The sequence below is a fragment of the Rhodococcus sp. 14-2470-1b genome (assembly GCF_002259415.1).
Classification (GTDB): domain Bacteria; phylum Actinomycetota; class Actinomycetes; order Mycobacteriales; family Mycobacteriaceae; genus Rhodococcoides.
Genome location: NZ_NPFY01000023.1, coordinates 1 through 56482, shown reverse-complemented (window position 1 = coordinate 56482; position 56482 = coordinate 1). Strand labels below are relative to the sequence as shown.

Here is a 56482-nt window from a genome sequence, read left to right as displayed (position 1 = left end):
CGCACCAGGTCACCCTTGGACACGGCCAGGCGATTCATCTCGGCCTCGGTGAGGACCATGTCGCCGAGCTGAAGTTGCCAGTCGTAGGAGACCAGTTCCTCCATGCCGACGGCTCGGTCGGCGGCGGCCTTGGTCACCGCAGGCGATTCCACCCGCAAGCGCATCGACGGATCCAGCCGCGTCCATGCCCGGGGCAGCAGCACCGTCGTTCCGGTCGCCTGTAGTGCCGTCGCACCGTGCTCGACAAGATCGATCACCACCGACGTGGGCAGCAGGAGATCGAGCGTACCGTCCTCCGACGGCAGATCCCGCAGCCGCGGGTACGCCGCCACGGCCTCGCCAAGCTTGCGCACGGCTGTGGAAAGCAGGGTCGCGTCGACTCGGCGGTTCATCGGAACCGGCACGGGCGCTTCGCCGTCGGCGCGCAGACATACCTGCAAGGTCCAGAACGCTTCGCCGAAATCCGCAGAATCTTCCGGCTCGTCGTCGGTGGGTTCGAGCAATCGCAGAACCAGCGACGGCTCGTCGACGGTGAGGGTTTCCCGCCACTTCTCCAGCAGAGTCGACGCTTGCTGAGTGCCTTCCACGTAGGGGTCGTCCAGAACGAGGGCCGACAGCAGCGGATGTTCCGGATAGGGTCTGCCCAGCACCGACCTGACGATGGGATCGGTCAGTTCGGCCAGCATGTCGTCCAGGATTGCCTTGGGTCTGTGGCCCGCACGCTGCACGGACGGCATGGCCGCGGCGAGTTCGCTGGCCCAGGCCCGTTGGCGCTCCCCGCCCACCAGACGCCACCTCGGCCACCACGTCCCTTCCAGTCGGACGAGCGAGGGTACGACTCTGCCTGCGCGCACCCACCGCTCGATGCCGTGCGCGACGTGCGCCAGATACTGCAGATCACCTGCGATCAGCGGATGCGGCGTGATCCTGAGCAGCAGGTCGGCAGCATTGAACGGTACGAGCGCGATCGCGGGAACGCTGGCCGTCGGGGGCAGCCCGCCATCGGTCGGCGGGAACGTGACCTCGACTCGGTGACGAAACGGTCTGCCGAGTACCTGCGCGAGCGCGGCAGGTAGAGCGGGCTCCGTACCGGTGGTGACCTCGTCGTCCCACAGTGCCAACCCGCTGCCGGGAGACCAGAGACCGTGAAGCACTCGTCCATCCAACCAGGGTGCTCGGTTACGGATGGGCGTGGTGTGCCGGTTGCCGCGCCGTGCGCGGGGTTCGTGCGACGCCGACGGGCGAGAAATAGCACACCTCACCCACCGACTACCGGACATTTGGCACAGTGGATGAATGATCGCTTATGGGTTCAGTGAGTACGGAGGTCCCGAAACCGAGTATTTCCTCGACGTGCCGATTCCAGACCCCGGACAGGGACAAGTGCTGGTAGCGGTGCATGCAGCCGGGGTGAACCCTGCCGATTGGAAGGTGCGAGCCGGCAACCGCAAGGACACCGTGCACACGTCCCTACCGGCAGTTCTCGGCCGTGAGGTGTCCGGCACGGTGGTCCAGGTCGGTACTCATGTGGACGGTTTCTCGGTGGGCGATCGAGTGTTCGGATCCACCGCGGCCGGTCACGGCGGGTACGCGCAGTACACGGTGTTGAACGCGTCCAGCGCCGCGCACAAGCCCGGTGCCGTGACGTTCGCCGCAGCCGCCACGCTGCCGGTCGCGGCAGGTACGGCTTACGACGGTGTCGACCAGCTGGGCCTCGCGAGCGGTTCGACGTTGCTGGTACTCGGCGCGGGCGGCGGGGTCGGTTCCGCCGTGCTGCAGATAGCCAAGGCGCGCGGTCTGAACACGATCGGCGTGGCCGGCACGGGCAAGCAGGAGTGGGTGTCAGGCCTCGGGGCTCGTTTCGTCCCCTCCGGCGAACACTTCGCCGACGCCGTGGACACCGTGGTGGACGGCATCTTCGATCTCGTCGGCGGGGACACCTTGAAATCGGCGGTATCGCTGACCAAGCCCGACGCACCTGTCGTCAGCGTCGCGGATCCCGTGCTCGCGACGTCGCTGGGCGGGTCGGGCGTGCACCGCAGGCGGACCACGGAGGCCTACGAAGCCGTGGCCGATCTGGTGGCCACCGGTGTGCTGACACCTCGGATCGACCAGACCTTCCCTCTCGAGCGGGCAGGTGAAGCACTCGCGACGGTGGAGCGCGGCCACGCGACCGGCAAGGTCGTCATCGAAGTCGGCTGAGCAACCACTGTCGGTGGGGTGCGGCACAATCGTGTCCGGATAGACCGAGTTCGACGATTGGGCGTGTGTGAAGAAGCTGCGTGTGGCGCTGCTGTTGCTGGTGGCCGCTCTGGCCATGACTGCATTCGGGTCCTGCGACAGAGCGTCGATTCCGGGTTTCTCGCCTCCTCCTCCAGCGCCGGGTAGTCCCACACGAGTGCAGATCGAGGATCTACTTGCGCGGGTACAGGTGGTCGCGGACAGGCCCGACAACCCGGGATACGAGCGGGGTTGCAAAAGCGGGGAGGGCTGTGTGTTCGGACCGGCGTGGACCGACGATTACGACGGGCCCGGCGGTCACGACGGCTGCGGTACCCGCGACAACGTCCTGGCACTTTCCCTCACCGAAGTGACGTTCCGTGACGGGACTCGGAACTGCGTGGTCACGTCGGGGGTTCTCGCGGACCCGTACTCCGGTGAGTCCGTCGCATTCGTCAAGGCCGACGCAGGCAAGATCCAGATCGACCACGTCTACCCACTGTCCGCGGCCTGGGACATGGGCGCGAACGCATGGACACCGGACAAGCGAGTCCAGTTCGCCAACGACATCGACTTCAACCTCCTTGCCGTGAACGGGCCCGACAACCAGTCGAAGAGCGACTCCACTCCAGCGCAGTGGCTACCACCCAACGCCGCGTACCGATGCTTCTACGCGGGCAAGTACCTGTCCGTCGCGGCGCAGTACGCGCTGCCGATCACACAGGCGGACCAGCGCGCGCTCTCGTCGGTGGCGCAGAACTGCTGAGAGTAAAGTCCGAACGATGTCCTCGCGCAGCTTCCTCGACCGTGAAACACAACTGTGCATGTCGCTCTCCGGTCGCCCGAGCAACATCGGTACGCGTTTCCACAACTACCTCTACGACGAACTCGATCTGAACTTCGTCTACAAAGCCTTCACGACGACGGATCTCGCTGCCGCGATCGGAGGCGTCCGCGCTCTCGGAATCCGCGGGTGCGCAATCTCGATGCCGTTCAAGGAAGACGTCATCGCGTCGATCGATGTGATGCACGATTCCGCGAGCGCCATCGAATCGGTCAACACCATCGTCAACGAGAACGGCGTACTGCACGCGTACAACACCGATTATCAAGCAGTCGCGAATCTGCTTGCGTCATCAGGCTTCTCCACCGACTACACGGTCTCGGTGACCGGTAGCGGAGGAATGGCCAAAGCGGTCGTTGCAGCACTTCGTGATTCGGGATTCACCCGAGGCACCGTCGTCGCCCGCAACGAGGTCACCGGTCCGGCTCTGGCCGCCGCCTACGGATACGAGTGGTCTGCCCGCACCGTCCATGCCGACCTGCTCGTCAACGTCACCCCCGTCGGAATGGCGGGCGGCCCCGACGCCGATGCCTCGCCATACTCCGACGAGCAGATCCACGGCGCCCACGCAGTGTTCGACGTAGTCGCCATGCCGTCGGAAACGCCGTTGATCGTGAAAGCCCGGGCCGCAAACAAGCCCGTCATCACGGGCGCACAGGTGATCGCGCTGCAGGCAGCCGAGCAGTTCGTCCTCTACACCGGCATCCGGCCAACGGACGAGCAAATCCAGCGGGCGTCGGAGTTTTCGCGGAGCTAGCCCGAAGACCGTGCAGGATTATTCAAAGGACAGTTTGCCCACCGTCAACTGACGGTGACAAAGGAGGGCCAGTGCAGACTGGTTACGGCGTGGAGATCAGTCGCCAGACATAAGGCAGATTTACCAGCGGAGCGCAGAGGGCCATCGCGCACGGCATCAGGGTCGGCCCTTCTTTCCTTGCTCACGGTATGGACCCCATGGCGACGATTCCGCCGACCAAGCTGGCCAGTGGCGCTCCGCTATGGGACGGTCGAGACACGAAACGGACGGAGGCCACGAGTGTCTCCGTATCCCGAGTTATTGCACACTGTCATCGACACGACCGATACTCGCGCACTTGCCGAGTTCTACCGGCAACTCTCGAGCTTGAGGCACCGAGCAGGCGACGAGCCGTCCGAAACCCCCGAATCCCAGCCAGGGTGGTTGGTGCTTGTGGACGCGAGCGGCGTCCGAAAATTAGCGTTCCAGCGCGTCGACTTGTTGCCGAGAATTACGTGGCCTGCGCACGACATTCCGATGCAGATACACCTCGACTTCACCGTGCGCAACGCCGCGGACTGCAACGACAGCGTCAGCGCGCCGAGTCACTCGGCTCACAGGTGATGTTCGATCGCACCGACGACGCCGAGGAGCCGCTCTATGTCTTCGCTGATCCATCAGGTCATCCGTTCTGCATATTTGTCGCGTGAACTCTGGCCTAGACGTTCCTGAGAACCGGCGTCAGGTATCGGATCAGGGCAGTTTTGAGTTCGGTTACGAGTTCCTTCTTTCTGGCGGTTTTCTTCTCTGCTGCAATGACGGGCATCATCCCGCGCGCGATCTGCAACGCGACCAACGTATGGAGCCGGAGACGCTTGGTGCTCAGGGCCGGGGCCAGCGCAGCGAGTGCCTGTTCGACCCGTGCGGCGAGTTCGTTCTGTAGCGGCACCACCGCTGCATACAACGCAGGCTGAGTGTCCGCACGCGAGAACAACTGCAAGAAAGCAGGATTGGCGGCGTTGAAGGCAACCATGTTGTCCACGGCCCGATCGACGAACTCCTCCAAAGTCTCGCCACTGCCATCCGGCGGTGGGTGCACCGCGGCCGACTGCGCCGCAGTCAGATCGACAACATACCGTTCCGCCAAGGCTTCGGCGATCTGCTCTTTGTTTCGAAAAAATTGATACAGCGACCCCGGCGAGATACCCGACCTGGCTGCAATCGCGTTCGTGGTTGCCGCATCGAACCCGACCTCACCGAACAACTCTTCGGCTCCATCCAGAATCGCCGACATACGTTTCAGGCCGCGTTCCTGACGCTTGGGGGTATCGGCGGTAGCCGACGGTCGAGCACTGTTCACCTGATCTCCGAATCTTCCCATGGACAAGACGAGTAACCACTCGTATTGTTTAACGCGAGCAACCGCTCGCATTCACGGTAGCAGGGGGATCTGCGATGCCCACACGATTCGTCACAACTCGCCCCGGACTGACCTTGGCATTGGCCGGGATCCTGTTCGTCGTGCTGACCGCCGTCGCGGCTGGAGCCATGAACGCACTGTCACTGAACCGATTCGAGGCCACGAACGCCCCCTCGGCATCGGCCGAAGCTGTATTGAACGATGCTCTGTCGACGGGAACGCCCAACATCGCCGTTCTGGTGACGCCGACCGGTGGTGGGCTCGACAGCGCCGATGTCGCGCGCGCCGGACTGAACCTGACCACCCTGGTCGGTGACTTTCCCGGCGTCGGTAACGCGTGGTCGTACTGGACCGAGAACGTGCCGACTCTCGCCGCGAACGACGGGAGCTCCGCGCTGATACTGGCGTGGGCGCCGGGCGACGCCACCCACGTGCGCCAAGAAGTCCTGCCGGCGTTGGAAGAGGCACTGGAATCGGCACCACTGCAGTCCGTCGAACTGGCCCTCGGCGGTAGCGATCAAGTCTTCCGTGCGGTCGCCGAACAATCACGCACCGACTTCCTGCGCGCCGAAATGATCATCGCACCGCTGGTCGTCTTGTTGCTGTGGGCGGTAGTGCGACGCCTACGCCTGGCGGGTGCCGTCTTCGCTACCGGACTGTTCTCCGTGGTCGGCACACTTGCAATCCTTCGAATTGTCACCCTCGTCACCGAGGTATCGACCTTCGCCGCGAACATCGCCCTCGTCATGGGCATCGCACTCGGCGTCGATTACGGCCTGTTTCTGATCTACCGATTCCGCGAGGAGGCCCGGCGCACCACGGACAAACGCGAAGCAGTCCAGCGTGCGACTACCGCAGCGGGGCGCACGATCATGTTCTCGGGTGCGACGGTCGCCGCATCCCTCGCTGTGCTGTTGGTCTTTCCGTTCCCGTTCCTGGCGTCCTTCGCCTACGCCGGAATAGCCGTCGTCATCACCGCCGTCGCCGCGGCAACGCTGGTCCTTCCTGCAGCTCTGGTACTCCTCGGACCGCGCGCATTACGACGCACCGAACGACCCGGTCACGAGCAGGACGGTAGCCCGGTGTGGCGACGGATCACCGAAGCGACGACCGGCCGGCCGGTCGTGTTCGCGGTCATTGGTGTCGTCGTGCTCGTTTTACTCGGCGCCCCGATCCTCGGTGCCCGATTCGGTGCCCCCGACGACCGGATCCTGCCGCAGTCGGTACCGGTGCGCGCACTCTACGACACCATCCGTGACGACTATGCCAGCGAAGACGCCGACGCAGTCCTTGTCGCAGCATCGAACACCGGCCCGGATCGGATCGCCCGATACGCCAGCGACCTGGCGGCACTGCCCGAAGTTCTGCGCGTCGACGGACCAATGGGCAGCATCGACTCGAGCGGAACCATCACCCCGGCCCCAGACACTGCCGTTCGCTTCGAGGACGATGGATCCTCCACCTATCTGTCGGTAGTCCCCACCCGCGAATCGCTCGACGACCGAGCTGGTTTCGTCGAAGCCGTCCGTTCCGTGGACGCACCGGCGGGGGTATTGATCGGGGGATCGCCCGCGATGCTCGACGACTACACAAGCGGAGTCACCGCCCGACTACCGCTCGTCGCCGTGCTCATCGCCGTGATCACGTTCGGGATCCTGTTCCTGATGACCGGATCGATCATCGCGCCGATCAAGGCCACCGCGCTGAACTTACTGTCGCTGACAGTCATGTTCGGAGTCCTTGTGTGGGGATTCCAGAACGGCAACCTCGCGGGGTTGCTTGGCTTCACACCGACCGGTGCGATCGAGCCCAGCATCCCGATCCTCATGTTCTGCATCGCCTACGGATTGTCGATGGACTACGAAGTGTTCCTGCTGTCGAGAATCAAAGAAGAATTCGACCGCACCGGAGACAACCGCCGCTCCATCATCGACGGCATCTCACGCTCTGCTCCCGTCGTCACCGCAGCAGCGCTGATCCTGGCCGTCTCGTTCGCCACCTACGCCACCTCCGGAGTGACGTTCCTGCAGCAACTCGGAATCGGCATGGCACTGGCAGTACTCGTCGACGCCACCATCATCCGCGCCCTCCTCGTCCCGGCAATCATGCAACTGACCGGACGCTGGAACTGGTGGGCACCAGGCCCACTCGCACGCCTGCACAAGCGAATCGGAGTCACCGAGTCCCCGAACGTGCCCGACCGCGACTTCCACCACGAACCCAAGACCTACGCCTGACCTACCAGCACCACCACACCACCGACCAGCATCGTCACACTCGGATGGAGTATCGCCATGCCCGAACACATACCGTTGCATCCCATCACCCATGCCGTTGCCGCCGTCATCGTCGCACTCATGTCCGCTGCCCTGATGATCGGAGCGCCCGGACGTTCTACAGCTCAGCCGGCCCCGCCCAACGTCGTGGACGTCCCTGTGTCCTTCACCGTTCGCAACGTCAACGACACTGCGGTGCCGTGCTCGGCAGACGGTCGAACCTCCACCGTACGAGGTCATCTCACGGCTCCTGCCGCCGGGATCGGGTCTGCTGTCACTCTCTACGAACACGGCATTGCAGCAGGCGAATGGTACTGACGCCTGCCTGTACCTGGCTATCACCACAGCTACGAGATGGCGGCCAGGGGCCAGACCTCCCTCACCATCGACAGGCTCGGCTACGACTCCTCCGACTCCCCGGCTGGCGGTGCTATGTGCGTCGGGTCCCAAGCGACAATGGCGCACCAGATCGTTCAAGCCCTGCGAAGCAGGACTACCAGTGGAACGCTCCCGGCTCGGCACCGACGTTCGACCACATCACGCTCGCCGGACAGTCCAACGGCGGCCAGATCGTCCAGATCGAAGCCTTCACATTCAACGACATCGACGCTCTCGTCGTCATGGACTGGGCAGACCGAGGCCTCACCCCCGAAGCCTACGTTCGCTTCTTCGCTACCACAGCCCGATGTCTGGCCGGCGGGTCTCCATCGGAACGCAACACCGAAGTAAGCGGATACACCTTCTACGACCAAGGGCGAACCGAATTCGTCACAGGAAATTACACAGACACCGAACAGCACGTCATCGACGCCGCTGCGCCATTTCAAAACCAGCACCCTTGTGGCGACATGCTGTCGCAAGGACCCGCAATTGCTGTGGACTTGCTCAATCTATCGAAAATCACGATTCCGATACTCGGTTTAAACGGGGATGACGACGCGCGCGTGCAATACGGAACCGAACATATTCGGTCATTCACAGGGACCCCCGACAAATACAGCGTGACAGTACCGAACGCCGGGCACTACATGGGCCATGCAAAGGACTACGTGCTCGAACACGCCCGCCAGTACGGGCAGCGGCTGTCGGTGTTCTCCGGCTGCATCTTCGCCTCCGACGATCCGGTGTACCGGGGTGTGGCGATCCCGCGGCGGTTCTTCAAAATTGCTGCTTGGCAACAGGATGTGGCTTTTGCAGCGACGGGGTACGTCCTCGATCAGACGCAGTCGCTGGGTCCGATCCTCGAACGTCCCGCCCGCGCCGACACTGCTACTCCCCCACTCGGTCCGTGTCGAACCTTCCAGGTCCCCATCGAAGACATTGCAGATGCAACAGGGCTGTCGATAGACCGACTCGTCACCGCGGACCGGTACGCCCTGCAGTCTGCCGCACGGCTCGAACAGCAGCGGTGGACCGAACTGTCGTCCTACGCTGACATCGTTGTGTAGTGCAGTAGCCGACTGCAGTCTTGGTTGACCTACTTGACTTGACCTGATTGACCTCAGTATCGTGGGTGACATGAGCACACCGCTGCAGGACCTCGTCGCCGCCGAGCTCGCCGCCAGCGGCCTCGACCAGACCGAACTCAACCCGAGTGATGTCGCGTATGTCGAGAACGGGATCCGCAGCGTGCTCTCCGGGCTGAAGGCACGCCGTGCGTGGGAAAATCATATCGGCGCGATCCTCACCCACAAGCAAGTCCTGGACGTGACCGGGTGGACGAAACAAGCCCTGAGCCAAGCAGTCCGCGATCATCGAGTGCTGCGACTGGTCGCCGCAGACGGGTCGGTGGGCTACTCGGTGACAGGGTTCGACGACAACACCCCTGCCCGGCCGATCCTCGGAATCAAGGACGTCCTGCGGGTGTGGGCGAGTGCTGATACGGGCGGGTGGATGGCTGCGTCGTGGTTGATGACCGAACAACCCGAACTCGGCGGACGCACCCCGCGGCAGGCGCTGCTCGACGGTGACGGACCGTCCGTCGCTGATCTTGCGCGCGCGGCGACCGAGCATCTCGCCGCGTGAGCGCTCCGCGTACCGCACTGCACCTACTCGCCCCTCCCCCACCGGATCACCTCCGCGATCGATTCCCCGCCTTCACAGTCAAGGCCGGCACGGAGGTATTTCGCTGCCACAGCGCAACTCGCGGGCCGTTGTGGTTCGCGAACGGCGGCCACGGACGCTTCGACCTCGCCGACGAGAATGGCACCTGCTACGCCGCCGAGTCCGAACAGATCACCCTCCTCGAAACATGGGGAGGGATGCGGGTCGTCCCGAGCAGCGAACTCACCGCACGCGCAGTCAGCCGGTTGGAGATTGTCGACACGCGGCCGCTCGCGGATCTGACATCGAACGCGGCAGCGCAATTCGGAGTCATCGCAGAGATATTCAGCACCGGGAACTACCAGCTGACGCAGCTGTGGGCAATCCGCCCTTCGCAGCGCAGGCTACGCCGGGATCCGGTACTGGGCGCGGCACGACCTCGCACATATGAATGCCTGCCTGGCTCTTTTCGGCACCGCTGGCGCATCATCGAGCGAAGTTTCAGGGAACTACGCGGTGACCGAGACCGACACTCTCTCTGAACGAGCAGACCTGATCGACGCGCTACAACGCAACACCGGCATCACCATTCTCTCGGTGCCGCCGTCTCTCTGACGCGACAATCGTATCGGTGCCGAGCATGATCAAGGTTTGTTCGACGACGGCTCCGACGAACAGATCGTCGGGTGCGTCGATGATCCGCTCGATCAGCCGCGGAAGTTCGTGCTCGCCGCCGCGCGCGGTGAGGCCTTTCGCGGCCGCGAACTCGAAGAACGTCTGGTGGAAGAAGCGGACACGCTCATCGACGGCGATCAGGACACCGCGAGCAGTCAAGGTTCGAAGGTCGCTGCGGAGTACGTCCTCGCCCGCCGGGTGTCCGCTTGCTGCAGCGACGTCCGCGGCGCGGCGGACGAGGTCGCCGATATGCGGTTCCGGAGTTCCCAGCGCCAGCATCGCGATCGCGAACATTCCGGCGGTCGCGGTGAGGTCGTCACCGCCGTCGATCGGCGTCTCCGGTCCGGTGCGGTGGTCCGCGGCAACTCGGCGTGCCCAGAACTGGGAGTACAAGCCGCTGACGTCGAGTTCGAGACTCGGAAAACGAGGCGCGGACAGGGAGAACAGCAGGCGTAGCAGCAGTGGGCTCGTGCACACCTCGTCGACAAGCAACCCGCGTGCGCGAGCGGAGGTGATCGCCGTCAGCGGGTCGGTGGGCACGGACGCATCGTCTGCGCAGAATTCCTCGGTCAAGACAGCGATCGCCGACGGCAATTCGCGCTCGATCGAGTAGGGCCCGAGGTGCACCTTCTGGCCCACACTCGCTGGCAGGTACGCGCTCTCCTGCGGTCTGGTCGTGGCCACCACCGGCACGCCGGCCCGGGTGAGCTGGTCGAGTAGATCGACGACATCGAGCCTGGTGGATTCGTTGTGCAGCAACAGATCTGCAGTGTCGAGTAGCAGTACGGCGCCGGGTTCGGTGACGACGGCTTCTGCGATGTCCGCAGTCGATGTGGTGCGCGATCCGTCTTCGCTGCGCTGCAACCAGGTCGCGGAGACCATCATCGGTCGGCGCTTACGCTCCTGCAGCGCACGGTGCAGCGACCACAGCAACGTCGACTTTCCGTGCCCGGCTTCACCGACCACTATCTGCGGGGTCACGCCCGGTAGCTCGAGCCGGTCGAGCAGCGCGGGTTCGATGCCGCGCGGGACGTACCAATGCTGATCGGCATGGCTGTCGAGCGGTTGGGCAGCAATGCTCTCGACGAGCCGATCCGACAGGCGCGTCAGCCGGTCCCAGTGATTGGAGCGAAGGAATCCGTGGTGGATGTAACCGCCCACCGCACCTGGCGGGCGCGGGACGATCTCGCTCACCGGTTCGGTGCTGCGACGCCCGGCAGCATCACCCGCAACACTGCGTCGACGACATCGGTGGCGGCCTCGTTCGGGCGGGTCAGGCATCGGAAGAGGACATTGTTGGTGAGCATGATCGCTACTTCCATCACGGGGGCATCGGCGGTGAATACCGCTGCCTCTCGTCCGCGTTCGAGAATCGGCACGACGGCCGAGGGGAGGTAGAGGTTTTCCAGGACTGTGGTGACTGTGCTGGGCTGCTGGAATTGTTCGAAACTGAGCGCCAACAGCATTCCCGAACTCATGGCTCGGTTGCCGATCACGAACTCCCCGATCGCGGTCAGGGTGCGGCGCAGCGCGACGAGGGGTTCGACCGCTAGTTTTTCGTCGGCTCGCCGGAGCCGGAGCACCCGGTCGAACTCGGGTTTGAGCGCAGCGACGATGATGTCGATCTTGCTAGGGAACAGTCGAATCAGATCATCGAGGCGGATCCGTGCGGCGCGGGCGATGTCGGCGAGGGTGACCAGGAAGTATCCGTGGTCGACGAAGAGGGTTTCGGTCGCTGAGATGACTTCGGCTTCGACGTCGCCGAGCATCGGATCGAGGGCGATGTCCGCCGCCACAGCGTCCGCGTCGGGGATCGACCGATCCGAATGCACCGGGTCGATCGCCCATCGCATAATCGATTCGGTAGCGGCGCCGACATCACCAGCGTCGATGGTGTCGGGTGTGAGCATCTCGCGTAGGGCCAGTCCGTCGAGGAGCGATCCCAGAATGGTCGAGAGCATCGTCAACGACAGTGGCTGCCGGACAGAACCGCCGCGTGCCTGCACGGCATCTCCGACCAACGTCCGGAAGTCGGTATCGAAGCGTTCGAAGTCGGGCACCACTGCTTTGCGGGCGCCGTCGTGGTCGCCGGCGAGAAGTACCGCGAGCATCCGCCGACGCATCAGGCCGGAGGTCATGTCGCCGAACACGCCGCTGACCTGCTCTGCGCGCGCAGATGCCGACCGGTGCCCGTCCGCGGACCCCGCGGCAGAGGGGAATCCGACGTACCCGATGGTGATGTTCTCGAGCAGGTCCTCGACGAACGCTTCCTTGCCGCCTGTGCCGCCGGCGCGGGAACTACCGGGGTAGGTGTTGTGGAAAGTTTGCTGCGACAGGCCGGCCTCGTCGACGACCGCCGAAATCGACAGAGCACGCACCATGTCGGTCATGTCGAGTCTGCCGAGAAGACGCGAGCCAGCCTGCAGCAGTTGCTCCCGAGGGGTCGGCTTCGAACTCATCTGGTAACCACCTCGATCGAGCGAACATGGACATCGAACTATAACCAATCGGCCGCTCCGACCGCAGAATGTAGTTCGAACTACACCTGAATGTAGCCGATACCCAAATATGGGCCTTGATATCGAGAGCGATTGTGTTGCAGTCGATCTGGAGACATGTTGAGATTGCGAAAAGCTTCAATCACCAGCTGCCTCGTGGCCCGTACAACGGACGCACGCGGCCGCATAGCGCTCTCGGACAACCCGCTCAACAACGGATCCTGGGTGCGCTTGTCCTCGACGCCGCAGTCGCCGATCCGCATCCCCAGTCGCCCCGTCAATGACGCGGTGCCCCGTTCGTGATGTCGACTCATGTCAAATTTGAGAGGTAACGATCATGGTTCTCACCGCTCCCCCGCCGCCGTCAGGCATTCGGCCGGTCACGCCCGGCCGCACCCACTCGCTTCGGTCGCCGCTGCGGACCCGGATCGTTCCCAACGCCGCACCGACCGCCCCTGGCCCGCAGGCGCAATACCACTCTGCGGCCACCCGCGCCGTTGTTCCCGGCCGCCCCGCGTATGCGAACGCCTTATTAAGCAGCAGAGAAATAGACGTTCTTCGGGCCTGGCTGTACTGCGACTCGAAGATCGGGGTCGCTGCGACCCTGCACATCGCGCTGGGAACGGTCAACACTCACCTGACCCGTATCCGAATCAAATACAGCGCAGTCGGACGGCCCGCCCCCACCAAAGCCGCGCTCGTCGCCCGCGCGCTGCAAGATGGAATCGTCGCGCTCGACGACCTCTGACGACCACCTCGCACCGGCGTGAGGAGCGCCCCTCGACCGCCAGCGCATAGGGGAGACGGCGTCGGTCAGTACAGTTTACGTAGGCAACGTCGGAGTGCTCACGGGTGACTGTGCGCGGCAGGGATTGGTTTGTCAGAAATCAGCTCTGGAAACAACAGCCCCCGCTGGAATGTCAGCGGTCGAAATCAGTTATTTTTCAGACGGTTTCAGTAGGTGACAGCACAGTCGAACCCGCGGCATGGCTCATCGAAACCATGCATGCCAGCGCGACGGCGGTGTTGCCCCGCCGTCGCATCCAGGTCGGCTCAGTCGCAGACCGCTTTGGCTGCATCCTCCGCGGTTGCGAGGGAACCGGTTTCGTATTCTCCGATTGCCGCGACCTTTGCCGCTGATGCCGATGTCGGGTCGAAGGTGTAGCCCAGCCATTCCTTTGCCAGGCGACGCGCGAGTTCGATTCCGATGACACGCTGGCCCATGCACAGCACCTGGGCATCGTTGCTGAGTACGGCACGCTCCACCGAGAAGCTGTCGTGCGCCGTGACGGCCCTGATACCGGGAACCTTGTTGGCGCTGATGGCCACTCCGAGACCGGTGCCGCACACCAGCAGCGCACGATCGGCCGACCCGTCGGCGATCATGCGTGCCGCGGTGACGGCCACGTGCGGGTAGGCGGTGTGCTCGTCGGTTCCGACGCCCACGTCGGCGACCGATTCGACTCGGTCGTCCTTCTCCAGATCGGCCAACAGTGCTTGCTTGTACTGCAGTCCGGCGTCGTCGCATCCGACGACGATTCTCAGCTTGCTCATGATCTACGTTCCTTGCTTCGTGAAGAGTTCGGCGACGGTGGCGACGCACATGCTGAGCGACACCGCGCCCGCGTCGGGGGTCCCGACGCTTTTCTCGGCCAGGGGACGTGCTCGTCCCACCTTCGGACGGAGTTCCGCGGTGCGCTGCGCAGCGTCACCTGCCACGTTCACTGCGTCGGACCATGCAGTTCGCCAGTCACTTCCTCCGGCAACGGCTTTCTCGACGGCGCCGACGAACGGGTCGAGAGCGTCGAGCATGGTCTTGTCTCCCAGCGATGCACCACCCAGGGATGTCAGGGCGTCGTACCCGGCTCGCAGTGCTTCGGCGACGGCCGCGTCGTCCGGTACGCCGTTGTTGCCCAGTCTGTTTCCGATGGCTGTCAGTGCGGCACCCCACAACACTCCGGATGTTCCACCTGCTTTCGCTGCCCATGCCGAGCCTGCGGCCGCGAGCACCGATCCGGTGCCGCCGTCTCGGTTGACGGCATCGTCCGCGGCTTCACGTGCAGCAGCCGTACCCTTCACCATTCCTCGGCCGTGGTCGCCGTCTCCCGCGACGGCGTCGATGCGGCCGAGTTCGTCCTCCGCAGCAGCCATTCGCTCCGCCAGGGCTTCGAGGGACGATGACACGAACCGAGCGCACTCCCGCGAATGTTCGTCGGACTCCGGCATTACCGCGGACGCAGCCTCGGCCACGTCGTCGGCCGACCGACGCTCCCCGGTATCTGCCGCGACGACTCCCTTGCGATAGGCAGGAGTGTCCGCCGGCGCGGTCCAGAACCTCTCGAGTTCGTCGTCGAGCCACATGACGGTGAGCGAGCAGCCTGCCATGTCGAGGCTCGTGACGAGTTCCCCCACTTCCGGGTCGACGACGGTGTATCCGTGCTCGCGCAGTCGACGCGACACCGTCTGCCACACGACGAACAGTTCCTCGTACTTGGTTCGGCCGAGCCCGTTGAGGATCACCGCGATGCGCTCTCCGCTGCCTTCGGGCTTCTCGGCGAGCACGCCATCGACGAGCAGGTCCGCAAGCTCGGCGGCCGTCGGCATGTCGTGGGAGGACACCCCGGGCTCTCCGTGAATACCGAGACCGAGATCCATCGTCCCCTTCGCCACCGTGAACAGTGGGTCCCGGGCACCGGGCATCGTGCAGCCGTCGAAGGCGACGCCCAGCGTGCGGGTGGCGTCGTTCGCGGCGATTCCGACCCGCTCGACACCGTCCAGGTCGTATCCCTCGTCGGCAGCGGCCGACGCGCACCGGAACACCGTGAAATCACCGGCGATCCCGCGCCTCTTGGCGATCTGATCCTTCGGTGCGCTGGCGATGTCGTCGGTGACCGCGAGGTACCGGGCGTCGATTCCCTCGGCGCGCAGCTTCTGCACCGCGAGACCGAAGTTCATGACGTCGCCCGCGTAGTTGCCCGTCGTCAGCAGCACTCCCCCGCCGCGCTCGACTGCACGCGCCACCGACGCGGCGTCGTCGGCCGACGGGGAGGTGAAGATGTTTCCCACCACGGCACCGTCGGCGAATCCACGACCCACCACTCCGCAGAACGCCGGATAGTGCCCGGACCCGCCGCCGACGACAACCGTGGCCTTGCCCTCGGGTGTCGCCGTCGCACGCACCACCCCACCGGGGACACCGACGACGTACCGCGAGTTGGCGTCGAGGAATCCGTCGAGCATGTCTTCCATGAACGACGCTGGGTCGTTGAAAAGCCTTGTCATGACTGGTCCTATCGGAGTCTGAGACCGGATTCGCGGTCGAACAGGTAGATGCGTTCGGCCGGAGCGGAGAGCGCGCATCGATCGTGGCTGCGGTAGCTTTCGCGTGCGGGGGTCTGCACCAGAAGTTCGCCGCCGCCTGCGACGGAAATTTTCGCCTGGCCGAACTCCATCAGGTGCTCGAAGTAGTCCACCGACGCAGCGATCTGTCCGTCACCGGCCACACCCGCGACGATCGACGCGTCCTGCGGGCGGATACCGACCTTGACGGATGTGCCGTCGGAGACATCGGTGACGTCCACCGACAGTGTGCCGTCCCCGATTTCGACGACACTGGACGTTCCCGAACGACGGACGACACCGTCGAGAACGTTGATCTGCGGCTCGCCGACGAACCCTGCGACGAACAGATTGGCCGGATCGTCGAACACTTCGTCGGGAGTGCCGAACTGCTGGATGACTCCGCCGTCCATCACCGCCAAGCGGTCCGCGAGGCTGAGCGCCTCGACCTGGTCGTGAGTGACGACGATCGTGGTGTACCCGAACTCGCGCTGCAACATCTTGAGTTCGCGTCGAACTCGTTGGCGTGCAGAGGCATCGAGGTGCGAGAGCGGCTCGTCGAGGAGCAGCACCGGAGGGTTCCGAACGAGGGCCCGCGCCAATGCGACGCGCTGCTTCTGCCCACTCGACAGTCCTGCCGGACGCAGCTCGAGCAGATCCTCCATCTCGAGCCGGCGAGCGATGGAGTTCACGAGCTCGTCGGCACCCTTGACCTTGCGGGCCTTCAACCCGTACGCGAGGTTCTCACGAATGGACAGCGGCGGGTACAGCGCGTAACTCTCGAATCCGACCCCGACCTCACGTTTTCCGGGCGGAAGGTCCGTGATGGTCCTGTCGCCGATGCGGATCTCTCCACTCGTGACCGTCTCCAGGCCCGCGATCATCCGCAGAGTCGTGGTCTTGCCGCATCCGGACGGGCCGAGGAGCGCAATCAGTTCACCGGGCTCGATGGTGAGATCGATGCCTTTGACGGCCTTGAACTCCTCACGCCCACGCGACGAGTAGGTCTTGACCAGGTTGTCGAGCGTCAGGCTCTGCGCGACGGTCGTGGTGTGTACGGCAGTCATCTACTGCTCCTTGCTGTCTGCCGCGCCCAGGCGACGAGTTTCGACGTCCGACGCCCCGTCGGTGCCGTCGAAGATGTGGATGTCCGACGCGTCGACCGACACGGTCACCGTCGCACCTTCGGTGATGTGACGTCCGCCCTTCGACAACGCGATGAGAGTGGTTCCGCCGAGATCGACGGACACCTCGACGTCGCGTCCGAGACGTTCGGCGAGTACGACGGTGCCCTCGAAGTTCACCTTCCCCGGCTGCGTCGACGCCTGCGCGAGCACGTCGACGTCGCAGGGCCGAATGCCGATGCGCGCGTTGTCCCCTCTCGACAGCATTGCCGGAGCGGACACCTCGATGCTGCTTCCCAGCACGCGCAGCGATCCGTCGTCGACGGTTGCGTCGTAGAGGTTGATCTCGGGCTGACCGAGGGCCTTGGCGACGAACGTGTCCGCCGGTGTACGCCAGATGTTCTCGGGAGTGTCCACCTGGACCACACGCCCCTCGCGGAGGATCGCGATGCGATCTCCCAGGGCGAGGGCTTCCTGATAATCGTGGGTGACATAGACGGTGGTGGTCTTGGACATCTCACCCAACTGCCTCAGTTCGACGCGCATAGCCGCGCGAAGCTTCGCGTCGAGGTGCGAGAGGGGCTCGTCCAGCAGGTAGACGTCCGCCGGACGGACCAGCACGCGACCGAGCGCGACACGCTGACGTTGACCGTTGGACAGCTCGCGTGGGAAACGCTTCAGCAGGTGGTCGATGCCGAGAGTCGTCGTCACGGACTTGATGCGTTCGGTCTGCTCGGCTTCGGTGTACTTGCCGGTGCGTCCGGACTTCAGCGGCGATGCCAGGTTCTCCGACACGGTCTTCTGCGGGTACAACGCGTAGCTCTCGAACGCCATCGCGACGTTGCGGTGGTACGGCTCGACAGCTGTCATGTCCGTGCCACCGATGTGGACGGCACCGTCGTCGACCTCGACCAGTCCTGCAATGGACTTGAGCGTCGTGGTCTTGCCAGCCCCGGACGGACCGAGGATGACGAAGAACTCGCCGTCCGCGATGTCGAGATCGAGTCCGTCGATTCCGATCTTCTTGCCGTACTTCTTGCTGAGTCCTTTGACTGCAAGCTGTGCCATCTAGGATTTCACCGCCCCGAACGAGAGACCGCGGACCAGGTAGCGCTGAATGGTGAGCGCCAGGATCAGCGGTGGGAGTGCTGCGATGACTGCTGCCGCCGCAGTGAGGTTGTAGTAGGCCTGTCCGCCACCACCGAGGTACTTGGTGATCGCGACGGTGACCGTGCTGGCGTTGCTGTCGGACAGGATGAGCGGGAAGACGTAGTTGTTCCACGCGAAGATGAAGGCCAGCAATGCAGCTGCAGCGATGCCCGGGCGCACCAACGGAAGAGCGACCATGACGAACGCCCGCGAGCGGGTGTACCCGTCGAGAAGCGCGGCCTGTTCCAGATCCTCCGGCAGATCCTGAAAGTAGGACCGCAGGATCCAGACGACGAGCGGCATGGTGACCAACTGCAGCACCCAGATCATGCCGACCTTGGTGTCGAACAACCCGATCTGGTTGTAGATGACGAACAGCGGAACGATGACCATCAGCTCGGGCGCGAATCGGAACGAGAGCATCTGGAACATCAGATCGTTGCTGCCCTTGTATTGCCAGCGACCCGCCGCGTAGGCAGCGGGGATGCCGATGACGAGCGAGACGATGACCGCGCCGCCGCAGTTGATGAGGCTGGTCAGCAGAGACGACGTGAAATCGACGCTGGTGAGGTCGGTTCCGCGCTGACTGAGCACGGTTCCGAAGTTCTCGAACGTCGGCGTGAAGGAGAAGTACGTACTCGTCTGCTCGGCGTCGGACTTGAGCGCCAGCAACACCATCCACACGATGGGGAACAGCGAGAACACGAACCACACCAGCAGTACGACGTCCGCGGCGACCGAGGCCGGGGTGAACCGACGCTGCCCTGGAAGCAATTCCTTTGCCATGATGTCAGTTCTCCGCTCCAGCGGCGCGCCGCTGTGCTTTGCCGAGCACGCTCACGAGGAAGCGCGCGGTGATGAACACGAGGATCCACAGCAGGAACATGTAGGTGCTGCCGCGGGAGTAGTCGAGGTTGATGATCGAGTCCTCGAACGCACCGATCTGCAACGAACGGGTCGCGACACCCGGCCCACCGGCCGTGAGAACCCATGGCACGTCGAAGAACTTGAGGTTGTCCATGAAGCGGAAGATCACCGCGACGAGGACGTACGGCCACAGCATCGGCAACATGAGCCGGCGGAACATGTAGAACCAGCTCGCGCCGTCGACCTCGGACGCTTCGAACGGTTCCTTCGGCAGGGAACGGATGCCGGCGAGAACGAGAATCGCGACGAACGGCGTGAAGATCCACAGGTCGACGAGGATCACCGAGAACAGCGCGTTCTGACTGCTCAACCAGTCGAACGTGTTGCCCAGTCCCAGAACGTGATTCAGCACACCGAACTGCGGGTTGAACATCAGCTTCCACACCACCGCGGCGATCACCGGCGCGATCATCAGCGGAAGGATCAGCACCTTCTCGAAGATGCGGCCGACGATCGACGACCGGTTGAGCAGCAGCGCAATGATCACGCCGATGACGGTCTCCACGATGGTCGCCACCACTGCGAACGTGCCCGTGACGCGCACGCTCGACCAGAACTGCGCGTCACCGAGAACGCTGGCGTAGTTGGCGAAGCCGACGAACACCGGGTTCGGGTTCACGGCAGCGTAGTTGAGGAACGAGTACCACGCGCCGACGAAGAACGGGTACAGAATTCCGACGACGATCAGGACGGCGGGAACCGACAACAGATACGGACGCAGCCGACGACGCCACCGCGGCACCTCGGGCTTGGCCGTGGAACCCGGAACAGGCGCGCCCGTCGAACGCGAAGGCTCAGTGCGCGTGGCCATGACGTACCTCTTTCTGAAAAGTCATCACAGGTTCACCTTCGAGGTGTTGGTTTTCGCCAGTCCGTCGAGCCGGGACTGAGCGTCGTCGCCGCCGTAGATGTCCTGGAGTGCCGACGCCCAGTTCTGCGTGGTGTCGAAGAACTTCTTCTGCGGAGTGAACTGGATCTTCGACTGGTCGATCACGGTCTCGAACGTCTCGAGATAACCCGCTTGGTCGGCGACCTGGTCTTTGAAGACACCGTCGAACACGGACTTGCGGACCGGGTCGGCGTAGATCCCGCCCTGAACAGCCTTCGACATCGCTTCCTTGCCCGTGGCCCACTGCATGAACAGCCAGGCTGCGTGCTTGTTCTTCGACATCGAGTTCATCGCGAGCGACCACGTCCACAGGTTCGTGGCGTAGCTGCCGTCGGGACCTGCAGGACCGGGGTACCACCCGATGTTGCCTGCCTGCGCCGATGCACCCGGCTTGTTCTTCGGGTAGGTCGCGCTGTCGGCGTCGAACACCATCATGGCTTTGCCGTCACCGAGATCACCGGTGGCGTTGGGGTAGTCGTAGGATGTCCACGACGTCGGTCCGGCCTTGTGCTGCATCTCGATCCACTTCTCGGTGAACGCAACTGCCTTCTCCGAGTTCATCCGGGCCTGCAACTCGCCGTTCTCGAAGACGTAGTCCTGCGCACCTTCGCGCGTGAACTGGGTCATGAAGCCGGGGTGAATCGTCGCCCACGATTTGGACCCGCGAGTCGCGATTCCGTAGCGGTTCTGCGAACGATCGGTGAGGTCGATGGCCAGCTGCACGAAGTTGTCGAAGGTGTCCGGCAGGGTGATGCCGTTGTCGTCGAAGAACTTCTTGTTGTAGGCGACGACATTGTTCTCGAATCCCCACGGCAACGCCCACTGACCACCGGTGCCGAGCGGTGAGCCCTGCTCGAAATCCCAGCTGGTCGACGTGCGCAGACCCTCGTAGATGTCCTCGAAGTCGTACTCGGCGCTGGTGGCCGAACTGTTCTGCAACCAGGGGTTCAAGTCCTCGAGCCACCCGGGCGGACCGTACTGCCAGATGAAGTACGCCCCCAGCATGAAGACGTCGTGCTTGCCTGTACCGCCGGCGAGTTCGGTGTTGAGCTTGGTGAAGTAGTCCGCCTCGGGCACCAGGTCCGCGTTGACGGTGATGCCGGTCAGCTGTTCGAACTCGGCGAGCAGCGGTTGGAACGACTGCTGGTACGGGTGCGGGGTCTGCAGGATGTTGAGGGTCGTACCCTCCACGGCCTTCCAATCGAACGACCCGCTCACCTCGCCGGCGCCGTTGACGGCGTTCACGCCACCTCCGACTCCGCAAGAGGACAGAATCGGCACCGACGCTGCAGCGACGCCTGCCAGTCCCATCGCGCGGAGCATGTCCCGCCTCGAGAATTGACGATAAGTCATGGGTAAGTCTCCAAAGTGCTTCGTGCAGGAGCGAATCAGGACGGGATCAGCGAAACCTTGACCGACTCTGCGCCGCTTCCGACGAGGTCGAGGCCCTTCTGGAAGTCGGAGAGCGGTAGTTGGTGGGTGCAGATCTTGTCCATCGGCAGCACGCCGGACTCGATCATGCGGATGGCCGCCGGCCAGCAGTACGGGCCGAGATGCGCGCCGAGGACGTCGAGTTCCTTGTCGTCGGAGATGATCGACCAGTCGACCGTGACATCGCTTCCGAAGACGCCGTATTCGACGTACGTGCCGAGTTTGCGAAGCAGGTTGAGTCCCTGCGGAACCGCAGTGGGATGTCCTGTCCCTTCGAGGTAGACGTCGGCGCCGTAGCCGTCGGTGAGGTCCTTGACGATCTTCTCGGCATCCTCGTTGCGGATGTCGATGACGATGTCGGCGCCGCATTCCTTCGCGAGCGCCAGCTTCTCCGGCTGCATGTCGAGCGCGATGACGTGTGCCGGGCTCTTGGCCCGTGCGCCGGCGATCATGCCGAGTCCGATCGGGCCGCAACCGGCAACGACGACGACGTCGTCGAACGTGATTCCCGCCCGCTCGACGGCGTGCAGCGAGCAGGAGAGGGGTTCGGCGAATGCTGCATGCGCGGCCGGGATGTCCTTGGACACCTTGTGTACCAATGCCTCTGCGGGGTACACCATGTAGCTGGCCATGGCGCCGGGAGTGCGACGCTTGAATCCGTACAGGTCGTGCGGCGCACACATGTGGTACTGGCCGCGCAGACAGAATCGGCACTCCCAACACGGCACGATCTGCTCGGACACCACACGGTCACCGACCGAGACGTTCCACCTGGCCGACGCCTCGTCGTCGATCACGACGATCTCACCCACGAACTCATGGCCGGGAATGACGTCGGTCTCGGCCCATGCGGGTCGGTTCTCGTCGCCCCAGAACTTCGCTGCGCCGTGGTAGCACTTCAGGTCGCTTGCGCAGATCCCGACGGCCTCGACGCGGACCAGGGCTTCGCCGGGGCCGGGTACCGGTACCGGCACTTCCTCGAGCCGGTAGTCCTCCGGCCCGTGGCAGACCACGGCCTGCATCTTCTCCGGGATTGTCGTGTCCGGCATCTATGACTCCTCGTTCAGCAGTTTCGTGTCCGCGCGGTCGTCGCGGGTGAGGCGAGACATTGCCTGTCGGCGATGTGTTGGCGCTCACATTAACGAAGAGGTATACATATGTCCAGAACGAATGTTCAGCAATTCAAACTCCGTGCACATATGTTCAATGGGATACTTCGGCCATGGCGATCACCGGATCTGCGAGCGAGAACCCCCTGTCCGGCCAGTCGGCCGACGGGAGCCATTTCGCGCCCACGCTGCTCTACACCGCGGCCAAGCTCTACTACGACGAGGACGCCACCCAGGCCGAGGTCGCCGCCAAGCTCGGAACCAGCCGCGCGACGGTCAGCAGACTCCTCTCCGAGGCGCGGCGCCAGGGCATCGTTCGTATCGAGGTCGTGCCGCCGAGCAACTATTCGCAGGACGATCTGGCCGAGAGCGTTGCGTCCGCACTCGGCCTCGAGTACGTCTACCTGTCGGCGCCCCTGCCCCCGGCCACGCCGTCGAAACCGACGGTCGATCTCATGGGTCGTTACCTTGCTCCTGCAGTGTCCAAGGCGCTCGCTGCGGTCGGGCTCGTCCCCGGCGACATCCTGTTGGTCTCCTCGGGAAGAACCGTGTACGAGGTGGCCCAGTTCGACCTGGACAGAATCCCGGGAATTCTGGTCGCTCCGACCGTCGGCGGCAACGACCAGCCCGAGGAGTGGTACCAGACGAACGAGATCACCAGACTGATCTCCAACAAACTCGGCGGACGAGCCAACTACCTGTTCGCACCCGCACTTCCCGGTGCCGATCTGTACTCGATCATCCACTCGGACCCGGCGATTCAACGCGTGCTCGAACTCTGGCCCCAGGCCCGGTGCATACTGATGGGAGTCGGGGCACCTCCCCTACTGCGCTCCGACATCCCCCGCTTCGTCCCGACCGATTCCGCATCACTGCGAGACTCTGTCGGCGACGTCTGCTCGCGCTTCTACGACCGCGACGGAAACTCCGTCGAGTTCCCCGGTTCCGATCGCCTGATCGCGGTAGAACTGGATGCACTGCAGAAGATTCCGGTGGGAATCGCGGTGGCAGTCGGGTCGGACAAAGTGGTGCCGATCATCAGCGGCGCGCGAGCGCACTTCTTCAACCGACTCGTCACGGACCCGGCGACCGCACAGGACATCCTTTCCCACATCACGACGCTCGACGAGGAAGACACGGCATGACACCTACGATCGACCGATCCACGACTCATGACCTCGACGGCAAACGCGTGCTGATCACGGGCGCAAGTCGCGGTATCGGCGCCGACATCGCGCAGACGTTCGCCGCGGCAGGTGCGCGCCTCGTTCTTTCCGGTCGAGATCGCGAATCGCTCGAACGCTTCTCTCGCACACTCGACACCGAGACCGCGATAGTCGTCGCAGACCTGTCGACAGCAGTGGGTCCGGACACGCTCGCCGCCGACGCCGTCGACGCATTCGGCGGCGTCGACGTACTCGTCAACAACGCAGGAATCTCCTACCCGGAAACGGTGGACGCACTCGACACCGCGCACTTCGACGAAGTGATCCAGGTCAATTTGAGAGCCCCGTCGTTGCTCGCAGCGCGTATCGGCCGAGCGATGGCCGACGGCGACGGCGGATCCATCGTCACCGTCGCATCGGCCGCGGCGCTACGACCACTCCCGGAGCACTACGCGTACTGCACGTCCAAAGCCGGACTCATCATGGCCACCAAGGTGCTCGCGCTCGAACTCGGCGGGCGAGGCGTCCGGGCCAACTCCGTCTGCCCCACAGTGGTCCTCACCGACATGGGCCAGAAGGTATGGGGCGACCCGGTGAAGTCCGCACCGATGCTCGCGCGGATCCCCTCCGGCCGATTCGCCGAGCCGTCGGAGGTGTCGGCGACTGCACTGTGGCTCGCCTCCGACGCGTCGGCGATGATCAATGGAATCGACATCCCGGTCGACGGCGGTTACCTGGTCAGTTGAGCGCCCGCGTGCACGATCTCTCGCGTCGCCGGGTAGAGCTGGAGCCAACTGGCATACAGGTCGTCGTACAGGGCTCGGTGTGCGGGATTCGGCGGGACCTCGGATGCCACGGTGGCCCAGTCGGTCTCCGGCGGCACCTCCCCCACGCCGATCGCCGCGAGCAGGCCATCACCGTAACTTGCGCCGATGGCCTGCTCGGTGACGAGCTGGGTCTGCCCGGTGATGTCGCTGAGCGCCTGCGCCCACACCGGACTCCGCAACCCTCCGCCGACGGCGACGGCCCGGGTGACCGGGGTGGCTGCGTCGTCGAACATCTCCAGAATCTGCCTGATACCGAAGGAGATTCCCTCGTACGCAGCCCGGAAGATGTGTCCCCTACCGTGCCTCAGGGTCAGTCCTGCCATCACTCCGCGGGCGTCGGCGTCGAACACCGGCGTTCGCTCGCCTGCGAGGTAGGGCAGGACCAACAATCCCTCGGCCCCTGCCGGAACAGCCGATGCCTCACGCATCAGCTCCTCGAAAGGCGCTCCACCGGTGAGCGTCTGAAGCCATGTGGTCAGTGAGCCGGCGGTGGATGTGCCCGCCGCGAGTGCGTACGTACCTGCCTGCACTCCCGTGGTGGTCCACAGCGCCGGATTCGTGTGGTAGTCCGCCAACACTTGGACGAGAAACATCGTCGATCCGTACATCAACATCAGATCGCCTGGATGCCGCACTCCCACACTGAATGCCTCGGCGTACGCGTCGACGGTTCCTGCCACCACGGGCGTGCCGACCGGAATACCGGACGCAGCGCTGCCGCGCGCATCGACATGCCCGACGACCTCACTCGGCCACGCCAACCGTGGCACCTCGAGTCCGCCCAGAATCCGGTCGAGCCAGTCCGCGTTCCAACCGAATTCACGTACCGAGTACAGGGGATCGCACTGACTCGCGGTGTGATGGTCCTGCACGTACTCACCGGTGAGCTTGGCGACGATGTAGGAATTGGATCCGAACCACCGTCTCGCGCGGTCGAACGCCTGGGGTTCGTTCTTGCGAACCCACTCGATCTTCGGCCCCACTGCCTGACTGGACAACGATTTACCACATCGCTCCAGAATGGCATCTGCACCGAAATGGTCTGTCAATTCTTCGATTTCGCGAGACGCCCGTGAATCGATCCCGTACAGGATGGCCGGCCGCACCGGACGCAGTTCGGAGTCGGTGAGCACGAGGCACGGCCCGACCCCGCTGATACAGACACCCGCGACCTCCGAACCCGACGGAACACGGCTCATCAGTGCCGACGCGATGGCACAGACGTCGCTCCACCAGACCGCATCCGCATCCACTTCCGCCCAGCCCGGGTGCGGTAACGACATCTCGTGGGCCCGCTGCTCCGACGCGAGAACCTCTCCGTCGGCGGTGACGAGGACGCCCTTGCTACTGCCGGTGCCCATATCGATTCCCACGAACAACTTCACGATTGCAACACTAACGGAGCACCTCGGCCGGTGGGACCGGTAAGCGCGCATCCACGATTACCGACGCATCGCCGCACAGGGCATCATTGCTGTTCGTGGCAGAGCCGACCCGATCGACACCGAACGCACTCCAACCGATCCTCGCGGGCATCGTTGCCGCGCTCGTCGGATTCACCAGTTCGTTCGCCGTGGTGCTGACCGGTCTTCGCGCGGTGGGCGCGTCGCCGACGGATGCAGCGTCGGGACTGCTGGTGATCTGTGTGACTCAGGCTCTCGGAATGATCTACCTCGCCCGGCGATATCGCCAACCCATCACCCTTGCGTGGTCGACGCCCGGTGCTGCACTACTTGCCGGGACCGGGGCAGTGTCCGGCGGATGGCCCGCTGCCGTAGGCGCGTTTCTCGTCGTCGGCGCATTGGTGATCACCACCGGGCTGTGGCCGCGTCTCGGCACGCTGATCACGTCGATTCCGACACCTCTCGCACAGGCGATGCTCGCGGGCGTCCTGTTACCGCTGTGTCTGAAACCGGTGACCGCATTCGCCGCTTCACCCGGAGCGATTGCACCGGTCGTCGTGGTCTGGCTCGTGCTGCAGCGTTACTCCCCGCGGTGGGCCGTTCCCGCCGCTTTCGGTACCGCAGCCGTCGTCATTACCGTCGATGTCGCTGTCGCGCAGCGCATTCCTCCTGCATCGGACTTGATTCCGCACGTCGCCTTCACCGCGCCGGACTGGACATGGCAGGCGATCGTCGGGATCGCGCTCCCGCTCTACATCGTCACCATGGCATCGCAGAACATCCCGGGCGTCGCTGTCATGAAGTCCTATGGCTACGACGTACCCTGGCGGCCCGCGATGGGGGTCACCGGCCTGGGAACGATGGTGGGTGCACCGTTCGGCGGGCACGCCGTCAACCTCGCGGCCATCAGCGCGGCATTGGCCGCGGCGCCGCAAGCACACCCCAACCCCGAACGTCGCTGGATAGCGGCATCATCTGCAGGCTGGTTCTACCTTCTCCTCGCTGCTTGTTCGGCCGCCGTGGCAACCCTCGTGTCCGTCGCGCCTGCCGGCGTGGTCGAAACCGTTGCCGGACTGGCGTTGCTGGGCACCCTCGCCGCCTCGCTCGCCGGCGCCCTGAAAGACGAGAACGGGAGGGAATCGGCCGTCCTGACGTTCGTGATCGCGGCGTCGGGCATCGGCATCTTCGGTATCGGCTCCGCGTTCTGGGCGTTGGTCGTCGGCCTCGTCGTTCGCTGGGTTCTCAGCCGAGGCCGATAGAGTCAGCACCCATGACCGCCTCCGCCGGCCAGCGAGCCGAACGCAACACCGCCGCCGAGTACCCGGCCCTCTGGCCGATCGCCACACGGTGGGACGACAACGATCACTACGGGCACGTCAACAACGTCACCTACTACTCGTACTTCGACACCGCGGTGAACGGTTGGCTGATGCACACCACGGGCGTGGACATCAGGGCTCTGGATGCCATCGGTGTGGTCGCCGAGACGTCGTGCAAATACCACAGCGAGTTGTCGTTCCCCGACGCCCTGCAGGTCGGCCTGTCGGTCGAGAAACTGGGCACCCGCAGTATCGTCTACGCACTCGCTCTGTTTCGCGAAAGCCCGGGCGACGAACTGCAGTTGGCAGCCACCGGTCGATTCGTCCACGTGTACGTGGACTCGCAGACCCGCCGCCCCGTCGCCATTCCCACCGAGATCGAAGCCGCCGCCCGCACTCTTGTGGCCGGGAGTGGAGCCGGCAGGAACGACCCCAGCTAGACCGGGAGTGGAGCCGGCAGGAACGACCCCAGCTAGACCGGGAGTGGAGCCGGCAGGAACGACCCCAGCTAGACCGGGTCTGACTAGGCGGAGATTTCAGAGACCGATGTCGTCGGCGGTGCTGAGAGCCCGGGCGACGATGTCGTCGATCAGGGTCGTCGTGGGAGAACCGGCGTTCGCGCGGTTGCGGGCATCGGCTTCTGCTCGTCGCATGACGCCCTCGGCGATGATGGACAGCTTCCACAGCGCGAGCACCTGCCAGAATCCGACGGCTGTGACGTCGCGACCCGTCTTCGCTGCGTAGTCGGCCGTCAATTCCTGTCGAGTCGGGAATCCGGGCAAGGTCGAGGCCATGAACGGCCCCGCGACGGCGTCGCCCGCTTCCGGCCAGTAGGCGAGGAGGCCGCCGATGTCTGCGAGTGGATCACCGAGCGTGCACAGTTCCCAGTCGACGACGGCCACGACGTCGCCGGTGGTGGGCGATGTGATCACGTTGTTGAGATGGAAGTCGCCGTGCACCAACGTCAGTTCCCGTTGATCCGGGATGTTCGCTGCGAGACGCTCGGCGAGAGTGTCGATTGCCGGTACTTCACGCGTCTGCGTGTGCTGCCATTGTGTTCGCCAGCGCTTGAGCTGACGCTCGGCGTACGGCTTGTGGCTGGCCAGGTCGGTGAGGCCGACGCTGTCGAGGTCCACCCGGTGAATGCTCGCGAGCGCGCTTGTCATGCTGGATCCGATGGCCCGGCGAATGTCCGGTGCGGTCGCCTCGGCTTTCTGCATCGAATCCAGGACGATGCCGTCCACGTAACTCATCAGCACGAGGGGCACATCGGAAACGTGTGGGTCTTCCGTCACCGCGATCATCTTGGGCACCGGAACTCCGGTGTTCTGTAGGGCGCTGAGGATCTTGTATTCCCTGACGACGTCGTGAGCGGAGGCCAACAATGTCCCGAGTGGCGGTCGCCGCAGTACCCAGCGACTACCGCTTGCGTCGGCGACCGAGTAGGTGAGGTTGGATTGCCCGTTTCCGACTCTGTCGAACGCCAGTGGGCCGACTGCACCGATGCCGAGACCTCCGATCCATTCGGAGACGGCGTCGAAGTCCACACCTGTCGTCATACGCTCCCGATCCTTTCTCTTGCGAATCAACGCTCGTCACTGTCGCATGGACTGTGCGCATCCGAGCGCAGATTCGCCGAACCTCCAGGCCGAAAGCGGTAATGCGACGAACGACGCCGCGGACGCACCCATTCGGGCGTCCGCGGCGTCGAGCGTGTTGCGCGGTACTTCTCAGCTGGCCTTCGGCAGGTCCGTGTCGGCGGCTGCGTCACCACGGACGGCGGGGGCGGTCTCGGCGGCGCCGGTGTCCATGACATCGCGCCTGGCGGCGACCTCGTCCACGTCTCCGACGAGAAGTGCCACCAGAGCGTCGGGCTCGCTCATCCACGCCAGGGACATCGTGCGCATCTCCGACGGTGAGAAAAGCCCGCTCATACGAAGGGCGTCGATCCATTCGGCGACGGCATCCGACGTAGCCGTCGGAATGGACTCGCGGTCGAGGCGAGCTACCTCGAACTCGCACGAGAAGAACGCGCGCATCATCTCCAGCTGAGAAGAGGACAGCGGCGCCGAATCGTCTGCGGCGTCCAGCACTGTGGGCGTCGCGTCCGCAAGATCCTGGCGGGTGTGTGCGAGGGTCATGATGTCTCCTTCGATCGGCGTCGCTGTGCGGTGCCCGGCCAGCCGCTCGGCCCAACCGTCTCGGCACCGTTCTCAGATCGTTACGAAGAGATTTGTAACGAATTTGCACTCCTGTCCGATTCATCGAAACTACGCTTCCGCTCGGTTGTGTCGCCAGACCAAACCGAATGATGTGATAAGCGTCACATCGCTTGCCGGCATCCGGCGACTATCCAGCTACGAATGCGTTCCAAGATCGTTCGTCCACGACCTCTCACGGCACGCTCGACGGAAACAACCAGGTAGCGTGCGTGCAGTGATCGACAAGGCCGCAATCTCGACATCCACGGCCCGCCGCGCCCGCGCCGCCGTTTTCGGAGTATTCGCCGTCAACGGCTTCCTCTTCGCTATCTGGGTCGTCCATATCCCGACCGTCGAACGTCAGGTCGGCATCTCACACGCCACCCTCGGATCGCTGCTCCTCGTCTTGGCGGGCGGGGCGATCGTGGGGATGCAGGCAGCCGGCCCACTGGCCGACCGATACGGAAGTTATCGAATCGTTACCTTCGCAGGAGTGCTGCTGTCCATCGCCGTCGTGGGTCCGGCTCTCGCCACGAACGCCGCCACCTTGGGTGTAGCGCTGTTCGTGTTCGGCATCTTCAACGGCGCTCTCGACGTGTCCATGAACTCTCAGGCGGTCGATGTCGAGCGCGCCTACGCACGACCGATCATGTCCGCATTCCACGCCCTGTTCTCGGTCGGTGGTGTCGTGGGCTCACTCGTGGGAGCCGCCACCCTGTCCGTGGACATCCCGATTCTGTGGACCACGATCGGCGCGGCAGCCTTCGGCATCGGTGTGTTGGCCTGCTGCCGCCCGTTCCTGGTCCCCCGCACTTCACCGCACACCGAGGGCTCCGAAGCCGACGGTTCCGCGCGGGGCCGATTCTCGCCGCGCGTCCTGGCGCTCGGAGCCTTGGCGTTCGCCCTCCTCCTGTCCGAAGGGGTCGCCAACGACTGGAGCACGTTGCAGGTGAAGGAGCACCTCGCCACGTCGGACAGCACCGCAGCTCTTGCCTTCGGATTCTTCGCGACGATGATGACCGTCGGCAGGTTCTGTGCGGATCGAGTCAGCGCGCGCTTCGGCCCTGTCGCGGTGGTCAGGTACGGCAACGCGATCGCGGCAGCGGGAATGGCTCTGGTCTTGGTCTCGGACGTGCTGCCGCTGACGCTCGCCGGATGGGCGTTGTTCGGCCTCGGATTGTCCGGCAGCGTTCCGCAGATCTTCACCGCCGCAGGCAACCTCGGAGGCGGCGCGGCCACCAACATGTCTCGCGTCGTCGGAATGGGATACGTCGGGCTGCTGGCCGGGCCTGCGATCGTCGGCTGGATCGCCCACTTCGTGTCCCTGACCTCGGCGATGGCCGTCCCGTTGGCGCTGACGATCGTCGCTGCAGCCTTCGCGGGAACTGTTCGACCGCGCACGGTGTTGCCCGAACTGGATTGACGGAACCTTCACACCGCACGCTCAGAGTCGTACGGCATCCTCGTAGCCGAAGGACAGGCGTGCGGACAACGCAGTAGTACTACAAGGGGCGACACGAAGGGGGTGTTGTAGGCAGTGAGTGCCGACACCGACAGCATGGAATTGTTGGAACTCGAGGGCATCGAGATCGACCACGACGCACTGGCTCGCAGCAGGCGTTTGATGGCACGGCTCGTCGCGGTAGCCGGGCTGCTGGGGGTACTGGCCGTGGTACTCGTGGTGCTTCCGCTCGCGGGTGTGACGTATCCGTATTCGCGGGCGCTGATTCCCAGCTTGGACGGACCAGCGAACGCACTGCTCGAGTCGTTCGGAGTCACCCCCGTTCTGGTCGCGGTGGCCGGCCTGACGGTGGTGTCGCTGATTCGTAAGCTGCCCTACGGGATCGGTGCCGTCATCGCCCTCGTACTCGGTGCGTCTCTGACGACGGCAGCGGTGCGGTCGTGGGCCGACGGCTGGGTACCGGCGTCGGCGCTGCCGAACGGGTATGTGACGGCGTGTGCATCGCTGGTGTGCGCGGCGACGCTCGTCGCGAGTGCGCGGTTCCTGCCGATGGTGTGGGGACTCGGCGCGGTTGCAGTGGCGACGGTGTCCGCGGCGGCCGTCATCGGCGGGTCGGCGACAGTCGTCGGCATCGTGACGACAGTGGCCATCGTGACCGCGTGGTGGGCGGGGTCGTCCGCAGTCATGTTGTACTCGCCCGTCGCTGCCGAGCGTGAGGCCCAGAATCCGTTCGACACCGCTGCTCTCGCGCTGCGACGACTGCGCTGAAAACGCCGAGTGCCCGGTGACCGTGTCAGGCCACCGGGCACTCGCACCGAAGAACGAACTACAGAGCATCGAACTACAGAGCTTTGAGCTCCTCGATCACCGAGTTGACGGACTTCTTCGCGTCCCCGAACAGCATCGAGGTGCGATCGGCGGTGAACAGCGGGTTGTCGATACCGGCGTAGCCCGAGCTCATCGACCGCTTGAGCACGATCACCGACCTCGACTCGTCGACGTTGAGGATCGGCATGCCGTGGATCGGGCTCGACGGGTCGTTGCGCGCCGCCGGGTTGGTGACGTCGTTGGCGCCGATGACGATGGTGACGTCGGTGCGGTTGAACTCGCCGTTGATGTCGTCCATTTCCTTCATCGCGTCGTACTCGACGTCGGCTTCGGCGAGCAGGACGTTCATGTGCCCGGGCATACGGCCGGCGACGGGGTGGATCGCGTACTTGACCTCGACGCCCTTGCTCTCGAGGATCGACGCCATGTCCTTGACGGCGTGCTGGGCCTGCGCGACGGCGAGGCCGTACCCGGGTACGACGATGACCTGTGATGCGTACGCCATCTGGATCGCCGCATCCGCTGCCGACGTCGACTTGACCGTGCCACCCGATGCGTCCGCGCCCGGACCGGCATCGGTGCCACCGCCACCGAACGACCCGAACACGATCGCCGGAATGGACCGGTTCATCGCCGTCGCCATCAGGTTGGTCAGGATCGAACCGGATGCGCCGACGATCATGCCTGCCACGATCATGGCCGTGTTGTTCAGCGCAAGACCGGCAGCCGCTGCGGACAGCCCGGTGAGTGCGTTGAGCAGCGAGATCACGACGGGCATATCCGCGCCGCCGATCGGGAACACCACGAACAGACCCATCAGCCCGGCTGCGACGAGCACCAGGACGATGAACCACACCGAGGTGCCCTCACCCGGAGTCGACTTGACACCGATGTAGATCGCCACCGCCACGGCGAGGACGAGCAGCACGATGTTGGTGAGCTGGAAGATGCGCGCATTCTTCACGAACGCCTTCTCGACGTTCTTGTTCAGCAGTTCCTGCAGCTTCAGGAACGCCACGAGCGAACCCCAGAACGACACCGAACCGATGACTGCGGCGAACAGCGATCCGACGACGATGTGCACTGTCGGCTCTTCACCGTGCTGGAACGCCGAGAACCCGTCGGTCTCGATGAACTCCGCCCACGCGATGAGCGCGACGGTGCCGCCGCCGACGCCGTTGAACAGCGCCACCAGCTGCGGCATGGCCGTCATCTTGGTGCGCTTGGCCGGCGGAACGCCGAGCAGAACACCGATCGCGAGACCGGCTGCGATGAGAATCCAGTTGATCGCGGCGGCGTCGCGCACCTCGATCAGGGTCGCGACGACGGCGATACCCATACCGACAGCGGCGATCCAGTTACCGCGGACGGCGGTTTTCGGGCCCGTCAAGCCCATCAGACCGTAGATGAACATCGCGAACGCAACGATGTAGAGAATGTTGACGAGGTTGTTCATCAGGAGTCAGCGCCCTTCTCGACAGCCTTGGCGGGCACGGGCTTGGACTTGAACATGCTGAGCATGCGGTCGGTGACCAGGAAGCCGCCGACGACGTTGAGCGTGCCGAAGATCAGCGCGACGAACGCGATGATCCGCACACCCCACGACGCATCCTCGGGCAGACGGCCGAGCACGATGAGCGCGCCGAGCACGACGATGCCGTGAATGGCGTTGGTGCCGGACATCAACGGCGTGTGCAGAGTGTTGGGAACCTTGGAAATGACAGCGAAGCCGACGAAGCCCGCCAACACGAGAATCGCGATATTCGCGAGAAGAGCGGTGTACATCAGCTCTCAGCCTTTCTGGTGACACAGGACTGCGCGATGACCTCGTCGGAGAAGTCCGGCGTGAGTGCGCCGTTCTCGTCGAGCAGCAGTTCCAGCAGTGCGGACACGTTCTTCGAATACAACTCACTGGCGTGCTCGGGCATCGTGGCCGGCAAGTTGAGCGGCGAGGCGATGGTGACGTCGTGCTTGACGACGGTCTGGCCAGGCTCGGTCAGCTCGCAGTTGCCGCCGGTCTCACCGGCGAGGTCGACGACGACACTGCCGGGCTTCATGCCCTCGACAGCGGCGGCCGTCACCAGACGCGGCGCCGGACGACCCGGCACCAACGCGGTAGTGATGACGACGTCGAAACCCTTGATCGCTTCTTCGAGTGCCTGCTGCTGCTGAGCACGCTCGTCCTCGGTCAGCTCACGCGCGTATCCGCCCTCACCGGCGGCGTCGATCCCCAGATCCAGCCACTGCGCACCGACGGAACGAACCTGATCGGCCACCTCCGGGCGCACGTCGTAACCGGTGGGCCGGCCGCCGAGACGCTTCGCCGTCGCCAACGCCTGCAGACCCGCGACACCGACGCCGAGAACCAACACGGTCGCCGGTTTGACCGTGCCCGCGGCGGTGGTGAGCATCGGGAAGAAGCGCGTCGACTCCGACGCAGCCAACAGAACGGCCTTGTACCCGGCCACGTTGGCCTGCGAAGACAATGCGTCCATCACCTGTGCGCGGGAGATACGCGGGATCGCCTCGACCGCGAACGCCTGCACCCCGGCGGCGGCGAGCGCGTCGATCTTGTTGTCGGCGTTACGCGGCGCCAGGAATCCGATCAACGTCGAACCCGACGACAACTTCGAGATCTCGGCATCCGTCGGCGGGGCGACCTTCACCACCACGTCGGCGGACCACGGGTCCCCGATCGTTGCGCCGGCCGCGGCATACAGCTCATCCGGAATCAACGCTCCCGAACCCGCACCGGACTCGACGACGACCTCGACACCCTTACCGATCAGCGACGCGACCACCTTGGGCACCAAGGCCACTCGGCGCTCGCCGTCCACGGACTCACGCACGACACCGACACGTGTCGTCCTGCTCTCTGTGCTCTGCGATGTTTCCAATTCTCCGACTTTCGTATGTTGAATGGCGCCCGTGGTACGGCGAACGGGGGTAACCGCGCGGCAAACAGGCAAAGCCCAGCGTCAAGGCACAAGGTCCCTGATGATAGCCAAATAAGGCAGACCTCAGGTAACCCAGACCACAACTGCGGTCTGTTCTGAATCGAATCCGACGCGCCCCGACGTGCAACCCTTCCATTTGCGGTGACGGACATCACAGTGGCAAAGTCGGCGCCCACCTACAGTTGCGGCGTGAACAACTGCGTGTTCTGCGCCATCGTCGACGGCGACGCACCGTCGGTCCCCGTGTACGACGACGACGATGTCGTGGCGTTTCTCGACATCAGACCGATCACCCGAGGCCATCTACTGGTGATCCCGAAGAGCCATTCACAGGACCTCGATACTCTGGATCCACACCTGGGCGGCGCACTGTTCGCCGCTGGGCAACGGCTGTCTCGCGCTATCAGGCGGTCGGATCTCCGGTCGGACGGCGCCAACCTCGTCCTCAACGACGGCAAAGCCGCCTTCCAGACCGTGTTCCACACGCATCTTCATGTCGTACCGCGATGGACCGGTGACACACTGCGGTTCGTGACGGGCTTCGTGACGCGACGGCTGAAGAATCCCGAGGCGACGGCGTCGGCGATCAGGACGGGTTTGACGCGTTTGGACGAGGAAGAGTCCACATGAAGCTGTTTCTGGCGTCGTACCGGTTCGGCGCGCACGTCGACGAATTTCTCGCCCTGACGTCCGGTCCGGGTCGCGTCGCCGCGATCGCGAATGCCGCGGATGCGTGGCCCGCCTCGGCGCGGCAGTCTGCCGTAGTCAGCGAACTGCGGAGCCTGAGCGAACTCGGTTACGTCGCCGAGGAACTCGACCTCCGTCGATTCCGGACCGACCGCGACGCGCTCCGCCGAGAACTCGACGCCGTCGATACGGTCTGGATCCGCGGGGGCAACACGTTCGTGCTGCAAGCTCGGCTCGAGATGGCGGGCGCCGACGGCGAGATCGCCTCGCGTGTGCGGGACGGTTCCCTCGTGTTCGCGGGGTACAGCGCAGGCGCGTGTATAGCTTCACCGTCGCTTCGGGGGGTGGAGTCGGCCGACGATCCGGCGGACGTCGAGGCGGCCACCGGTCGGGCTGCATCGTGGACCGGACTGGGTCTGACCGACCACTCGTTCGTCCCGCATTTCGGGTCGATTCTGGACGAGGAGGGTGCCGCGCAGGCCATGGTGTCGAGGTTCGAGCGCGAGAACGTCCCGTACCTGACGCTGACCGACGAGCAGGTCGTCGTGGTGGACGGCGATCGCTTCGAGCGTCTCTAACCGAACTGTGCGATCGGGGCCAGCCGGTCCAGCGAGATCCACGCCATTTCGCACCGCCGACGGGTCACTTCGTCGGCGTCGAGCAGAAGCATGTCCAGCAGCATCTTGGGCCGTCGCTTCCACGCCTGCTGCGCATCGGCGACGGTGGCGCGCTCGAACAATCCGGACTGCGCGAGTGCGGTGACCCATTCCTGGACGTCTCCGCGGTGGATCGCCTCGATGCTGTCGTAGTCGACTCCGCCGTCCTGGAATTCGTACGAGAACATCGCAGCGACGTGGTTCCACGACTTCTGTTTCGGCTCCATCATTTTCGGGCCTCCTCGCTGACACAGGGGCCGTCTGTGTGTGCCACTCCCGGCCCTGGACGGACCTGACGACCCGCCTTCGCAGGACGCTAGACCTCGCAGCTACAACATTGCGTTGCGTGCGCGCATCGTAACAGAAGTGACTGAAGTTACTGGTGTGACTCACCTCGGCCGTGTGCAACGACATCCAGCACGCGACTCGGTAGGCTCCACAACCGTGTGGAAGCGGGCAACCATCATCGGCGCGGTAGCAGCAGTGACTCTTGCCGCCGGATGCTCCGGTTCCGACGACTCCGACAACGGCGCGTCGCCCACGACGGAGTCGGACTCCGCACAGACCGAAGAACTGTTCGTCGGAGAATGCGGTTCGCTGACCGACGACGAACTGATGTCCATCACCGGCGTCCGCGGGCTCGCCTCGTCGTCCAAGAACGCTGTTCGCTGCCGATGGGACGCCGTCGATACCGGTGCATACGCGATGTTCACCTGGTACCGAGGAAGCCCGATAGACCGCGAACGCACCGTCGCCGGCCAGATGGGACGCGAGATCGGCGTCATCGACGCCGACGGGCACCCGGGGTTCACCGCACGAGGAAGCGACGCGTCGTGCGAGGCAGGCGTCGAGTCCGGCGACGGCTTCCTGCACTGGTCTCTCAACTACGTCTACGCCGCACCACCTCGCGACAGTTGCGACGTGGTCGAGGACCTCGTGCGCGCAACCGTCGAGAACGCGAGATAGGCACTGCCATGAGACGTCGAACTTCCCTGGCCGCGGCCGCAGCGGCACTGTCCCTACTCGTCGGCGGCTGCAGCACGACCGTCTCGGGAACTCCCGTCGCGCAGGGCGCGGGCGACGTCGACACCGAATTCGACAAACTGCTGCAGGAATGTGTCGCCGTTCCGGACGACAAGATCGCCGAGTCGGTCCAGGCGGACGCTGTGAGTCAGTACTTCTTCGGCGCCGTCTGCATGTGGTCGGGATCCGGCCCGTCGGGGCTGATCGACGTCACGTTCGCCTGGTACGAGGACAACTCGCTGGGCCGCGAGCGCGAGCTGTCCGAAAAACTCGAGTATTCGGTGGAGCCGGTCACGGTGGGCGGGGCGAGCGCCTTCCTGTCCCGACGGCCGGGCGACCCCGCGTCCTGCGGCATCACCGCGTCGTACTCCGGCACCATCACCTGGTGGGTTCAGTACCGATCCGGAACGGTCGATCCGTGCGCCGGAGCCACCAGGCTCGCCGAACTGACACTGCAACGCAATACGTAGCCGACCGAATTCTCTCGGTTTCAATCAACTCCGGTTCATTCCGCAGGCTCCACTTCTAGTCTGGGGTGATGACCGACCTGACCGAACTGCACCGCGCGCTCCCCGAGGGATCCGTCATCGTCGATCCCGACATCACCGAGGGATATCGACGAGATTGGGCGAAGGACCCCGATGCCGGATCACCGCTGGCTGTCGTGCGCGCAACCTGCACCGCCGACGTGCAGGCCGTCATGAAGTGGGCCACCGCGCATCGCGTCGCGGTGGTTCCCCGGGGCGCCGGTTCCGGATTGTCCGGCGGTGCAACCGCCGTCGACGGCGGAATCGTGCTCACGACCGAATCGATGCGGGACATCCACGTGGACCCGGTGACGCGTGTGGCCGTGACCCAGCCCGGTCTGCTCAATGTCGAGGTCAAGAAGGCCGCCGCCGAGCACGGCCTGTGGTATCCGCCCGACCCGTCGTCGTTCGAGATGTGTTCCATCGGCGGCAACGCAGCCACCAATGCAGGCGGTCTGTGCTGCGTGAAGTACGGCGTGACCACCGACTACGTGCTGGGCCTCGAAGTGGTCCTCGCCGACGGCACAGCGGTGCGTCTCGGTGGCCCTCGGCTGAAAGATGTTGCGGGACTGTCTCTGACGAAGCTGTTCGTCGGCAGCGAAGGCACCCTCGGGATCATCACGGAGATCACTGTTCGACTGGTCCCCGCGCAACCGCCCGCGAGCACCGTCGTCGCATCGTTCTCCTCGGTGCGCGACGCGACGACGGCGATTCTCGCGATCACCCGAAATCTCCGTCCGTCGATGCTCGAGTTCATGGACCGTGCGTCGATCGGAGCGGTCGAGGACGCGATGAAGATGGGACTGGATCGGGGTGCGGCCGCGATGCTCATCGCCCGTTCGGACTCCCCCGGCGCCGATCGCGGACGGGAAATCGACATCATGGCCTCGGCATGCACCGAAGCAGGGGCGTCCGACGTGTTCACCACCGACGATCCCGACGAGGGTGAAGCCTTCGCTGCAGCACGGCGATTCGCGATCCCTGCGGTGGAACGGATGGGTAGCCTCCTGCTCGAGGACGTCGGGGTTCCATTGCCGGCGCTCCCCGACCTGGTCGAAGGCATCGAGAGGATCGCGGAGAAGTACGAGGTCCTCGTCGCGGTCATCGCACACGCAGGCGACGGAAACACCCACCCTCTGATCGTGTTCGACCCGGCCGACGCGGACATGGAGCGACGCGCGAACATCGCGTTCGGCGCGATCATGGATCTCGCGATCTCGCTGGGCGGCACGATCACCGGTGAACACGGAGTCGGCAGGCTCAAGAAGGCCTGGCTGCCCGATCAGGTGGGCGAGGACGTCATGAAGCTGACTCAGCGAATCAAGTCCGCACTCGACCCCGACGGCATCCTCAATCCCGGAGCCGTTCTCTAGTCGAGAGCGGCGGCGCACTCGTCGGCGACGGTCAGGACATCGTCGAGAATCTCCAGGCCCTGTCGGAGTTCGTCCTCGGTCGTCGTCAACGGTGGCGCGATCTGAATTCTGTTGCCCGCCATGAACGGCCACAGGCCGCGCGCTTTCGCCGCTGCGGTCACCTTCCCCATGGGTTCGGCATCCTTGCCCGACGCCGCGAACGGCACCAACGGCTCACGTGTCTGCTGATCCTTGACCAGTTCCACAGCCCAGAAGAACCCCCGACCTCTCACTTCCCCGACGCTGGGATGGGACTCGGCGAGCTTGGCCAGTCCGGCGCCGAGTACGTCGGCGCCGACGCTTCGGACGTAGGGCAGAATTCCGTCGCGTTCGAACACTTCGATGGATGCCACACCGACCGCACAGGCCAGCGGATGCCCCGAGTACGTCAACCCGCCCGGGTAGGGCTTGTGATCGAATTTCGACGCGATGGCTTCGGAGATGACGACGCCGCCCAGCGGGACGTAGCCGGAATTTATTCCTTTCGCGAACGTGATCAGGTCGGGCTCGACGTCCCAGGCCTGGCAGGCGAACCATTCTCCGACCCGGCCGAATCCGACCATGACCTCGTCCGCGATGTAGACGATGCCGTACCGGTCGCACAGTTCGCGCACCCCCGCGAGGTAACCCGGCGGCGGCACCAGGACACCGTTGGTACCGACGACGGATTCGAGGATGAGGCCCGCGATGTTCCCCGCGCCCTCGAGCTCGACGACCTGTTGCAGATGGGCCAGCGCCGCTGCGGTCTCGTCCTCGGGAGTCGTTGTACCCCAGGGTGACCGGTAGGGGTACGGCCCGAAGAAGCGGACGACGTCGACGTTGGTCGGTTCCGTGCCCCACCGCCTCGGTTCTCCCGTCAAGCCGATGGCCACGCCGGTTCCGCCGTGGTACGAGCGGTACGCGGCCAGCATCTTGGTCCGGCCGGTGTGCTGGCGGGCCAGGCGCACAGCATGCTCGACGGCTTCTGCTCCTCCGGTGGTGAAGAAGACTCGGTTCAGATCGCCCGGTGCTCGCGCCGCGACGAGAGCTGCGAGCTTGCTCCGGGTGGAGTTGGCGACCGTCGGGGAGATCGTCGTCAGCACACGGGCTTGGTCGACGATCGCCGCCACGAGATCCGGGTGCTGATGACCGAGGTTGACGTTGACGAGTTGCGACGAGAAGTCGAGGTATCGATTTCCCTTGTCGTCCCAGAACCAGGACCCTTCGCCGCCGTCGACGGTGATCGGGTTCAACTCGGCTTGCGCCGCCCAGGAGTAGAACACGTGGTCCATCTACTTGCCGCCTTCCTCCGACCCGACGGATGCAGTCGTCGCCCCTGCCAGATCCGGGATGACGTGCTCACCGTAGGACTCCAGTGTCGCCGATTTGGCGTCGTGCTGGAGGTACACCGAGAACTGGTCGACGCCCAGCGCTTCGAGCGCCTTCAGCTTGGCGACGTGCGCGTCGGGGCTGCCCAGGATGCAGAACCGGTCGATCACGTCGTCGGGCACGAACTCGGCGTGCGAATTCCCGGACTTACCGTGCTCGTTGTAGTCGTACCCGGTGCGTGCAGCGATGTAGTCGGTCAACGCAGCAGGTACACCCCCACCGTCGTTTCCGTATCGGGCCACGATGTCCGCGACGTGGTTGCCCACCATTCCCCCGAACCATCGGCACTGATCACGTGCATGCGTGAGTGCGCTCGCGCTGCCGTCGGTGACGTAGGCGGGTGCTGCCACACAGAACTTGATCGACGACGGATCCCGCCCGGCGGCGTCCGCGGCGGCCCGGACTCGTCCGATCGTCCACGACGCGATGTCCGGGTCGGCGAGCTGCAGAATGTACCCGTCGGCGACTTCCCCGGTGAGGTCGAGCGCCTTGGGTCCGTACGCGGCAACCCACACCTCGAGTGTCGATCTCGTCGCCCACGGGAATCGGACGACGGTGTCACCGAGCGACACCGACCGGCCGTTGGCGAGCTCGCGGATGACATGAATGGACTCGCGCAACTGGGCGAGCGTCGTCGGCTTTCCGCCGAGGGTGCGAACCGCCGAGTCACCTCGACCGATTCCGCAGACCGTACGGTTGCCGAACATGTCGTTGAGCGTGGCGAACGTCGACGCCGTCACCGTCCAGTCACGGGTGGCGGGATTGGTCACCATCGGCCCGACGACAACCCTCCTGGTTTCCGACAGGATCTGGCTGTGAATGACGTACGGCTCCTGCCACAACAGGTGGGAATCGAACGTCCAGACATGCGAGAACCCATGCGTCTCCGCGCGTCTGGCGAGGTCCACGACGCGTGATGCAGGCGGAGTGCACTGCAGCACGACTCCGATGTCCATCGGTCACACGAGATTCTGCGACAGCTCGCGCTTCACAAACCGTCCGTCTCCGGCCGAACCGCGATACTCGCCGTCGTCGACGATCACCTTGCCGCGGGAGATCACCGTGTCGACGTGTCCGTCGATCTCGAAGCCCTCGTAGGCGGAGTAGTCCATGTTCATGTGGTGCGCCTTTCCGAGTCCGATGCTGGTGTGGCCGTTCGGGTCGTAGATCACGAGGTCACCGTCCGCGCCGGGCGAGACGATGCCCTTCCTCGGGTACATGCCGAACATGCGCGCAGGCGTGGTGCAGCAGACGTCCACCCACTTCTCCAGGGTGATCCTGCCGTTCTTCACCCCCTGGAACATCAGATCCATGCGGTGCTCGACGGATCCGATTCCGTTGGGAATCTTGGAGAAGTCGCCGATGCCCATGTCCTTCTGGTCCTTCATGCAGAACGGGCAGTGGTCGGTGCTGACGGTGGCGACGTCCCCGGTGCGCAGGTAGCGCCACAATTCGTCCTGGTGGCCTTCGGCGCGGGATCTCAACGGTGTCGAGCACACCCATTTGGCGCCGTCGAATCCCGGCGCGCCGAGCTGCTCTTCGAGCGAGAGGTACAGATATTGCGGACAGGTCTCGGCAAACACGTTCTGCCCGTTGCCTCGCGCGACCGCGATCTGTTCCAGTGCCTGCTTGGCGGAGACGTGTACGACGTACAGCGGAGCTCCGGTGACGTTCGCCAACATGATGGCACGGTGGGTTGCTTCTTCCTCCAACTGCCACGGTCGCGAGGTGCCGTGGAAGTACGGTGCGGTGTCGCCGCGGGCCACCGACTGTGCGACGAGCACGTCGATGGCAATCCCGTTCTCGGCGTGCATCATCAACAATGCACCGGTCTCCGCCGCGGTCTGCATGGCGCGCAGTATCTTTCCGTCGTCGGAGTAGAACACGCCCGGATACGCCATGAACAGTTTGAAGCTGGTGACACCTTCGGACACCAACTCGCTCATCGCTTTCAGTGAATCACTGTCCACGTCGCCGATGATCTGATGAAACCCGTAGTCGATCGCACAGCGCCCGGCTGCCTTCTCGTGCCACTGCGCAAGCGTGTCCTGAACTCGTTGCCCTGGAGTCTGGATGGCGAAATCGACGATGGTGGTGGTGCCGCCCCACGCTGCGGCCCGAGTGCCGGTCTCGAACGTGTCCGACGCGAACGTGCCCCCGAACGGCATCTCCATGTGTGTGTGCCCGTCGACTCCACCGGGGAGCACGTACTTCCCGGTAGCGTCGATCACCGTGTCCGCGGTCTGGGTCAGATCGGCAGCGAGCGCCGTCGAACCCGGTTGCAGCACAGCAACGATGGTGCCACCGTCGATCAGCACATCGAGCAGCTGGGCACCTGTGGGCGAGACCACGGTGCCTCCGTGAACGAACGTCGTACCCATCTCAGCGCACCCGGCCGGCGGTCATGGCTCCACCAGCGGCGCGTAGGCGTCGGGTCTGCGGTCCCGGTAGAACGCCCATCGGTCACGGACCGTTTTGATGAGATCCATCTCCAGGTCACGCACGATCACCTCTGGCTCGCTGTCCGAGGCGACGTCACCGACGAACTTGCCTTCGGGGTCGACGAAGTAGCTGGTGCCGTAGAAGTCGTCGTCACCGTACTCCTCGATGCCGACGCGGTTGATGGCTCCGATGTAGTACTCGTTGGCCACCGCCGACGCCGGCTGCTCGAGTTTCCAGAGGTAGTTGGACAACCCGCGCGAGGTAGCCGACGGATTGAACACGATCTCGGCTCCGGCGAGACCCAACGCGCGCCACCCTTCCGGAAAGTGCCGGTCATAGCAGATGTAAACGCCGATGCGACCTACTGCGGTGTCGAACACCGGCCAGCCCAGGTTGCCTGGTCGAAAATAGAACTTCTCCCAGAATCCGTTCACGTGCGGGATGTGGTGTTTGCGGTATTTCCCCAGGTAGGTGCCGTCAGCGTCGACCACGGCCGCGGTATTGTAGAGCACGCCCGGTTGTTCCTGCTCGTAGACCGGCAGGATCATGACGATGCCCAATTCCTTCGCCAGTGCCGCGAACCTGTCGACAGTGGGCCCCGGCACCGACTCGGCGTAGTCGTAGAACTTCGAGTCCTGCACCTGGCAGAAGTACGGGCCGTAGAACAACTCCTGGAAGCAGACGACCTTCGCCCCTTGTTCAGCCGCACTGCGCGCGTATCCCTCGTGCGCCTCGATCATCGTCTGCTTGTCGCCGGTCCAGTTGGTCTGGACCAGAGCCGCTCGAACTGTCGTCATGGCTGACCACTTCCGTCCCTCGTTCTCGATGGGCCTGTTCAACATAAGTGATCCACGAGGTACACGTGCGGTCAATGGTGTTACAACATGAAGTGAGGACGTTTCGGCCGGGTAACGACTCAGGTCGACGGCATCAACAGGGCCCGCACAGCGTCGATGGTGTCGGCCTCCGCGGGTGTCTTGTCCGGCCGATACCGCAGCACGCGTGCGAATCTCAGTGCCACACCACCTGGATAGCGACTACTGGTCTGCGCGCCGTCGAGTTCGATCTCCACGACCAGTTCGGAGTTCAGGTAGACGGTGTGCTCGTCGCGCGATCGTTCGTGCTTGGGAAATTCCTCGGTCTGCCACTGCAACAACGCATCGGTGAGACCTTTGAACGTCTTACCGACCATGATCGGGTCACCACCGTCCGGGTCACGCGCTCCCAGATGAAGGTTCGACAACCACCCGGTGCGCCGCCCGTAGCCCCATTCCGCAGCCAGCACGACGAGGTCGAGAGTGTGCTCGGGTTTGACCTTCTGCCAGTCCTTTCCCCGTCGTCCGGCCGCGTAGATCGAGGACAGCGACTTGATCATCACCCCTTCGTGACCGGCGTCCAACGCCGCATCGAAGTGAGCGGCGGCCGAATCCGCGTCGGGTCGCACCAAGGACGGGATCCGATGTTGCGGAGCCACGCGCTCGAGGGCGTCGAGTCGTCGTTCGAGCGGTTCGTCCAGCAGGTCCACTCCGTCGAGGTGAATGCAGTCGAAGAAGTACGGCTGCAAGAGCAATTCGTGTGCGCTCTGCGCGCCGAACCGACTCATCGTCTCCTGGAACGGCCTAGGTCGCCCGCCGTCGTTCAGCGCAAGGGTTTCACCGTCCAACACCACGGACTCGCAGGGGAGTGTGCGAATCAGCTCCACCAATTCCGGTACGCCATCGGTGATCTCGCGCAGTGTCCTGGTGTAGATGTGCACGTCGTCTCCGAGCTTGTGCACCTGGATCCGCGCACCGTCGAGCTTGTATTCGACGCTGACGTCTCCCTCCATGTCCGCCCAGGCGGACGCCAGCGTCTCCGCCGGCGAGGCCAGCATGGGACGAACGGGCCTTCCGACCTGCAGCCCGAAGCCTGCCAGTGCCTCCTCCCCGCCATTCAACGCAGCGACTGCGGTCGCGTCGAGACGCCCGGACAACATGAACGCCCGACGCACCGGTCCCGAATCCAACCCGGCGGCCTTGGCGATCGCATCGGTCATCACTCCTTCGAGCGCACCCTGACGAAGCTCGCCGGTCATCAGGCCGACGAGAAACTTCCGTTCCTGCACGGTCGCCGACGCCCAGAGGTCGACCAGCAGTTCACGCCGACGCGCAGCCGAGCCCGGTCCCGACGTCGACGCGACGGCCGTGACGGCGTCGTCGACCTCGCTCACCGTCAGCACACCGTCCGGCGCGGCCGGGACGTCGATGTCTGCCAGAGTGCGCCACCCGACCCCGATGCGGCCCTGCGGCAGCTCCCCGGACAGCCAGGACACGACGACGCCCACGTCCGCGGACTGCAGGTCGGCGAGCAGCAGGCGCAGAGCCTCGGTCTTCGCCTTGCGGGAGCGCGTGGCACCGACGGCCGAGGAGGTGTCGATGATTCGAGTGAACAGCACGTACCGAACGTAACCGGAAGGTCGGACACTCAATCCTTCCGCGGCGCGAGCGCGCCCGGTCGACGTACGTCAGCTGAAGCCGAGCACCCGGTCACCCCACGCCACCCGGGTCTCCCCGTCCGGGTCGTCGACGACGTTGTCCTGGCCGTCGATCACCAACGTGCCGCGGGTCGGCTCGGTGTACAGCGGCCAGTGTTTCGCGCCGTCCAGCGTCGCGGGAACTCCGTGACGCGCGAACGCCGTCCACCGCTTCATGACACGAGCCGAAACGGCCGTCGCAGCTTTGCGGCCACCGAGCCAGAACGTCGGGTCCCGGTTCAGGGTGCCGAAGTTGCCGAAGACGTAGGGCAGTTCCGTCGCGTGCCCGGCTCCGATTCGAGCGGCTTTCAGCATCGGCGTCGCGTGGTCGAACCGGTACATCCAGACCGGCGAGTGCCTGCTGTGCGCATCGGCGATCCACAGGCTGGGCATCTTGAATCCCGCGTCGGTCGACATCGCGAGTGCCCCGGAGGTCTTCGATCGTTCCGGGTACGCCGACATGATCTCGGCGACGCGGAAGGCAGGCAGTTCCGCGTGGTCGTTCGCGATCGCCCGGAACATCTCGGACACGGTGTCCGAGGTGACCGGCATCAGCGGCGACTTCATCAACCGGAAGATCGACGCCTCGTCGTTGTTGGTTCCGATGATCAACGGAATTCGGTGGGCGAACCCTTTCTGGAACGCGGCGACCGGATACCGAGGCACGATGTCGCCGTCGACGACCGGGGCCAACCCGAGTGTGCCGGGCACCTTCGTCGGGATCTCGTAACAGAGCGTGTCGCCCTCCTCTACGAGCCGCATGAACTCGATGGTCTTCAGCTCGTGGATTCGGTCCGGCGTGATGTCGACGAGTTCGAGGAATCGTCCCGCGACCTGCGCAGCTCGGTCGGGACCGTACACCGACGTCGCTGGTGCGCTCTGCACTATCGCGCGGTGAAACAGCCCCTCGGCTTTCGGTGACGTCATCAGCGTCGTCACCGACGCGCCACCCGACGATTCCCCGAAGAGCGTCACGTTGGACGGGTCACCGCCGAACGCGCCGATCGATCGTCGCACCCACTCGAGCGCCGCGATCATGTCCCGCAAACCCAGATTCGATTCGAACACAGTGTCGTCGGTGGAGAACGAGGACAGGTCGAGGAATCCGAACGCACCGATCCGATAATTGATCGTCACGATCACCAGGTCGCCGACTTCCGCGAGACGCCGACCGTCGTACACCGCTTGAGACGAGGAACCGAGCGAGTAGGCGCCGCCGTGGATCCACACCATGACCGGCCGCGGGGTTCCGTCGGGCTCCGGCGCCCACACGTTGAGCGACAGGCAGTCCTCCGACATGGGGATGTCGGGATCGATGGGTACCGGGTTGTCCAGGCCCTGCGGAGCGACGGACCCGAAGTGCCGGCAGTCCCGTGGCTGTGTCCACGGTTCGACGGGCCGCGGGGATCGGAATCGATGTTCACCGTCCGTCGGCGCCGCGTAGGGAATGCCTTTCCACGCGTGGACCGACCCGTCCTGATGGCCGATCACGTCGCCGTCGGGCGTGCGCACCTGGCATGTCGTCTCGCTCATAGCCCCTCCTACGATCTACCGGCGTTCGCCAACGTACCAACTCAGCGTCGGCGCGGATCGTCGTTCATCTCTGCGCAACGTTCTTTATGCTGGGCGTATGACGCGAGTCCGGATCTATGCCGGTGCAGCATGCGGGCTTGCCGCCGTGGTCATGTCCGGGTGCAGCACGCAGTCGTCGGGGAACGCAACGGCACCGCTGGCGACTGTGAACACCGATCCGCCGTCGGTGGTCAGAACAACCACACCCTCGGCCGCGACAACTCCGCCGTCGACTCCCGTGCCGACGACCACGCTGCCATCGACGACGATCTCGACCGCCGCGCCCGCGATCGCCGACCCCTCTCGTTACGAGGGGCTCAGCGGCTTCTACTACTTCATCTCTCCTACCGGCAAATTCGAATGCGCGGTGTTCATCACCGATGCGTCGGTCGCCGGCTGCCACGGCGAGTTCCCGTCGAATGCTCCTCGGGTGGAGGGCAGCGGCGCCCCGGATTCGCTGGTAGCGCCCAACACGGTCGAGCTCACGGCAGGCACCGCGGCGCGATTCCTGAGCTCCGGCGATCCTAGGTTCCATCGGTTCGACGCCATCGCCACTCCGCTCCCCTACGGTGAAACGCTCTCGATACCCGGGTCGGGTACGTCGAACGGCATCACGTGCAGGGTCGACGAGCTCGCCGGGGTCTCCTGCGTCGACCAGGTAGGGCATGGTTTCACCGTGTCCGACACGGCGTTCGAGTTGAAGTGACCGGTGTGTTTCGCAGTGCGAACGACCGGGCATAAGCTGACAGCCGTGCGGCGAGACCGCCGCACGATCATCTGTCGCGGCCGAGAGCACTGAGCTCTCCGACCGGGGAGGAGTTTTCCCGATGTCCACCACGCCGACTCGACGCAACGCCAAAGTCATAGGCGTCAGCGTCGCCGCCGCGGTCGGCGGCTTCCTGTTCGGTTTCGACAGCTCCGTGATCAACGGGGCCGTCGACGCCATCGAGGGCCGTTTCTCGCTGGGTTCGTTCACCACCGGTTTCGTCGTCGCCATCGCGCTGATCGGCTGCGCCGTCGGCGCCTGGTTCGCCGGCTCCCTCGCAGACCGATGGGGTCGCAAGAAAGTGATGGTGCTGGGCTCGGCCCTGTTCACCATCTCCTCGCTGGGATCGGGCCTCGCCTTCAGCGTCCCCGACCTGATCCTGTGGCGCATCCTCGGCGGCCTCGGTATCGGTATCGCCTCCGTCATCGCGCCTGCCTACATTGCAGAGATCGCTCCTGCGAAATGGCGCGGAAGCCTGGCGTCGCTGCAGCAGCTCGCGATCACCCTCGGCATCTTCGCCGCCCTCCTGTCCGACGCTCTGCTGCAGGGCGCCGCGGACGGCGCGTCCAACGACCTCTGGCTCGGCCAGGAAGCCTGGCGCTGGATGTTCCTCGTCGGCGTCGTACCCGCCCTGATCTACGGCCTGCTCGCGGTCACCATCCCCGAGTCACCTCGCTACCTCGTCGGCAAGCATCTCGATCAGGAAGCTGCCGACATCCTCGCCAACATCACCGGCGAACTGCATCCCGACGAGCGAGTCCACGAAATCCGTCTCACACTCCGCAAGGAGGAGAAGGCCTCGTTCGCCGACATCCGCGGACCGAAGTTCGGGCTCCAGCCGATCGTGTGGGTCGGCATCGTCATGGCCGTCCTGCAACAGTTCGTCGGCATCAACGCGATCTTCTACTACTCGACGACGCTGTGGAAGTCCGTCGGCTTCACCGAGGACCAGTCCTTCACGACCTCGGTCATCACCTCCATCATCAACGTGACGATGACCTTCGTGGCCATTCTGTTCGTCGACCGGATCGGCCGGCGCAAACTGCTCCTGGGTGGTTCGGTAGGTATGTTCGTCGGCCTGCTGATGGCCGCGGTCTCGTTCTCCCAGCAGATCGGCAGCGGCGACGACGTCTCCCTCCCGAGCCCCTGGGGTGCCGTCGCGCTGATCGGAGCGAACCTGTTCGTGATCTTCTTCGCCGCCACCTGGGGACCCATCATGTGGGTTCTTCTGGGCGAGATGTTCCCCAACCGCATGCGCGCCGTGGCCCTCGGAATCGGCACCGCCGCCAACTGGCTCGCCAATTTCGCTGTCACCCTTGCATTCCCGCCACTCACCCAGGCCGTCGGCCTGTGGGTGATCTACGGGTTCTTCGCCATCATGGCTGCAGTCTCGTTCTTCTTCGTGAAATCGAAGATTCCCGAGACCAACGGCATGGAACTCGAAGACATGCAGTAACGGATCGCCGACGAGGGTGCTATGGTCGGCGATGTTCTGACACGGGGTGCGTCCGTACATGCGGATGCTGAGATCACACCCGTCGAACCTGATGCAGGTAATGCTGACGAAGGGATGTCAAGGCGATGACTACGCCTGTGCACTCGGTGCACTCCGAAAGACCCGGCGATTCCGGTCGCTTCACGAACAACCTGTGGGACGCGACGGCGGATCTGCGCGCCGCCATCGACGATCTCGAGTTCCTCGGGCTCCTCGGTGACGGCACGCTGCCGCTGGACGCGTTCCGCACGTACATCGCACAGGACGAGCTCTACCTGGCCGGATACGCCAAGGCCCTGTCCATCCTGGCGTCGAAAGCGCCGGACACGCAGACGGCGGCGTTCTGGGCGTCGTCTGCGGCAGGTGCCGTCGCAGAAGCGTCACTTCACGCGTCACTGCTGTCCAGCGACGCGCTACCGAGCCCCGGGTCCGTGATCGAACATTCACCGGCGTGCCTGGGCTACGTCTCGTACCTCGTCGCCACTGCAGCGACGGAACCCTACGCCGTTGCGGCCGCGGCTGTTCTTCCCTGCTACTGGATCTACGCCGATGTGGCAGTTCGGTTGTCGCTCGCGGCGCGGGAAGTGTTGCAACGCAACCCCGAACACCCCTATGCACGGTGGGTGTCCACGTACGATTCCGACGAGTTCCGTACGCTCGTCGACGGTGCCCGCGTCCTCGTCGACGATGCGGCCGCTGCAGCCACGGACGCCCAGCGCGACGCCATGGCGCAGGCGTTTCGCGTCGCGACAAGATACGAACTGATGTTCTGGGACACCGCACTTCACCCGACGCCGTGGCCGGTGGCACGATGAAACGATTACTCGCCCTTGCGTGCGCCGCGATCTCCGTCGCGGGCCTGACCTCGTGCGCGCAGTCGAACGATTCGGACACGATCAGATTCGCACTCGACTGGACACCCAACACCAATCACACCGGCTTGTACGTCGCCCTCCAGGAGGGCTACTTCGCGGACGCCGGACTGGACGTGGAGGTGTTGCCGTACAACAACACTTCGTCGGACACCCTCGTCGATTCCGGTAACGCGGAGTTCGGGATCAGCACGCAGAGCTCCACCGTTTTCGCGAAAGCTGCGGGTGCGCAGATCGTTTCGGTGCTCGCCCCCCTCCAGCACTGGGCAACGGCAATCGGTGTACGCGCAGACCGTGACGACATTCCGAGCCCCAAGGCATTGGACGGCAAGGTGTACGCGGGCTTCGGTGACACCGGTGAGAAAGCAGGGCTCCGACAGGTCATCCAGAACGACGGCGGTAGAGGCGAATACGAGACCGTGGTTCTGGGGACGTCGGCGTACGAAGCCGTGTACTCCGGTACTGCGGACTTCACCGTCTCCTATCTCGCATGGGAAGGCATCGAAGCCGAGCACAGCGGGACTCCGATGAAATACTTCGAGAACACCGACTACGAATTCCCCGACGCGTACGCGATCACCATCAGCGGCAACGAGAACTGGCTGGCCGACAACCCCGACGAAGCCGGGAAATTCGTCCAGGCACTGCAACGCGGGTACCAGCTGGCGGCCGACGACCCCGATCGCGCCGCCCAGGACGTCATCGACGCCAACCCGGGAACCTTCACCGACGAATCGTTGGTCTTCGAGAGCCAACGGATGTTGGCGGACAAGTACATGCGCGACGGCGACGGCGAAGTCGGCACGCAGAACATCGACAAATGGACCGAGTACTCGAAGTTCCTGTACGACAACGGGGTTCTGGTGGACGAGAACGGTGCGCCGCTCACGTCCGAGCCCGACTGGTCCACGTACTTCACCGACGACTACCTCGGCGAATGACAACCTCGGCGATCGGTGATGCATCCTCCGGAGCGCCTCCCGCCGCTCGCGGTGTCCGGCGATGGCCTGCTGTCAGGGCGGACGGGCCGGCGCTCGTTCGCTGGGCTCTGCCGTCGGCAACCATCGTCGTCGTCCTCGTCGCGGTGTGGCAGACCTACGTCACCACGAGTGGAATTCGACCTCAGGTACTTCCCTCACCCACGCGAATCCTGAGCCAGGGATGGGCCCATCGAGACGCGATCGCCACCAATGCTGCAGCGACACTGCAGGTCACGATCATCGGCTTCACCGTGTCCTGCATCGTCGCCTGGACTCTTGCTGTCGCCGTTGATTTCTCTCCGTGGCTGCGCCGTGCCGTCGTCCCATTGTTCGTGGTCTCTCAGACGTTGCCGATCATCGCGATTGCGCCACTCCTCATCATCTGGTTCGGCTTCGGACTGCTTCCGAAGATCCTCGTCATCGCATTGGCTACGTTCTTCCCCATGGCAATCGGCCTGATCGAGGGTTTCGCCTCGGCCGATCGCGACGCCCGCGCGCTTCTGTCGAGCATGGGCGCCAGCCGCTGGCAGCAGTTCAGATACGTGCGTCTACCGTCGGCGATGCCGCGGTTCTTCACCTCGCTTCGAATCGGCATCACCTACGCCGTCGTCGGTGCGATCTTCGCGGAATATGCAGGTGCGAGCGCGGGGCTCGGCATCTACATGAGCCAGCAGAAGAACTCGTTCCGTACCGATCTGGTGCTCGCTGCCGTACTCGTCACCGCCGTCATCAGCGTGCTGCTCTTCGTGCTGACGTACTTGATCGAAAGACTGTTCATACCCTGGGCTCGAGTCGAACGGGGACGAGAGGAACAGCCGCGATGAGCAGAGTGCACGTGGCAGGCCTGACGAAGTCCTACGGGAACCGCACGATCCTGGACGGCATCGACTTCGACGTCGAACCCGGCGAATTCGTGTCAGTGATCGGCCCGAGCGGATCCGGCAAGAGCACCATCTTCAACATGGTGGCCGGCCTCGACTCGCCGGACGGGGGTGTCGTGGAGGCACCTCGCAGTGCCTACATGCCGCAGAAAGACCTGCTCTTCCCCTGGCGGTCGGTGCTGGACAACACGACCCTCGGTCTCGAGGTGCAGGGCGTCCCGAAGAAAGAGGCGCGTACCCGAGCTCGAGAGCTGTTCGACGTGTTCGGGCTCGCCGGCTACGAGAACGCTCGGCCCTCGGAGATGTCCGGGGGAATGCGCCAGCGCGCCGCACTCCTCCGGACCGTCGTCCAGGGCCACGACCTACTCCTGCTCGACGAGCCGTTCGGCGCCTTGGACTCGCTGACCCGAACAGACATGCAGCAATGGTTGCAAGACGTCTGGCTTCGCTACCGCTGGACGGTACTGATGATCACGCACGACATCCGAGAGGCCGTGTACCTCTCGGATCGCGTGGTGGTGCTCTCCGACAAACCGGCCCATGTCCGACGCCAGGTCGCCGTGCCCCTGCCGAGACCACGTGAGCCGATGGTCGTCACGACACCCGAATTCGCTGCCGTCGAATCGGAACTGATCGACGTGCTCGTCAGCGCACGTCGGTCACGAACCCAATCGGGTCGCTAGATCCGACACTGCGGATCGTGCGTCCGCGAGGCTCGCCTCGGCCTGCGGAGTCAGCGCCGCCATCGCCGGAACTCGGGATGCGAGAGTCAGGTCGACCGTGACGATGAAGACTTCCATCCCCAACGCCTTACCGAGCACCTGCTGCAGCTGTGGCACGGTGTGGTCCGCGCCGAACTCCGGAGTCCCCGGCCCGTACTGGTCGCCTCGCGACGACACCACCACAACCGGCTTACCTTCGAGAGGTCGAGTCGGCGCATCGAACGGCACGGTGATTCCGGGAACGTGGATGTAATCGATCCACGCTTTGAGTGTCGACGGAACGGACCAGTTGTACATCGGTGCACCGACGAGAAGCACGTCCGCCGAGACCAACTCGTCGATCAGTTCTTTCTGCAACGCCTCGGCTTCCGGCGGCGCAACCTCGTCCGAAGTTCTCAGATGCGGCGCCCAGTGCAACGCGGACGTCGGCAGATGTGGCGGCGGATTTCGGTGCAAGTCCCGATAGATCACCGAATGATCGGCACCGAGCGAATGCCAGGTGTCCGAAAAGTGTGCGGTCACCGCTCGACTGACGGACGAAACAGGATCAGCGGACGAATCTAGATGCAACAACTGCGGCACGGACACTCCTTCTAGTAGCTGTAACTAGAGAATATGCCCAGCATGGGAGTGGAGCCGGCAGATAGGCTCGAGGTATGGATCATCGGTACATTGCATCGGCGTTGTCGCACCGTGACGCGCAGTTGGTTTCCGCTCGTATCGCGGAGTCGAGCGACCGTGTACCCACTGTTTCGTTCGATGGCGTAGAGCTCGACATCGACGAGTCGGGCCGGCGCGCTGTCGTGGAGCTCCTCCGACTTCTCGCCGGGGGTACGTCGGTGACGGTGGGCCCGGTGAGCGAACTACTGACGACGTCGCAGGCTGCCGAAGTGCTCGGTGTGTCCGATACGTACGTCAGGAAACTCGCCGACGCGGGCAACCTCGCGATCGAAATGCGTGGCACTCACCGCAGGTTTCGCCTGGAAGATCTTGTCCGGCTTCGGGAGACGTTCAAGAAAGATCAGCCTGCTTCACGGCCGAGCAGCTCGGACTGAAGAGTCAGCAGGTCTCGGAACGCTTCTCCTGATGCACGCCACAGCTGTTCACTGTCTATGAAGTCGACACCGAGCAAGTTGACGTCTCCACGGTAAGCGCCGACATCGACGGACAGTTTCCGAACGATCATGGAAATGTCACGGTCGAGGTAACCGGAGTCGCTGCTCTCGAGCGCCCGGAATTGAGCGGAGAAGTGGTCTGCCGATATCCGACGATCCACGAATTGCGCAACAAGGATGACGAAACGCGATGCGTGCAGCGATGGGGATCGAAACGAATGCTCCACGGAACCTTTGCCTCCCTGGTCGACAACGCCACTCGTCGTCGCCATCGAACTCAACGGACCGAGACACCGACGTGGCTGGGCAGCGGACCCGTCAGGGAGCCTGCCGTGCGAGGGGTGTCGAATATCTCGATGTAAAACAGGAACTTCACCCACGATAGGGAGTAGAACCTGATGGATCCGCTGTTTTCGGGATTGCTATGACCGTTCACAACAGAACGGTCGGTCCACTTGTGACCTACAGGAGTGACCCGAGCGGTGCGCGTTCGGGAGTATCGAGCTCCCAGAATTTCCAACCGTCGCAGACCTGCTCATCACCGCTGATATGCGTCGCGACAGCACTGGCGGCCTCGGTCGGATCCTCGAATCTCCGGCCCTCCATCGGTCCGCGTACGATTTCCAGGCGCGAATTGTCCGGGTCGTACCGCGCACTGAGACGGTAGCCGTCGAAATCAGCGACGACTCGAACGCGCAGGTCGATCACCTCTTCGACCGACGCGGACCGCTTCGCATTCGTGCGCCGGGTCTGTTTGCCGACGCGATGAGACGCAGCAGAATGCGCAGCGTCTGCCAGCGTCAGGTCCGCGTCGACGTTCAACCCGAGAAGACTCCACCGGTCGTGACCGTGCTGAACCCGGCCGACAGCGATTGCGTGGTGTCCTGTGCGGGAGCGCAACGGGGAATCCTGCACCCACAGATCGACCTCGCCTTTGATGTCAGCTGCCATTTCTTCGGACGACACCATGAAGAACGACGGATTGGACTTGCTCAGATCCACGAACACCCAGTATGTCGAGCCTGTGTCATCGGTGGCCAGCGACTCGTCCTGCCTGCGCGCCTTCCAGTCACCTTCCGCCTTGGACCGGACCCGGACTACACAGCTGGAACCGTCGACAGCCCAGACCTGGACCGGATTACGACGCGACGTGGTGAGGCGCTCAGCGCGACCCCCGTGCATCACTACCGCTTCGATGAATGCGCGTATACCCTGCTCCGAAACGTCTTCCACGGTGCTACCTCTGTTCTGCCTACCCGTGCAGATGAAGAGAGGTGCCTACGACGGGTAGCACGCGCACGACTCGGGGATCTGACCCCAGCCTAGTGGTCCAACACCCCCCGTGGATACCGTGCACAATCGACACATGGACGCACGGGCCGAGCACGACGCCGAACGAAGCCGATTCGTGTTGTACTCGGACACCGAGCTAGCCGCGGTATCCGAGTACTTCGATGTGGGCGATACCCGCAATTTCTTCCACACCGTGACGCTCCCCCAGTACCGCGGCAGGGGATACGCCGCGGCACTGACGGAATACGCCTTGAACGACACCCGCTCGCGGCGACTGTTGGTTCAGCCGTCCTGCTGGTTCGTTCGCGAGTTCATCGAGACCAACCCCGACGAATTCGGAGACTTGCTCACTTCTCCCGAATCTCCCGACGAGCGGTAGCGAACAACGGATAGTTCTCCGCATTCCCGCCGGCTTCACCCTTCTTCTTCCGATACCGTTCCAACGACTTCGCAACGCGCAGTTCATGTTCACGGATAACGTTCTCGTACAAATACATGGAAACTCCTCGAATAGCTTTGCAGCCCAGCATGATCAGGGCAGGCGAAGACACCGAATGCCCTGCGAATACGAATAGCGGAATGGACGTCGCTACCCGAACGAGAGTGCGGCACGGGACACCGTAAACGGATGCCCGGCAATGATTCTCAGGTTTCTTACCAAGTTGCACCCCTTTCGGTCCATGTACTCGCCGTGTTCCGTGCACCATCATGCTGCACGACCCTCACAGGCGCCACCGAATTAAATTGCACCGAACATCGCGGCCGGTTGTCCTCCGGTCGCGGGCAGATCCGAGTGCCGACGACAACGATGTCAACGAGCATCTGACACGTGCGTGAGCGGCTGTGTACCTGCGAGCGGAAGGGGTGGCCTCGTCTTGTACGCGTGGGGGTGTGAGCGCACATTCGGGGGGTGTTTTCGTGGGTGTGGTCCGTTGTTCGGTGATGGATGCTCGCCGTTGTGTCGGGTGCACGGCCAGGTGCTAGCACCTGGGTGAGCGTCCGGCACATGGGTGAGCGTCTGTGTCTCTGCCCGGCGGAGGGGTGGTGGATTCACCCTCGTGTTGTGCGTGGGGTGGGGGTGTCAGCGCACATTCGGGGGGTGTTTTTGCGGTGGGGGTGTGCTCGACGGGTGTCCGAGGGGGATGCACGGTGGAGTGTTTTTGGTTGGGGAATGCAGAACACCCCCGAACCGTGTGGTTCGGGGGTGTTCTGGAAAATGTGTTCGGCGGTGTCCTACTCTCCCACACCCTGTCGGGTGCAGTACCATCGGCGCTGGAGGGCTTAGCTTCCGGGTTCGGAATGGGACCGGGCGTTTC

59 protein-coding genes, 1 rRNA gene and 1 riboswitch (1 of these 61 cut by a window edge) are annotated in these 56482 nt (G+C 64.2%); of the genes, 31 read left to right on the top strand and 29 right to left on the bottom strand.

The genetic code is table 11. The features are described 5' to 3' along the window. On the bottom strand, nucleotides 1–1154 hold the start of the coding sequence (locus CH293_RS17985; RefSeq protein ID WP_094720992.1) for a DEAD/DEAH box helicase. It extends 1663 nt beyond the left edge of the window; the window shows 1154 of its 2817 coding nt (coding positions 1–1154); it begins with the start codon at nucleotides 1152–1154; its stop codon lies off the left edge, out of view. Between the two features lie 142 nt (nucleotides 1155–1296). On the opposite strand from CH293_RS17985, the gene CH293_RS17980 reads away from it, so the two are divergent. The 5 genes from CH293_RS17980 (at nucleotide 1297) to CH293_RS28795 (ending at nucleotide 4510) form a co-directional block, all read left to right on the top strand. Further along, nucleotides 1297–2202 carry an NADP-dependent oxidoreductase gene (locus tag CH293_RS17980; RefSeq protein WP_094720991.1) on the top strand — a complete coding sequence of 302 codons (906 nt, stop codon included), beginning with the start codon at nucleotides 1297–1299 and terminating at the stop codon, nucleotides 2200–2202. Between the two features lie 115 nt (nucleotides 2203–2317). Further along, nucleotides 2318–2986, top strand: a complete 669-nt coding sequence (locus CH293_RS17975; RefSeq protein ID WP_176460050.1) for an HNH endonuclease family protein — start codon at nucleotides 2318–2320, stop codon at nucleotides 2984–2986. Between the two features lie 16 nt (nucleotides 2987–3002). Beyond that, nucleotides 3003–3821 (top strand): shikimate 5-dehydrogenase, encoded by an 819-nt coding sequence (locus CH293_RS17970; protein ID WP_094720989.1) that lies wholly within the window; start codon nucleotides 3003–3005, stop codon nucleotides 3819–3821. A 54-nt stretch (nucleotides 3822–3875) separates the two neighbouring features. Beyond that, nucleotides 3876–4424 carry a VOC family protein gene (locus tag CH293_RS28800; RefSeq protein WP_369597568.1) on the top strand — a complete coding sequence of 183 codons (549 nt, stop codon included), beginning with the start codon at nucleotides 3876–3878 and terminating at the stop codon, nucleotides 4422–4424. Continuing rightward, entirely contained in the window at nucleotides 4379–4510 is a 132-nt protein-coding gene (locus tag CH293_RS28795) for a VOC family protein (protein WP_369597569.1), read from the top strand. The genes CH293_RS28800 and CH293_RS28795 overlap by 46 nt, the downstream gene beginning before the upstream one ends. 8 nt (nucleotides 4511–4518) lie before the next feature. On the opposite strand, the gene CH293_RS17960 is transcribed toward CH293_RS28795, so the two are convergent. Further along, the gene (locus CH293_RS17960; protein WP_217900770.1) at nucleotides 4519–5160 is read right to left on the bottom strand and encodes a TetR/AcrR family transcriptional regulator; all 642 of its coding nucleotides are present in this window, start codon (nucleotides 5158–5160) and stop codon (nucleotides 4519–4521) included. Between the two features lie 95 nt (nucleotides 5161–5255). Between CH293_RS17960 and CH293_RS17955 the strand changes: the two genes are divergently transcribed. The 5 genes from CH293_RS17955 (at nucleotide 5256) to CH293_RS17935 (ending at nucleotide 10081) form a co-directional block, all read left to right on the top strand. After that, nucleotides 5256–7457, top strand: a complete 2202-nt coding sequence (locus tag CH293_RS17955; RefSeq protein WP_094720987.1) for an MMPL family transporter — start codon at nucleotides 5256–5258, stop codon at nucleotides 7455–7457. Between the two features lie 57 nt (nucleotides 7458–7514). Then, nucleotides 7515–7814, top strand: a complete 300-nt coding sequence (locus tag CH293_RS17950; RefSeq protein ID WP_094720986.1) for a hypothetical protein — start codon at nucleotides 7515–7517, stop codon at nucleotides 7812–7814. A gap of 683 nt (nucleotides 7815–8497) precedes the next feature. Continuing rightward, nucleotides 8498–8944 carry a DNA/RNA non-specific endonuclease gene (locus CH293_RS17945; RefSeq protein WP_255122896.1) on the top strand — a complete coding sequence of 149 codons (447 nt, stop codon included), beginning with the start codon at nucleotides 8498–8500 and terminating at the stop codon, nucleotides 8942–8944. A 70-nt stretch (nucleotides 8945–9014) separates the two neighbouring features. Beyond that, a complete protein-coding gene (locus CH293_RS17940) occupies nucleotides 9015–9521 on the top strand; it encodes a hypothetical protein (protein WP_037104602.1) in 507 nt (168 codons plus the stop codon). Then, the gene (locus tag CH293_RS17935) at nucleotides 9518–10081 is read left to right on the top strand and encodes an RES domain-containing protein (RefSeq protein WP_255122895.1); all 564 of its coding nucleotides are present in this window, start codon (nucleotides 9518–9520) and stop codon (nucleotides 10079–10081) included. Before CH293_RS17940 ends, CH293_RS17935 begins: the two co-directional genes overlap by 4 nt. 22 nt (nucleotides 10082–10103) lie before the next feature. On the opposite strand, the gene CH293_RS17930 is transcribed toward CH293_RS17935, so the two are convergent. Together CH293_RS17930 and CH293_RS17925 are read right to left on the bottom strand one after the other, a co-directional pair. Further along, the gene (locus CH293_RS17930; protein WP_094720985.1) at nucleotides 10104–11408 is read right to left on the bottom strand and encodes a hypothetical protein; all 1305 of its coding nucleotides are present in this window, start codon (nucleotides 11406–11408) and stop codon (nucleotides 10104–10106) included. After that, nucleotides 11405–12673 carry a TetR/AcrR family transcriptional regulator gene (locus CH293_RS17925; protein ID WP_094720984.1) on the bottom strand — a complete coding sequence of 423 codons (1269 nt, stop codon included), beginning with the start codon at nucleotides 12671–12673 and terminating at the stop codon, nucleotides 11405–11407. The genes CH293_RS17930 and CH293_RS17925 overlap by 4 nt, the downstream gene beginning before the upstream one ends. A 195-nt stretch (nucleotides 12674–12868) precedes the next feature. Here CH293_RS17925 and CH293_RS28230 point away from each other — a divergent pair, with 195 nt between their 5' ends. Next, nucleotides 12869–13015: a hypothetical protein gene (locus tag CH293_RS28230; RefSeq protein WP_170945281.1), complete on the top strand. Its 147-nt coding sequence runs from the start codon at nucleotides 12869–12871 to the stop codon at nucleotides 13013–13015. Nucleotides 13016–13049: 34 nt separating this feature from the next. Continuing rightward, nucleotides 13050–13460 carry a LuxR C-terminal-related transcriptional regulator gene (locus tag CH293_RS17915; RefSeq protein ID WP_094720983.1) on the top strand — a complete coding sequence of 137 codons (411 nt, stop codon included), beginning with the start codon at nucleotides 13050–13052 and terminating at the stop codon, nucleotides 13458–13460. 305 nt (nucleotides 13461–13765) lie between these two features. Here the strand turns inward: CH293_RS17915 and CH293_RS17910 are convergent, their stop codons facing one another. The 8 genes from CH293_RS17910 to eltD all read right to left on the bottom strand — a co-directional run bounded on the left by CH293_RS17910 (nucleotide 13766) and on the right by eltD (nucleotide 22620). Then, nucleotides 13766–14266, bottom strand: coding sequence for a ribose-5-phosphate isomerase (locus tag CH293_RS17910; protein WP_094627377.1), 501 nt, complete (start codon nucleotides 14264–14266; stop codon nucleotides 13766–13768). A 3-nt stretch (nucleotides 14267–14269) separates the two neighbouring features. Continuing rightward, a complete protein-coding gene (locus tag CH293_RS17905) occupies nucleotides 14270–15994 on the bottom strand; it encodes a dihydroxyacetone kinase family protein (protein ID WP_094720982.1) in 1725 nt (574 codons plus the stop codon). 8 nt (nucleotides 15995–16002) lie between these two features. Next, entirely contained in the window at nucleotides 16003–17118 is a 1116-nt protein-coding gene (locus CH293_RS17900; protein WP_094720981.1) for an ABC transporter ATP-binding protein, read from the bottom strand. Continuing rightward, a complete protein-coding gene (locus CH293_RS17895) occupies nucleotides 17119–18243 on the bottom strand; it encodes an ABC transporter ATP-binding protein (RefSeq protein WP_019667190.1) in 1125 nt (374 codons plus the stop codon). Beyond that, nucleotides 18244–19110, bottom strand: coding sequence for a carbohydrate ABC transporter permease (locus CH293_RS17890; RefSeq protein ID WP_019667189.1), 867 nt, complete (start codon nucleotides 19108–19110; stop codon nucleotides 18244–18246). A gap of 4 nt (nucleotides 19111–19114) precedes the next feature. Next, nucleotides 19115–20062 (bottom strand): carbohydrate ABC transporter permease, encoded by a 948-nt coding sequence (locus CH293_RS17885; protein ID WP_094720980.1) that lies wholly within the window; start codon nucleotides 20060–20062, stop codon nucleotides 19115–19117. A gap of 24 nt (nucleotides 20063–20086) precedes the next feature. Continuing rightward, nucleotides 20087–21463, bottom strand: a complete 1377-nt coding sequence (locus tag CH293_RS17880; RefSeq protein WP_020113133.1) for an ABC transporter substrate-binding protein — start codon at nucleotides 21461–21463, stop codon at nucleotides 20087–20089. A gap of 65 nt (nucleotides 21464–21528) precedes the next feature. After that, nucleotides 21529–22620, bottom strand: a complete 1092-nt coding sequence (gene eltD / locus CH293_RS17875) for an erythritol/L-threitol dehyrogenase (protein WP_037104577.1) — start codon at nucleotides 22618–22620, stop codon at nucleotides 21529–21531. Nucleotides 22621–22793: 173 nt separating this feature from the next. Between eltD and CH293_RS17870 the strand changes: the two genes are divergently transcribed. Together CH293_RS17870 and CH293_RS17865 are read left to right on the top strand one after the other, a co-directional pair. Then, nucleotides 22794–23825 (top strand): sugar-binding transcriptional regulator, encoded by a 1032-nt coding sequence (locus CH293_RS17870; RefSeq protein ID WP_052059108.1) that lies wholly within the window; start codon nucleotides 22794–22796, stop codon nucleotides 23823–23825. Then, entirely contained in the window at nucleotides 23822–24592 is a 771-nt protein-coding gene (locus CH293_RS17865) for an SDR family NAD(P)-dependent oxidoreductase (RefSeq protein ID WP_094720979.1), read from the top strand. Before CH293_RS17870 ends, CH293_RS17865 begins: the two co-directional genes overlap by 4 nt. On the opposite strand, the gene CH293_RS17860 is transcribed toward CH293_RS17865, so the two are convergent. After that, on the bottom strand, nucleotides 24577–26058 hold the full coding sequence (locus CH293_RS17860; protein WP_094720978.1) for an FGGY-family carbohydrate kinase: 1482 nt from the start codon (nucleotides 26056–26058) through the stop codon (nucleotides 24577–24579). The genes CH293_RS17865 and CH293_RS17860 overlap by 16 nt on opposite strands. 86 nt (nucleotides 26059–26144) lie before the next feature. Here CH293_RS17860 and CH293_RS17855 point away from each other — a divergent pair, with 86 nt between their 5' ends. Both CH293_RS17855 and CH293_RS17850 read left to right on the top strand, forming a co-directional pair. Further along, nucleotides 26145–27335, top strand: coding sequence for a benzoate/H(+) symporter BenE family transporter (locus CH293_RS17855; RefSeq protein WP_094720977.1), 1191 nt, complete (start codon nucleotides 26145–26147; stop codon nucleotides 27333–27335). An 11-nt stretch (nucleotides 27336–27346) separates the two neighbouring features. Further along, the gene (locus CH293_RS17850) at nucleotides 27347–27835 is read left to right on the top strand and encodes a thioesterase family protein (protein WP_037104564.1); all 489 of its coding nucleotides are present in this window, start codon (nucleotides 27347–27349) and stop codon (nucleotides 27833–27835) included. Nucleotides 27836–27931: 96 nt separating this feature from the next. Here CH293_RS17850 and CH293_RS17845 read toward each other — a convergent pair whose 3' ends face one another. Next, complete coding sequence (locus tag CH293_RS17845; protein WP_094720976.1) at nucleotides 27932–28954, bottom strand: phosphotransferase family protein; 1023 nt, start codon at nucleotides 28952–28954, stop codon at nucleotides 27932–27934. Between the two features lie 171 nt (nucleotides 28955–29125). Beyond that, on the bottom strand, nucleotides 29126–29536 hold the full coding sequence (locus CH293_RS17840) for a hypothetical protein (protein ID WP_094720975.1): 411 nt from the start codon (nucleotides 29534–29536) through the stop codon (nucleotides 29126–29128). A 286-nt stretch (nucleotides 29537–29822) separates the two neighbouring features. Here CH293_RS17840 and CH293_RS17835 point away from each other — a divergent pair, with 286 nt between their 5' ends. Together CH293_RS17835 and CH293_RS17830 are read left to right on the top strand one after the other, a co-directional pair. After that, nucleotides 29823–31019, top strand: coding sequence for an MFS transporter (locus CH293_RS17835; RefSeq protein WP_094720974.1), 1197 nt, complete (start codon nucleotides 29823–29825; stop codon nucleotides 31017–31019). Nucleotides 31020–31133: 114 nt separating this feature from the next. Continuing rightward, nucleotides 31134–31826: a hypothetical protein gene (locus CH293_RS17830; protein WP_094720973.1), complete on the top strand. Its 693-nt coding sequence runs from the start codon at nucleotides 31134–31136 to the stop codon at nucleotides 31824–31826. Between the two features lie 73 nt (nucleotides 31827–31899). Here CH293_RS17830 and CH293_RS17825 read toward each other — a convergent pair whose 3' ends face one another. From CH293_RS17825 to CH293_RS17815, 3 genes are read right to left on the bottom strand one after another with little or no spacing between them, the layout of a single operon-like run. Further along, nucleotides 31900–33342, bottom strand: coding sequence for an NAD(P)(+) transhydrogenase (Re/Si-specific) subunit beta (locus tag CH293_RS17825; RefSeq protein WP_037104549.1), 1443 nt, complete (start codon nucleotides 33340–33342; stop codon nucleotides 31900–31902). Then, nucleotides 33342–33671, bottom strand: coding sequence for an NAD(P) transhydrogenase subunit alpha (locus tag CH293_RS17820; protein WP_020113126.1), 330 nt, complete (start codon nucleotides 33669–33671; stop codon nucleotides 33342–33344). Before CH293_RS17820 ends, CH293_RS17825 begins: the two co-directional genes overlap by 1 nt. After that, a complete protein-coding gene (locus CH293_RS17815; RefSeq protein ID WP_094720972.1) occupies nucleotides 33671–34783 on the bottom strand; it encodes a Re/Si-specific NAD(P)(+) transhydrogenase subunit alpha in 1113 nt (370 codons plus the stop codon). Before CH293_RS17815 ends, CH293_RS17820 begins: the two co-directional genes overlap by 1 nt. Before the next feature lie 249 nt (nucleotides 34784–35032). Between CH293_RS17815 and CH293_RS17810 the strand changes: the two genes are divergently transcribed. Together CH293_RS17810 and CH293_RS17805 are read left to right on the top strand one after the other, a co-directional pair. Then, nucleotides 35033–35473, top strand: a complete 441-nt coding sequence (locus tag CH293_RS17810) for an HIT family protein (RefSeq protein WP_176460048.1) — start codon at nucleotides 35033–35035, stop codon at nucleotides 35471–35473. Next, nucleotides 35470–36108 carry a Type 1 glutamine amidotransferase-like domain-containing protein gene (locus tag CH293_RS17805; RefSeq protein WP_094720970.1) on the top strand — a complete coding sequence of 213 codons (639 nt, stop codon included), beginning with the start codon at nucleotides 35470–35472 and terminating at the stop codon, nucleotides 36106–36108. The genes CH293_RS17810 and CH293_RS17805 overlap by 4 nt, the downstream gene beginning before the upstream one ends. Here CH293_RS17805 and CH293_RS17800 read toward each other — a convergent pair. Then, entirely contained in the window at nucleotides 36105–36416 is a 312-nt protein-coding gene (locus CH293_RS17800; RefSeq protein WP_037104534.1) for a hypothetical protein, read from the bottom strand. The genes CH293_RS17805 and CH293_RS17800 overlap by 4 nt on opposite strands. Nucleotides 36417–36630: 214 nt before the next feature. Between CH293_RS17800 and CH293_RS17795 the strand changes: the two genes are divergently transcribed. From CH293_RS17795 to CH293_RS17785, 3 genes are all read left to right on the top strand, one after another. Then, nucleotides 36631–37152 (top strand): DUF3558 domain-containing protein, encoded by a 522-nt coding sequence (locus CH293_RS17795; protein WP_241483597.1) that lies wholly within the window; start codon nucleotides 36631–36633, stop codon nucleotides 37150–37152. A gap of 8 nt (nucleotides 37153–37160) precedes the next feature. Beyond that, nucleotides 37161–37679, top strand: coding sequence for a DUF3558 domain-containing protein (locus CH293_RS17790; protein ID WP_037104528.1), 519 nt, complete (start codon nucleotides 37161–37163; stop codon nucleotides 37677–37679). A 68-nt stretch (nucleotides 37680–37747) separates the two neighbouring features. After that, the gene (locus CH293_RS17785) at nucleotides 37748–39109 is read left to right on the top strand and encodes an FAD-binding oxidoreductase (protein WP_037104525.1); all 1362 of its coding nucleotides are present in this window, start codon (nucleotides 37748–37750) and stop codon (nucleotides 39107–39109) included. On the opposite strand, the gene CH293_RS17780 is transcribed toward CH293_RS17785, so the two are convergent. From CH293_RS17780 to CH293_RS17755, 6 genes are all read right to left on the bottom strand, one after another. Continuing rightward, nucleotides 39106–40419, bottom strand: coding sequence for an aspartate aminotransferase family protein (locus CH293_RS17780; RefSeq protein WP_037104522.1), 1314 nt, complete (start codon nucleotides 40417–40419; stop codon nucleotides 39106–39108). The two genes, CH293_RS17785 and CH293_RS17780, sit on opposite strands and share 4 nt — an antisense overlap. Continuing rightward, nucleotides 40420–41472, bottom strand: a complete 1053-nt coding sequence (locus tag CH293_RS17775; protein ID WP_094720969.1) for a TIGR03842 family LLM class F420-dependent oxidoreductase — start codon at nucleotides 41470–41472, stop codon at nucleotides 40420–40422. Nucleotides 41473–41475: 3 nt separating this feature from the next. Further along, complete coding sequence (hydA, locus tag CH293_RS17770) at nucleotides 41476–42897, bottom strand: dihydropyrimidinase (RefSeq protein WP_037104516.1); 1422 nt, start codon at nucleotides 42895–42897, stop codon at nucleotides 41476–41478. Between the two features lie 21 nt (nucleotides 42898–42918). Next, nucleotides 42919–43755: a nitrilase-related carbon-nitrogen hydrolase gene (locus CH293_RS17765; RefSeq protein WP_037104513.1), complete on the bottom strand. Its 837-nt coding sequence runs from the start codon at nucleotides 43753–43755 to the stop codon at nucleotides 42919–42921. A 119-nt stretch (nucleotides 43756–43874) separates the two neighbouring features. Continuing rightward, nucleotides 43875–45392 carry an ATP-dependent DNA ligase gene (locus CH293_RS17760; protein ID WP_037104510.1) on the bottom strand — a complete coding sequence of 506 codons (1518 nt, stop codon included), beginning with the start codon at nucleotides 45390–45392 and terminating at the stop codon, nucleotides 43875–43877. Between the two features lie 69 nt (nucleotides 45393–45461). Further along, the gene (locus CH293_RS17755) at nucleotides 45462–47003 is read right to left on the bottom strand and encodes a carboxylesterase/lipase family protein (protein WP_094720968.1); all 1542 of its coding nucleotides are present in this window, start codon (nucleotides 47001–47003) and stop codon (nucleotides 45462–45464) included. Between the two features lie 97 nt (nucleotides 47004–47100). Here CH293_RS17755 and CH293_RS17750 point away from each other — a divergent pair, with 97 nt between their 5' ends. From CH293_RS17750 to CH293_RS17725, 6 genes are all read left to right on the top strand, one after another. Further along, a complete protein-coding gene (locus CH293_RS17750) occupies nucleotides 47101–47748 on the top strand; it encodes a hypothetical protein (protein WP_094720967.1) in 648 nt (215 codons plus the stop codon). A gap of 121 nt (nucleotides 47749–47869) precedes the next feature. Continuing rightward, nucleotides 47870–49264, top strand: coding sequence for a sugar porter family MFS transporter (locus CH293_RS17745; protein WP_037104504.1), 1395 nt, complete (start codon nucleotides 47870–47872; stop codon nucleotides 49262–49264). Nucleotides 49265–49296: 32 nt separating this feature from the next. Beyond that, nucleotides 49297–49396: riboswitch (TPP riboswitch) on the top strand. Beyond that, nucleotides 49390–50118 (top strand): TenA family protein, encoded by a 729-nt coding sequence (locus CH293_RS17740; RefSeq protein WP_176460047.1) that lies wholly within the window; start codon nucleotides 49390–49392, stop codon nucleotides 50116–50118. (Overlaps the previous riboswitch by 7 nt.) After that, entirely contained in the window at nucleotides 50115–51116 is a 1002-nt protein-coding gene (locus CH293_RS17735) for an ABC transporter substrate-binding protein (RefSeq protein ID WP_052059114.1), read from the top strand. Before CH293_RS17740 ends, CH293_RS17735 begins: the two co-directional genes overlap by 4 nt. Further along, nucleotides 51113–51979 (top strand): ABC transporter permease, encoded by an 867-nt coding sequence (locus tag CH293_RS17730; protein ID WP_176460046.1) that lies wholly within the window; start codon nucleotides 51113–51115, stop codon nucleotides 51977–51979. The genes CH293_RS17735 and CH293_RS17730 overlap by 4 nt, the downstream gene beginning before the upstream one ends. Further along, nucleotides 51976–52719, top strand: a complete 744-nt coding sequence (locus tag CH293_RS17725; RefSeq protein WP_037104492.1) for an ABC transporter ATP-binding protein — start codon at nucleotides 51976–51978, stop codon at nucleotides 52717–52719. Before CH293_RS17730 ends, CH293_RS17725 begins: the two co-directional genes overlap by 4 nt. Here CH293_RS17725 and CH293_RS17720 read toward each other — a convergent pair. Continuing rightward, complete coding sequence (locus tag CH293_RS17720; RefSeq protein WP_094721018.1) at nucleotides 52696–53340, bottom strand: FMN-dependent NADH-azoreductase; 645 nt, start codon at nucleotides 53338–53340, stop codon at nucleotides 52696–52698. The genes CH293_RS17725 and CH293_RS17720 overlap by 24 nt on opposite strands. A gap of 74 nt (nucleotides 53341–53414) precedes the next feature. On the opposite strand from CH293_RS17720, the gene CH293_RS17715 reads away from it, so the two are divergent. Further along, the gene (locus tag CH293_RS17715; RefSeq protein WP_037104486.1) at nucleotides 53415–53813 is read left to right on the top strand and encodes an excisionase family DNA-binding protein; all 399 of its coding nucleotides are present in this window, start codon (nucleotides 53415–53417) and stop codon (nucleotides 53811–53813) included. Here the strand turns inward: CH293_RS17715 and CH293_RS17710 are convergent. Next, on the bottom strand, nucleotides 53780–54145 hold the full coding sequence (locus CH293_RS17710) for a homoserine dehydrogenase (protein WP_241483596.1): 366 nt from the start codon (nucleotides 54143–54145) through the stop codon (nucleotides 53780–53782). The two genes, CH293_RS17715 and CH293_RS17710, sit on opposite strands and share 34 nt — an antisense overlap. A gap of 190 nt (nucleotides 54146–54335) precedes the next feature. Continuing rightward, a complete protein-coding gene (locus CH293_RS17705) occupies nucleotides 54336–55106 on the bottom strand; it encodes a hypothetical protein (protein WP_037104483.1) in 771 nt (256 codons plus the stop codon). Nucleotides 55107–55239: 133 nt separating this feature from the next. Between CH293_RS17705 and CH293_RS17700 the strand changes: the two genes are divergently transcribed. Then, complete coding sequence (locus CH293_RS17700) at nucleotides 55240–55545, top strand: GNAT family N-acetyltransferase (RefSeq protein ID WP_037104480.1); 306 nt, start codon at nucleotides 55240–55242, stop codon at nucleotides 55543–55545. 841 nt (nucleotides 55546–56386) lie between these two features. Here the strand turns inward: CH293_RS17700 and rrf are convergent. Beyond that, nucleotides 56387–56482 (bottom strand): 5S ribosomal RNA (rrf, locus tag CH293_RS17695); the annotation flags it as partial.

Bases quoted from the DNA above. Each gene is read 5' to 3' on its own strand.
- CH293_RS17980 (WP_094720991.1), top strand. From the start codon at position 1,297: ATGATCGCTTATGGGTTCAGTGAGTACGGAGGTCCCGAAACCGAGTAT.
- CH293_RS17975 (WP_176460050.1), top strand. From the start codon at position 2,318: ATGACTGCATTCGGGTCCTGCGACAGAGCGTCGATTCCGGGTTTCTCG.
- CH293_RS17970 (WP_094720989.1), top strand. From the start codon at position 3,003: ATGTCCTCGCGCAGCTTCCTCGACCGTGAAACACAACTGTGCATGTCG.
- CH293_RS17955 (WP_094720987.1), top strand. From the start codon at position 5,256: ATGCCCACACGATTCGTCACAACTCGCCCCGGACTGACCTTGGCATTG.
- CH293_RS17950 (WP_094720986.1), top strand. From the start codon at position 7,515: ATGCCCGAACACATACCGTTGCATCCCATCACCCATGCCGTTGCCGCC.
- CH293_RS17940 (WP_037104602.1), top strand. From the start codon at position 9,015: ATGAGCACACCGCTGCAGGACCTCGTCGCCGCCGAGCTCGCCGCCAGC.
- CH293_RS17925 (WP_094720984.1), bottom strand. From the start codon at position 12,673: ATGAGTTCGAAGCCGACCCCTCGGGAGCAACTGCTGCAGGCTGGCTCG.
- CH293_RS17915 (WP_094720983.1), top strand. From the start codon at position 13,050: ATGGTTCTCACCGCTCCCCCGCCGCCGTCAGGCATTCGGCCGGTCACG.
- CH293_RS17910 (WP_094627377.1), bottom strand. From the start codon at position 14,266: ATGAGCAAGCTGAGAATCGTCGTCGGATGCGACGACGCCGGACTGCAG.
- CH293_RS17905 (WP_094720982.1), bottom strand. From the start codon at position 15,994: ATGACAAGGCTTTTCAACGACCCAGCGTCGTTCATGGAAGACATGCTC.
- CH293_RS17900 (WP_094720981.1), bottom strand. From the start codon at position 17,118: ATGACTGCCGTACACACCACGACCGTCGCGCAGAGCCTGACGCTCGAC.
- CH293_RS17895 (WP_019667190.1), bottom strand. From the start codon at position 18,243: ATGGCACAGCTTGCAGTCAAAGGACTCAGCAAGAAGTACGGCAAGAAG.
- CH293_RS17890 (WP_019667189.1), bottom strand. From the start codon at position 19,110: ATGGCAAAGGAATTGCTTCCAGGGCAGCGTCGGTTCACCCCGGCCTCG.
- CH293_RS17885 (WP_094720980.1), bottom strand. From the start codon at position 20,062: ATGGCCACGCGCACTGAGCCTTCGCGTTCGACGGGCGCGCCTGTTCCG.
- CH293_RS17880 (WP_020113133.1), bottom strand. From the start codon at position 21,463: ATGCTCCGCGCGATGGGACTGGCAGGCGTCGCTGCAGCGTCGGTGCCG.
- eltD (WP_037104577.1), bottom strand. From the start codon at position 22,620: ATGCCGGACACGACAATCCCGGAGAAGATGCAGGCCGTGGTCTGCCAC.
- CH293_RS17870 (WP_052059108.1), top strand. From the start codon at position 22,794: ATGGCGATCACCGGATCTGCGAGCGAGAACCCCCTGTCCGGCCAGTCG.
- CH293_RS17865 (WP_094720979.1), top strand. From the start codon at position 23,822: ATGACACCTACGATCGACCGATCCACGACTCATGACCTCGACGGCAAA.
- CH293_RS17850 (WP_037104564.1), top strand. From the start codon at position 27,347: ATGACCGCCTCCGCCGGCCAGCGAGCCGAACGCAACACCGCCGCCGAG.
- CH293_RS17845 (WP_094720976.1), bottom strand. From the start codon at position 28,954: ATGACGACAGGTGTGGACTTCGACGCCGTCTCCGAATGGATCGGAGGT.
- CH293_RS17840 (WP_094720975.1), bottom strand. From the start codon at position 29,536: ATGACCCTCGCACACACCCGCCAGGATCTTGCGGACGCGACGCCCACA.
- CH293_RS17825 (WP_037104549.1), bottom strand. From the start codon at position 33,342: ATGAACAACCTCGTCAACATTCTCTACATCGTTGCGTTCGCGATGTTC.
- CH293_RS17820 (WP_020113126.1), bottom strand. From the start codon at position 33,671: ATGTACACCGCTCTTCTCGCGAATATCGCGATTCTCGTGTTGGCGGGC.
- CH293_RS17805 (WP_094720970.1), top strand. From the start codon at position 35,470: ATGAAGCTGTTTCTGGCGTCGTACCGGTTCGGCGCGCACGTCGACGAA.
- CH293_RS17800 (WP_037104534.1), bottom strand. From the start codon at position 36,416: ATGATGGAGCCGAAACAGAAGTCGTGGAACCACGTCGCTGCGATGTTC.
- CH293_RS17790 (WP_037104528.1), top strand. From the start codon at position 37,161: ATGAGACGTCGAACTTCCCTGGCCGCGGCCGCAGCGGCACTGTCCCTA.
- CH293_RS17785 (WP_037104525.1), top strand. From the start codon at position 37,748: ATGACCGACCTGACCGAACTGCACCGCGCGCTCCCCGAGGGATCCGTC.
- CH293_RS17780 (WP_037104522.1), bottom strand. From the start codon at position 40,419: ATGGACCACGTGTTCTACTCCTGGGCGGCGCAAGCCGAGTTGAACCCG.
- CH293_RS17775 (WP_094720969.1), bottom strand. From the start codon at position 41,472: ATGGACATCGGAGTCGTGCTGCAGTGCACTCCGCCTGCATCACGCGTC.
- hydA (WP_037104516.1), bottom strand. From the start codon at position 42,897: ATGGGTACGACGTTCGTTCACGGAGGCACCGTGGTCTCGCCCACAGGT.
- CH293_RS17765 (WP_037104513.1), bottom strand. From the start codon at position 43,755: ATGACGACAGTTCGAGCGGCTCTGGTCCAGACCAACTGGACCGGCGAC.
- CH293_RS17755 (WP_094720968.1), bottom strand. From the start codon at position 47,003: ATGAGCGAGACGACATGCCAGGTGCGCACGCCCGACGGCGACGTGATC.
- CH293_RS17750 (WP_094720967.1), top strand. From the start codon at position 47,101: ATGACGCGAGTCCGGATCTATGCCGGTGCAGCATGCGGGCTTGCCGCC.
- CH293_RS17745 (WP_037104504.1), top strand. From the start codon at position 47,870: ATGTCCACCACGCCGACTCGACGCAACGCCAAAGTCATAGGCGTCAGC.
- CH293_RS17740 (WP_176460047.1), top strand. From the start codon at position 49,390: ATGACTACGCCTGTGCACTCGGTGCACTCCGAAAGACCCGGCGATTCC.
- CH293_RS17735 (WP_052059114.1), top strand. From the start codon at position 50,115: ATGAAACGATTACTCGCCCTTGCGTGCGCCGCGATCTCCGTCGCGGGC.
- CH293_RS17730 (WP_176460046.1), top strand. From the start codon at position 51,113: ATGACAACCTCGGCGATCGGTGATGCATCCTCCGGAGCGCCTCCCGCC.
- CH293_RS17725 (WP_037104492.1), top strand. From the start codon at position 51,976: ATGAGCAGAGTGCACGTGGCAGGCCTGACGAAGTCCTACGGGAACCGC.
- CH293_RS17715 (WP_037104486.1), top strand. From the start codon at position 53,415: ATGGATCATCGGTACATTGCATCGGCGTTGTCGCACCGTGACGCGCAG.
- CH293_RS17710 (WP_241483596.1), bottom strand. From the start codon at position 54,145: ATGGCGACGACGAGTGGCGTTGTCGACCAGGGAGGCAAAGGTTCCGTG.
- CH293_RS17700 (WP_037104480.1), top strand. From the start codon at position 55,240: ATGGACGCACGGGCCGAGCACGACGCCGAACGAAGCCGATTCGTGTTG.